Here is a 53,653-nt window from a genome sequence, read left to right as displayed (position 1 = left end):
CCGGACGTAGCGTCAGGTCACGAAATCCACTGCCGGTCATGTCTCGTCCCGCGCCCCTGCCGGGGCGCAAAGGCAATAACGACAAGCCTCCGGTGTTTTCACCACCGGCTAATATCCGCCGCGCCTCCGGCGCATAAGAGAGCAGATGTGGGTAATGACAAGGCCATTGGCTTCCCCTCCTCTTTGTCTTCTTCTGTTGCCGCGCCGTATTGCTGCGGCTAAAATCCGCCTCGTCCCATTCTTGCTTTAAGTGGAGGAACTACGATGACTGCAGTTGCAGAATTAGCGGTGGCCGAAGCCGTCATTGATGACAGCGACTACGAAATTGTAAATGGTGTTAAGGAGGTCAAAATGGCCGGAGCTTTGCACGGACGCACGATTATGCGTTTGGGATGGCGGTTGGCGATGCACGTCGAGCAAAACCAGCTTGGTGATATGTACAGCCCGGACACTACGTTTCTCATTGGCGCGAATGAGCGGTTGCCTGATCTGGCGTTTCTTGCCAAAGAACGCATCCCCGCAGAAGGCGTGCCGTTTGGCAAATGGGACATTGCCCCCGACCTCGCCGTCGAAGTCATTTCGCCCAACGATATTTACACCAACGTCAAAACCAAACTCAGTGACTATTTCAACGCTGGCGTGCGCGAAGTTTGGATCGTCGAACCGGAAACCAAGCTGGTGACGATCTATCAATCGCTCACCCGCGACCGCATCCTGAGCGAAGACGATCAACTGACCAGCGACTTGCTACCCGGGTTTACCTGTCGTGTGGGTGACCTTTTCTAAAGCGGTTCGCGCAATATTGGAAACTGCTTTTCACCACGAAGCGACGAAGAGTACGAAGAAAGCCATCAGCCTGCTTCGTGTTCTTCGTCGCTTCGTGGTTTCAGGCCTGTCAACTGCGCTCTCACAACCCGCCCCGCAAATACGCCAAAATATCCGCCAGCGCCTGCTGATCGAATTGCTTCTCAAACCCATCCGGCATCAACGAAAGCGCCGAGGCGCGAATGTTAGCGATGTTGGCGCGCAGAATCGTCACGTCGCCTTCGGCCCCGCCGCGCAAGGTGAGCGTGCCCGGCGTCTCATTGCCCAGCACGCCGTCGTAAATGTGGCCGTCCTTGGTCGTCACGATGTAATTCACGAAGCGCGGCTCGATGGCCTTGCTGGGATTGAGAATCGAAGTGATCAACTCTTCTTTGGTTTTGTTGTTGATGCCCGAAAGGTCGGCGCCGATGCGGGCCTTTTCGCGTTGGGGCAGGTGGCATTTGGCGCAGTTGTCCTCGAAGTATTTCTTGCCGCGCGCGACATCGCCCGTGAGTTTGGCGGCGTCGAGGTAGGCGGTGACGACTTGGGCGCGGTCGCTCAGTTCTTCTTTGAAAAACTTTTGCGCGCGTTCCGAGATGGCTTTGTCGGGATGATCAACCAGCCGGGCGCGGGCCGCCGGGTCGAAGGCCGTGCGCTCGATGCGCTCGTCTTCGGCGGCTTGCAACAGCGCGCGCATCCATTCCTGATTGGTCAGCAGTGCGTTGAGCACCTTTTGCCGCGCATCGGGCAAGTAGCTTTTCCAGTGCGCCAGCAAGAGCGGCGCGATGTTTTGCTCGTCGAAGGCGGCCAGTGATTCGATGGCGGCGCTCTGCACGTCGGGCGTGTCGTGCGCGACGAGCAGCTTGGCCAGGATGGGTTGTACCGCCGCGAATTGGCCGCCGCGCAAGGCGCGCACGGCGACGACGCGCTTGGGCATGGTCAGCGCCGTGTTCGCGGCATCGTTGGTCGCTTTGGTGACCAGCGCGCGCAATTCAAAATAGCGCGCCAAATCCCAGGCGGCGGCCTGCACCTTGTCGTTGCTGTGGTTGAGATAGGGCGCGAGCAAGGCTTCGGCCTGGGCGGCTTGCAGGTTTTTGACGCCCGCCAGCTTGATGCCTTTGGCGAGTCCGGCCAGCGCGACTTCGGGCTTTTTCAGTTTGTTGAGCGAAGCGAGGAAGCGCGTCAATTCGCCCGCCTCGTGTTTCGCGCCGACGAGCGCGGCCAGTTGCGTGAAGAGGTCGGCGTTCTCCCAATCCGGTTTCTTGGTGCGCAATAAAGCATAGAACTGCGAGGCGGAATCGGCTGCTGAACTCAAGATTGCCAGCCGGAACCATTGATCATCGCTGCGTTGCAACGCCAAGTCGGCCAGCGCATTCAACGCGCGCACATCTGTTAACTGGCCTAGCGTAAAGGCTGCTTGGAACTGCACGCGCAAGTCGCTGTCTTTGGCAGTTGCCAGTGTGGCGTCAGCCAGTGCTTTTGATTTGAGCAAGAAGCTTTCAGCTAATCTCAAGCCATGTTCGCGCAAATGCGCGTCGCTGTCTTTCAACGCCTTCAAGATTAACGCTTCGTCCAAGGCTGACAGCCCTTCCAGCGTCCACAGCGCATGCAAGCGGCCCTGCGGCGACGCGCTCTTTTCCGCCAACTCTTTCAGATACGGAATGGCCGCCTTGTCCTGCCGTTCGACCAGCAAGCGTTGCGCGGTGAAGCGGTGCCAGCCGTTCGCGTGTTCGAGCGTCTTGACCAGTTCCGCCGTGCTGGCCGTGCCCAGATTCACTTTCAGCCCGCGTTGCACATTCGGTTTATTCGGCGCAATCCGCCAGATGCGGCCCAGTTTGTCGCCTGCGTAAAAGTCCATGCCTTTCTTGATTTCTTCAGGAATGGATTCAGGCGTTTCGATGAACAGGCGGTAGATGTCCATCACGTACAAATTGCCGTCAGGCGCGTTGGCGAAATTGCAGGGGCGAAACCAGACATCGGTCGCGGCCAGAAACTCGGTGTTGTTCAATGAACGCGACGCCGTGAACGTCACGCCATCCGGCTTGACGATGTCGCGGTGAATCAGGTTGGCGCTGACATCGCCGGTGAAAACATTGTTGCGATATTCGGCAGGGAAGTTGTCGCCGTTATAAACCGTGCCGCCGCTCGCGCCGCTGAAATAGCCGCCGACCTGCTCGACGCGATTCAGGCCGTTCTCGTTGTAGCGTTGCTGGCGCAGCGCCGTGCGCTCTTTGCGCCATTCCTGCGGCTCGGTCAGCGGGAAGATTTGCGCCGACGGTTTGCCGTGATCGGAAATGTCAAAGGCGTAGGCAGGCACTTCCAACAACGGCGCGCGGCGAATGTACTGCATTGGCAGAATAACGTGGCGCAGATGAATCGTGTTTTGTGTGATGAACTGATTGCCGAAATCATCGAACGACGAACCGAATTGCGCCGGGCCACTGGCGGCTTCGGCCAGGTCGCGCGTCGGGTTGAAGCGGAAATCAGTCCCGCGAATCAGAATCGGCGGACGTTCGGGGTGAGCGGGCGAAGTCACTTTGCCATCGTTGCCGTTCTGCGCGCCGTAAAACCAGTTGTCCAGGCCATACCGCAAATTGGTGATGCGCGCTTCGGGGTTGACCATTGGGAAGCCGGTGTAAAGCACCTGGCGCACATCGGCCTTGCCATCGCCGTCATTGTCTTTCAGCCACAAAATGTCGGGCGCGGCGGTGACCAGCAGGCCGCCCTTCCACGGATGCAAGCCGCTGACTTCGAGCACGTGCTCGGCGAAGATCGTGGTAGTTTCATACACGCCGTCGCCGTCCTTGTCTTCGAGCATACGAATGCGCGAACGCGCGGGTGTGCCGGGCGGCGGGTCTTCGGGATAGTCGAGCATCTCGGCGACATAAAGCCTGCCGAATTCATCCCACGCCATTTCGGTCGGACTCATGACTTTTGGCTCGCTCAAAAAAAGTTCGGCTTTGGAAGCTTCGCTGAGCTTGAAGGTTTTGAGTTCGCCCTGCGCGGTTTGTGCCTGCGGGCCTGCGCCGGTTTTTGTCGTAGGTTGATTGTGGCAGGCGGCGAACGTGACGGCCACGAGCACAGCAGTCACAAGCAAGAGTTTCAAAACGAATTGGTGTTTGGAAGATGCGTTCATAACAGCAGGAAGACGGAGCGAGAGACTACGGCCAGCCCTGGGTACGCAGCGCTTCCAGCGTGCGGTCTCGGCGTCAGACGTTTTTCTACCGGTGGGAATACATCTAATGCCGAGACCGCACGCTGGAAGCGCTGCGTACCCAGGAAATTACTTCGCTTTCACCTTAATCACGAAGTAGGTGAAGACCTTGCCTTTTTCCACCAGCAATTGGTGCGGCATGTTCGTGGGGATGTGCACGACATCGCCAGCAGCTAAATTGCGCCGTTCGCCACCTTTGATCGCCTCGCCGCGCGTTTCACCGGGTTCGACCAGCTTGGCGTTGACGACTTCGCCGCCGATGACGAGGGTGGCCGCGCCGCTTTGCACGACGAAATAATCATCCATTTGGGCGTGGACTTCGGCGATGCCATCGGCTTCGCGGTGGCTGATGGCGACGTTGCTGGAACCGTAGTCACCTAGTTTGACGCTGGAGGTTTTATTTGGGCCGCCGGTCTTTTCGCGCAACGGCTTTTCGTAATCGCGCAACTCCTTCGCGCTCCAATAGCCAAAGTTGGGCAAGTCGGCGATAGGGCGGCGGGCAAGCACTGCGCCCACGCCGACCAACACACAGAGAACCAGTGACAGTAGCAAACTTAGCTTCATCGTTGAGAGACTCCTTGTAAACAGATTGAATCGAAAAGTGCGGCGCGGATTTGCCGCGTGCTAGGGGAAACTGAGGGCACGGTTTTGTCAATGTCAGTTGGCGTTAAAGGCAGTCAGAAAATGCAACCACGAAGCACCGCATCCGGTGGCCAAACAATCTCAGTCGTTCCAACTTTCCATTTTTGTGCAGGGCTGAATCCTGAATCCCGGTTCCTGATCCCTGACCAGTAAAAACCCACCAGCATTTTTCGTTTGCCAGGGATCAGGAACCGGGATTCAGGATTCAGTCTTTGTCGGGAAATCCCTTGCTGATGAACTACAGCTTCTCCAACTCCCGCACGATCTCTTCCGGCTTCCATTCGTTGCCGCGATAGACTTTCACGACTTTGCCGTCGGCGCTGACAATGGCGGTGCGCAGGCCGTGGATGATCTGGTCTTTTTCCGCCCAGTATTGCAGGCCGAAAAACTCAGCGACCTTTTTGACCTCGCCGGGCGCGCCGGCGGCGAATTCCCATTGTTTGAAATCGGGCTTGCCAACATAGCCTGCGCCATAGGTGCGCAAAACTTGTGGCTTGTCGTAGTCGGGATCAACGCTGATGCTGAGCAGGTGCGTTTTGGTTTTGAGCTTGTCATTGGCGTCTACGGCGGCTTTGACTTTGGCGAAATTCTGGCTCATCAGCGGGCAGTAATCGGGCAGCGGGCAGCGCGTGTAAATGAAGGTCAGCACCAGCGGGCCGCCGCGATATTGTTTGAAACTGATTTTCTTGCCGTCCTGATTGACCAGGGTGAAATCGGGCACTTCCGCGCCCGCTGAAGGTTCGACGCCGGTTTCCTCGCTACGCGCGAGCGTGGGGTCTACGACTTTGGTGATGACCGGATTTTCCAGCCAGGTCATGCCCTGGTCTACGACCAGCGTGGCCTGAATTTGCGCGCCGAGTGTCAGATCGCTGTAAACCCAATCGTCGGTCAGCGTGAAGGGCATCGTCATCGCCTCCATATAATCGCCGATCTTGTCGTGCGCGATGGTGACCTTGTGTTTGGCCTTGTCAGCAGAGACGACCTTGCCTTTTAGTTCATACTGTTTCGCGCCCGCGGTCGCTTGCGGTTTTTTGGGTTGGCAAGCGGTGAAGAGCAAGCCCGTTAGCACGCATAGCGTAAAGAAACGAATGATAGATGAATGCATAAGACTCCTCTGAAGCTGGTAGGACAGACTGCCTGGCAGCGAGACGGTACCGCGCGCGTGAGCAAGCGGAGCTTGTGCGATTCGGCCAATGGCGTCAGCTTGACGCGCCGCTTGCTCACGCGCGGTACCGTCTCGGCACGAGCTGCTCTCGTGGCAAACCGCTCTAAAGGCTGTCCTACCTTCCTGTGGGCGCAAGTTTGCCGCCCGGTAAGACGCGGAAGTTCGTCCCGCGCCAATGAATCTCGTCGCCGATAAAGCTGGCCAGCCAAACGCCAAACGTAATCAGGTCGCGCACCGGCACCAGCCAGAACCAGCGCGCCAAGACGAAATCTTGCAAGCCCAGCACGCCGACGACAAACGCCGGCAGCGCGCGAATCACGAGCGTCAGCGCCAGCAGGCCCCAGGCAAACGGGCTGAATTGCCAGGCCAGCAGGGACAGCAGCGCGGTCACCGTGCCATACGTCAGGATCAAGCCGCGATAGCCCCAGGGACGCGAGATACGCGTCGAACGGCCCCAGCGCAATTGATGCCGCAACATCGCGCCGAACGAATCCGGCCCGGTAACGTGTTCGACGACGTAATCAGAGAGCACGACTTCATAACCCGCCGCCGCCGTGAAATTGCCGAGCAGAAAATCATCGGCCAGATAATCAGCCACCGCTGGGAAGCCGCCGATTTTTTCCAGCAACGCCCGTTTCAACGCGATGGTCGAACCGAGAGCGAATTTGATGCCTTCGAGCGTGCGCGCCGCACAGACTTCCGGCCCGAAAGTTGACGAGATGCCGATGTTCTCCAACAGCCCGCCCAACGTCGTCGCATTCGTGCCGCGATAGAGACAGGTGACCATGCCGACGCGGGGCTGTTGCAACGGCGCGACGACGCGGCGCAGGTAATCCGGCCCGACGCGGATGTCGCTGTCCACGAGCAACAGCACTTCGTGTTTGGCCGCCGCGAGCATATTTTGCAGATTTGAAACTTTGCGATTGAAGCCGATTTCTTTGGGCGAAACCACCAGCGCAATGTCACACGCAGGGAAATCGCGTTGCAGCTTTTCGATGATCGGGAGCGCCGGATCGCTGGTGTCCTGCACACCGAAGACGATTTGGAAGACCGGGAAATTCTGCCGGCAAAAGCTGGCGAAGTTTTCATACGCATGCGCATCGGCCCCGCGCACCGGTTTGAAAATCGTGGCGGCAGGCGTATAGCTCAACCCCAACGCGCGCTGCCGCCGCCGGTCGCGAAACCAGAACAGCCCCGCCAACAGGGCCACGCTGTAGTAAACACAGGCCGCCGTCACACAGACCAGCAACACGACGCGCACCGCGAAGAGCAGCCAGAAAAGCAACGGCGCGGTTGCTTGACTCACCACTGCCGCCGGCGCAAGCAAGGCGTAAAACGCCTGCCACCATTGCAGCGCGTGTGTTTCAACTGTGCTGGATAATGAAATCAGCGCCACGCCGCCTGCCACCAGCAACGTGCCCAACCAGCGTTCGCGCGAGATGCGTTCGTGCAAAAAGAAGCGCCCGCCCAAGGTGTTCGTAATGTAACTGACCGCCGTCAGCGGCACGACGAAACTCAGATCGGCGTAGCTCAGCAAACTGATAAACGTGAAAAACGCGCCAGCCAAACAGGCGACGCCCGCGAACAAAAAGGGATTGCGCAACATCCGCCAAAGCGCGCCAGCCAAGGCGCGCGGACGCAACGAAACCGCGCCGACCTGTTGCATACCCTTGGCCGACAGGAGTTCGCCCAGCGAACTGCACACGATCAGATTGCACAACAGCAGAAAGGTTTTCACGCCACCGCGCCTCCGGTGGTTTTTTGTTCGGTGCGCGAGACGATGGCTACGCCCACGCAAATGATCGTGGTGCCCAGCCAGCGCCCCAACGAGACGTGCTCGCCCAACAGCCAACGCGCCAGCGCCGCATTTAGCACGTAACCGAACGCCGTCACCGGCAACACGAAACTCAAATCGGCCCACGAGAGTGCGACCAGGTAGAGCAGGTAAAACAGCGTCAGCGATGCAATGCCCAGCCAGACATACGGCGTGGTGAAGACCTGCACGCCGAGGTGAAAGAGCGCCACCGGGTCGAGCGTGTTGATCTCGCCGATGCTTTTCATGCCTTTGGTTAAACAGACATCGCCGAGCACTTGGGCGCAGATGGCGATGAACAGGACAACGAGCGTTTTCATAATGCGGAGCTTAATGCAGTACCGGGAGCGGTAGCGACCGGGTTGTTCGACAAGCTGCCAGCTTGTCGAAGCGTGGCCGTTAGTCCATTAGGTTGATAGCCGGAACTTCGACAAGCTGGCAGCTTGTCGAACAGACAAGCGACCTTCGAGTTGTGCATAACCGAAATCACCCGGTCGCTACCGCTCCCGGTACTGCACCGCTGTTTCGTATGTCGTCAGCGCAAAGCCAGCTTGTTCGATGGCCTGGCGCACTTGCGCGCTCGTCAATGCTTGCAACTCGCGCGCGCCGCCGGGATTCTCGCTTTGCGCGGCGGCGTCAGCATCAGGCGCCAGCGGATGCGCGTAAATTTCCGTCGTCGTTTGTGCCATGCGTGGAATCAGTCCGAGCAAATAATCTTCGTTCAGGTCGCCCGATTGCAATAGGCCGTAAACCTTTTGCGGTTGCACAAAGCCGCGCCCGCGCAATTGCCGCTCGCACCAGTTGCCCAACAGGTTGAAGACCGTGCCCCAGACCAGCTTGAGCGGCAGGTGGCGGCGATCCAGGCGCAGGCTCAAGCGCATTTCACCTTTCACGACGCGCACGCGCCGGACGCCGAACTCTTCGCAAAGGCGGATGAGTTCGGCGAAAACCACGGGATGTTGATGCAGGTGCGTGTGGCCGTCAACGTGCGAAAAGGGCAGGCTGGTCGCCGCGAACTTTTCAAACTGGACGCGCATCTCGCGGCGCACTTCACGGCGCGCGGCCTGGCTGAAATAGTATTGAATGCCCGCCTGAAACGAACTGTCGGTGAAACGGCCTTGCGCGTCGGTGATGTGAGGGATTTCAGCGTGCGGCAAGGCGGCGCGTCCGAGCACGAGCACCAAGTGCAAGCCGACCGCGAGTGTGGGATTGGCTTGGGCGAGTGCGACGGCCTCTGCGGCGGCGCTTTCATTCACCATCAGACTGGCGCTGGTCAAAATGCCTTCGCGATGGGCTTGCAGAATGGCGCGATTGACACCGTCGGAATAACCGAAATCGTCGCCGTTGACAATGAGTGGCACGCGCCCGAAGTGCGCCGCCGCTTTGGTTTGTTGATTACCGGTCATCGAAATGCGAAAAACTGTGCCCTTGCCTACGCCTGAGCGACTGACGCGGCGCGTTGCCGCAGTACTTCAAACAACACCACGCCGCTGGCCACGCTCACGTTCAGCGAATTCAACTGCCCGCGCATTGGAATCGAAACCACGGCGTCGCAATGTTCGCGCACCAGGCGGCGGATGCCTTTGCCTTCGCCGCCCAGCACGAGCGCCAACGCGGGCGTGAAATCGAAGTGCCAGTGTTGCGTGGGGGCGTTGCCTTCGACGCCGACGACCCAGATGCCGCGCGCCTTCAGGTCTTCGATCAGGCGCGACAGATTGGTCACGCGGGCCACGCGCACATATTCGACCGCGCCCGCCGAAGTCTTGGCGACCGTTTCATTCAACCCGGCGGCGCGGTGTTCGGGGATGAAAACGCCATCCACACCCGCGCCTTCGCAGGTGCGCAGGATCGCGCCCAGGTTGTGCGGGTCTTCGATGCCGTCGAGCAGCACCAGCAGCGCGGGTTTGTCGGGCGAGAGCGCGTCCAGAATCGTTTCGGCTTCGACATAGCCGCTGTGCCGGGTGGCGGCGTCGGTGAAAGCAACGACGCCTTGATGATTGGCCTGGCGCGTCAGTTCATCGAGCAAACGGCGGTCGCGCTTTTCGACGCGCACGCCCGCACGTTTGGCCAATTCGAGCAATTCGTTCAGCCGCGCGGGCTGAGCGCCGTCGAGAATCAGAATCTTGTTGATGGAACGGCGGCGTGCGCGCAAGGCTTCGAGCACGGGCAGCAGGCCGTAAATTTGATTGTTCGCCATGGGGCGTGAGTATGCGGATGGCGGCAATTGGTTGCAAGCCATAGCCTGGTTGGGAACTTCTTGATCGTAACGGCGTCTAAGCGCGCGTGGTTGTTGCTGGCCGCTTCATTTTCCCAAAACAAATCAATCTCTGCTGAACGGATCGGAGGAATCGTTTATGGCTACGTGTCTCTGCTGGTTGTCTGTATCGTTTGCGCTGGCGCTGCAACAGCCCGCCAAATCGGTGCTGTCGCTCAATCCGCGCGATATGATTACAAGTATGAGTTGGCTCGGTGTCGCGGTCGTCATCGTGCTGTTGTTGATGTCCATCTATTCGCTGGCGCTGATGCTGGAACGCTACCTGACATACAAGGCGGCGGCGCGGCAATCGCGCGAGTTTGCGCCGAAAGTGGCGGAGTTGTTGCGGCAGGCGCAACTGGAGAATGCGTTGAAGCTCTCGCAAACCTATCAGCGCAGCCATCTGGCCGTGGTGGTGAATTCGGGCTTGCAGGAATTGGCTGCTAGCACGGCGCTCGTTAAACCCGCACGGCAAATGCGCAAGGCCAAACGCGCCGTCAGACGCGCGGCGGCCATGAAAAGCGCCGAGTTGCAACGCGGGCTTTCCGCCCTGGCGACGGTCGGTTCAACCGCGCCTTTTGTCGGCCTGTTCGGCACGGTCATCGGCATCATTCACGCGTTTGAAGTCATGGGCCAGCAGCAAACCTCCGGCTTCAGCGCCATTGCGGGCGGCATTTCCGAGGCGTTGGTGACGACGGCCTTTGGCTTGGTCGTCGCGATTCCGGCGGTGTGGATGTTCAACTACTTCACCAGCCGCGTGCATGGGTTCGAGGTCGAGATGAACAACTCGGCGGATGAATTAATTGATTACTTTCTGCAACAACGCGAAGGGCATTAGAGCGGGTTGCAATTGCGTTTGCGGAATACGTTGTGCCGGGGCGGTACCGCGCGCGTGAGCAAGCGGAGCTTGTGCGGTTTATGCCGGGCGGTACCGCGCGCGTGAGCAAGCGGAGCCTGGGCGGTTCGGCCAACGGCATTGGCTTAATGCGCCGCTTGCTCACGCGCGCGGTACCGCCCCGCTGCGCGGCTTTTCCCAGACACTGATGTGAGAACCGCTCTAAGCCCATCACCAGCGTCCCCGTCGGTTGCTTGCGTTCAGCCAGCGAGCGTGAAATCATCACGCTCGCATTGACAACTGAGCGAGCCGCAAAAAGGCGCAACGAACGTCAAACGTGTTTGCGCCTTTTGTGCTTTTTTGCGGCTGAACTGTCACCGTCGTTTTTACTGGGAGAGCCGCGATGAGAATGGCTGGATTTACCGCGTTGTGTTGTGGGTTGTCATTGGGTTCGCTGGGGCTGTTGGCTTGCGCCGCGCCCGGCCAGGTCGGCGTCAAAACGCCGCAACAACGCGGCAGCGATTACCCCCCCGCCTTTGAAGCAACAGCCGCACAACAGCAAGAAGCCGAGACCGCTTGGCGCGCCTTGCTCACCGAATTCCAATTGCCCGAAACCCAATTTGACGCCGAACCGGTGCTGAACACGCCGCGCGCCTTGCCATTGGCCCTGGCGGGTCGTATCAAACTCAGCCCGCAAGAAAGCCCGCTGGACGAATTGGCCGCCAAAGAGGCGTTGCGCCGTTTCATCGAACGCTATGCGGTGCTGCTCAGCGGTGGGCGGCGCGAGTCGGCGGCTTCGTTAAAGGATTTGTCGTTGATGACCTTCAGCAAGGAAGGTTCGCTGTATCGCGCCGTCTATCAGCAACGCAGCTTCCCCTATCCGCTGGCCAACGGTTTTGGCGAACTGATGCTGGTCATCAGCAAGACGGGTACGCTGTTGCAATGGAACAGCCGTTTGTTGCCGAAGCTGGAGCTGCCCGTGCGCACCCTGATTGCCGCCAAAGACTTGCCGGGCAAGTTCGTCGGACGCGCCTTCAGTTACAGCAGCTTTGCCGGGCAGCCGATGAGTTACAAAGTTGCCAAGCCCGACGAGGTCAGGGTCAAGGATTTGGTCGTGTATCCGAAACAATCAGGCAATCGCCTGTCGCTGCATCTCGCTTACCCGGTTGAAGTTGGCAGCGGGATGACGTGGACGGTCTATGTAGATGCGGTCACAGGCGAGGAGTTAGAAGTGCGGCAGAATTTCAATACCTAGAAGCAGTACGGGGAGCGTGAGTGACCTGAGTCTTGGGATTAAGACTGCTTGGGATTTCTCCATTGCGTCCAATGCCGAGGCGCAGGCCGCTCACGCTCCCCATTTTGTTTCGAGCCAGCCAGTTGAAGAGGTGAATGGGCGAAAGGATAGGCATTCACCAACACCTGGCATCCCCTTCAGGCCTGCGCCCGGCCTTTCACCCATGCCCCTCTTCAACGAACTGGCTTGAACTTCGCGGGTTCATGGTTTGACGAGCAGGAAATTGTCTACGATGAAATTGCTGCGGATGTAGCGATTCTGATTGCCCACCGCAAAGATCGTCAGTGGACGGCTGCCATCGTTCACGGTGAAGTTGAGCACCAGATGCGCAGTTTGCCCCGACGGTGACGAGACGCTGGCGCCGGGCGCGCCGTTGTTGAAATTCACGCCTAGTGTGGCAACGGTGCCGATGCTGGGCCAGACATCGCAACTCAAGGTGTAATTACCCGGCGGCAAGCTGATGTCTTGCGCGCACGAATCCGCCAGGCGGCGGCCATTCGCCTGGAATTTCAGCGCAAACTGACCATTCGTGATGTATTGCGGGTCAGTCACCATCAACGCGCCGCCGCCTTCGATGGCATACGTGATCAGCCGCCAGCCAAAGGTATCACCCGTTTCAAAGCTCGGATTGATGATCACATTCAGCGGCGTGCCGGAACCCGGCGTCGGCGTGGGTGTTGGTACTGGCGTAGGCGTCGCGGTGGGTTGCGGCGTCGGTGTGGCGGTTGGTTGTGGCGTGGGTGTCGCGGTTGGTTGTGGTGTGGGTGTGGGCGTCACGCTCGGACGCGGCGTGGGCGTCACGCTCGGACGTGGCGTGGGTGCGATGAAACCGCCGATGCGGCGGATGGTGTGGGTGAAATAGTCACTGACGAAAATTTCGCCGCGCGAATTGACCGCGACACCGCCGGGCCGGACGAAGGAGGCTTGCAGGGCTGGGCCATCCACGTTGTCTTCGACGCCGTTGCCCGCGATGGTCGTGACGAAGTTGCGTTGCACATCCAGCTTGCGCACTGTCGCGTTGTGCCAATCGCCGATAATGAAATTGCCTTCGCGGTCGCGCGTGATGCCGGTGGCGAGAAAGAAACCGGCTTGCAACGCCGGGCCATCGCCTTCGCCGCCGCCCGCGATGGTCGTGACATTGCCGTCCGCGACGGTCACGCGGCGGATACGGCTGTTAAAGAAATCGGCGATGACCAGATCGCCATTCACATCCAGGCAAACTTGCGGAGCCGCGCCGCTGAAACTGAACGCCGCCGCCGGGCCTTGGCCGTCTGCATAGCCGTTGTAGCTGCCCGCCACTGTCGAAACATAGCGCGTCGCATCAATCTTGCGCACCAGATTCGTGCCCGAATCCAAGACGTAGATATTGTCATTGGCATCCACGGCAACGCCGGAAGGTTTGGCGAAACGCGCCGTTAGACCCACGCCATTGAGCGCGCCATAGGTGCCGCTACCGGCGATGGTCGTGACCAAACCGGTGGGGCTGATGCTGCGCACGCGATTGTTGCCGTAATCGGCGACGATGATATTGCCGTGACTGTCGAGCGCCACGCCCGCCGGGCCGTAAAAGCGCGCCGCCGCGCCTTGCCCATTGGCATAGCCTTGCACGCTGCCCGCGAGGGTGGTGACGTTGCCTTGCGGATCAATCCGGCGCACACGGGCATTGCGGAAATCGGCCACGATGATGTTGTCATTGCCATCCACATAGATGCCCAGCGGCGCATTGAATCGCGCGCTGGTGCCTTGGCCGTCGGAAAAACCGGCTTGTGGAGTGCCGGCGAAGGTGTAAACGAAAAGATTGCTTTGGGCGTTGCCGGTGCGCGTGCTGTGGGGCGCAAAGGTAGCCAGGAAGGCGAGAACCAGGAGCGCCGCCAGCACGCCGGGCGTGCGATAGGCGAAGAAGTTTTTTTGCATAATGAAACCGATGTTTGCCGGGCGCGCGCGAAGCTGGACGGGGTTCGCGCCGCACAAATGTTTTAGATCGTCGTTGGATCAGAGAGAACGCAAACATCCGTAAAAGGGGAGAATGGATGTCTTTTCTGCCCGCCTCAAAATGCCCGCATCAAATGCCTGTTGAAACTATGTTGGCGATTTTTGCGGCCCTCTGATTGTCAAAGTGAAATGCAGGTTGCATCGCCGCCGGAAAGTTTTTCTTGGGTAATGGCGCGACGCCGTGTGTGTAGTTCGGCTGATTCGCTTGTCAAACTGAAAGATGATTGCGGGGCTTGTCGCTGGCGATATTCGCGGTGAGGGAAGCCAACTTGATTTGTGCCGTCAGTGAACGGGGTGCGCATTTTGTAACAGAACCTCCTGACCTTGTAAACCGCCAACTTGGTAAACCGGCAATTGGCAACCCGATGATGGCTGCGGTACATTCCGGCACACCGTGTGGCGGGACGGTACCGCGCGCGTGAGCAAGCGGTGCGTCAGGGTTTGCGCAATGGTTCAAACGTGCTGACTCCGCTTGCTCACGCGCGCGGTACCGCCACAACGCTGCTCGTCCCGCCAAGAAATTATGAGGTGTTCCTATGCGTTGCGTACTTGTTACTTTGTTCATCGTGGTTGCTGTGACGGCCACGGCTGTGGCCCAAACGCCGTTCGCCGGTTTGAAGCCCGAACTTGAAAAGCTCATCGCCGTTGCAGGCGCTGAAAAAGTCGGCGTGGCGCTCTATGACCTGGAAACCAAACAGAACTTTTTGCTCAACGAACGCGAAAGCTTCCACGCGGCCAGCACGATGAAGCTGCCGGTGATGATGGAAATTTTCCGGCGCGTCAAAGACAAGAAACTAAATTTGCAGGAAAAGCTCGAAGTCAAAAACCGCTTCTTCAGCGTCGTGGACGGCAGCGAATATCGTTTGCGGCGCGAAGATGACAGCGACGAAGAGCCATACAACCGCGTGGGCCAGGCGATGACCATCCTCGAATTGGTTACGCACATGATTCAGTGGAGCAGCAATCTGGCGACCAATCTGTTGATCGAAAAAGTGACCGCCGAAAAGGTGAACGACCTGGCGCACAGCCTGGGCGCAACGGACATGCAGGTTAAACGCGGGGTGGAAGATGGCAAGGCCTTTCAGGCAAAGATCAACAACACGACGACGGCTTATGATTTGATGGTGTTGTTGCAGGCCCTCGCCGAACGCAAATTTGCGAGCGGGAAAGTTTGCGATCAGATGATCGAGATTCTGGCTGGGCAGCGTTTCAACGACGGCATTCCCGCTGGCTTGCCGCGCGACACCCGCGTGGCGCATAAGACCGGTTCCATCACTAAACATAACCATGACGCGGCGATTGTCTTTGCGCCGGGGCGCAAACCATACGTGCTGGTCGTGCTGACGCGCGGCATCGAAAGGGAAAGAGACAGCGACAAACTGATCGCGGCCATCGCGCGGACGGTGCATCAGACGCTGGCGAAATGAATCAACCCACGTCGCGCGCCAACCGCAACCCGCTGAATTGCCAGCGCGCTTCGGGCGGGAAGAAGTTGCGATAACTGGCGCGCAGGTGCGATTGCGGCGACACACAGGAGCCGCCGCGCAGCACCAACTGATTGCACATGAATTTACCGTTGTACTCGCCCAACGCGCCCGGCGAAGGCTGATAGCCGGGGTAGGGCGTATACGCGCTCTGCGTCCATTCCCACACATCGCCGAACATTTGTGAGGGCACGCCGTCTGAGGAGGTTGCCGGTTGCGGATGCAGCACGCCGCTTTCGACGAAGTTGCCGCTGACGGGCAGGTTGGCTGCCGCGATTTCCCATTCGGCTTCGGTCGGCAGGCGCGCGCCCGACCAGCGTGCAAAGGCATCGGCTTCGTAATAGCTGAGGTGACACACCGGCTCTTCTTCATTCGAGGTCTGCCAACCGTTCAGCGTATGCGTGAACCATTGCCCGTCCTGTTGGTGCCAATACAGCGGCGCTTGCCAGCCTTCCTGCTGCACTTTGTGCCAGCCATCCGAAAGCCAGAGGGTGGGCGTGCTGTAACCGCCAGCCCGCATAAATTCCAAATACTCACGATTGATGACGGGCCGCGATGCTATTTCAAACGCATTGAGAAAGGCGCGGTGGCGCGGGGCTTCGTTGTCGAAGCAAAAGCCTTCGCCGTCGTAGCCGATCTGCTGCACACCCTCTGCATAACGCTGCCACCGCAAAGGCGCGGCCAAGCCGGTTGCCGTCGGCGCGCTTTGATAGGCCGGATGCAGCGGATTGAACGAGAAGAGGTGTTTGATGTCGGTCAAGAGCAATTCCTGATGTTGTTGTTCGTGGTGCAAGCCGAGTTCGATGACGGCCAACAGCGCAGGGGCAAGCGCGGCATCTGGCGCGAAAAGGCGTGCCATCTGCTCATCCACGTGCTGCCGATAGGCCCGCACATCGGCCAGCGAGGGGCGTGTCAGCAACGCGCGCTGTGGGCGCTGGTATTGTGCGCCGACGGTTTGGTAGTACGAATTGAACAAGTAGCGGAATTGCGGCTGAAAGTGGCGGTAAGTGCTGAGCGTTGGTTCGAGCACAAAGGTCTCAAAGAACCAACTGGTGTGTGCCAGATGCCATTTGGCGGGGCTGCAATCGGGCATGGATTGGACGGCGCAGTCTTCGGGCGAGAGCGGCGCGGCGAGCCTTTCCGTGGCGTGCCGGACATTTTGATAGCGCGTTGACAATGCAGAGGCGAGGCTCATCGAAGCACTCCTTAAACTTGGGCCGTTCAATTTGACCGGCCCCATACCTTAGAATTATTCTAAATCCATGAAGCGCACCAAAGCTAAAATCAGTTCACGGCAACGCGCTGTCGTTGAGGCGGCGTTGACACCGCAGCGCACCTGCGTCTTGGAGGCTGTCCGCAACACCGACGCGCATCCGACCGCCAACGAAGTCTATTTGCAAGCGCAGCAACGCTTGCCGGGCATCAGCTTTGCGACCGTTTACAACTCGCTGCGTTACCTGACCGCCGCCGGGTTGGTTAGCGAACTGACCTTCGGCAACGGAGCCAGCCGGTTTGACCGCCGCATCGAACGTCACGATCACGCCTGGTGCACGCAATGCGGGCTGCTGGCCGATCTGGCGTTGGACGAAACCGCCGAGTTGATGCGCATGGCCGCGCGCCGTTCGCGCTTCAAAGCGGAATCGGTGCATTTGACGCTGTATGGGTTGTGCCCGAACTGACGCCCGGACAAATGAGCCGGGCCGGATTCAGAAAAGATTCAGCACAACTGCTACAGCAAGCATCTTTGACGCGTTTCAATGAACACAAAAAAGAGCCGGGGCCTTTGCGGGAACCCGGCTATCAAGCATAAACACTAACGGAGGCAACATAACAAAATGTCTGTGAAAGCTAAAGTGGGCCAACCAGCGCCCGATTTCGTTCTTCCTTCCACCAAAAACGTCGAGAAGCTGGATCAGCCGGTCAAGCTGTCCGATTACAAAGGCAAGTGGGTCGTGCTGCTGTTCTATCCGCTCGATTTCACCTTTGTCTGCCCGACCGAATTGACGGCGTTCAGCGACCGCTACGACGAATTTGAAGGCATCGGCGCCGAAGTCATCGGCATCTCGACCGATTCGGTTTATTCGCACCGCGCGTGGTTGAAGCTGGAGCGTGACAAAGGCGGCGTCGCGGGCCTGAAATATCCATTGGGTTCGGACATCAACAAGACGATGGCCGAAGATTACGGCGTCTTGATTGACGGCAAAGGCATTGCCTTGCGCGGCCTCTTCGTGATTGATCCCGCAGGTATCCTGCGTTATGCCGTCGTGCATGATCTGAACATCGGACGTTCGACCGAAGAGACTTTGCGCGTCATCCAGGCGCTGCAAACCGGCGGCCTGTGCCAGGCCGAATGGCGTCCGGGGCAGGCAACGTTGAAGGTCTGATGGGTTGTTCGACAAGCTGCCAGCTTGTCGAGGTCTCGGCCTTGCAGCTTTTGGCAGGCTACTGAGACTTCGACAAGCTGGCAGCTTGCCGGACTTCGAGGAGCAAGATTATGCCGCTGAAGATCGGAACTGCGTTGCCCTCGTTCGCCGGCGCGACTGAATGGCTGACTGGCAATGCGGATGCAATCGAAGCCAGCGTCGGCCAGCCGACGCTGGTGCATTTCTGGGCGGTCAGTTGCGGCATCTGCAAAGACAACATGCCCAAGGTGACGGACTGGCGCGCGCAATACGCCGATAAAGGTTTGCGCGTTGTCGCGGTGCATATGCCGCGGTATCCCGCCGACACCGATGTGGCGGCGGTGAAAGCGGCGCGCGCGCAATATCAAATCACCAAACCTTGTGCCGTAGACAACGAGCACAAGCTGCGCGATGCGTTTCAAAACGAGCAAGGCTTCGTGCCTGCTTACTATTTATTCAACGCCGAGGGGCAATTGAAGAGTTTTGCCGTCGGGCAATTCGGGCCGCAGATCATCAAGTCTGCGCTCGAACGCATGTTTGACCGGTAAGGCTTGGCATTGACTCTGGCAAGGGGGAAGAAGTCGTGATGAAAATCAACCACGTGAAAGTTTTGAGTTGCGCGTTGCTGTTGCTGACAGTGACGGCCTTCGGACAGGCGAAATCCACGGCTGAGCCGAAACTGGTCTTGGATAGCGCCGCGCATGATTTCGGCAAGGTGACGGAAGGCGCAGAGATCGTCCACACCTTCAAAATCAAAAACGAAGGCGCCGCCGAACTCGTCATCAAAAACGTCTCGCCCGCCTGTGGCTGCACGGCGAGCGACTTTACCAAACAGCTTGCGCCCGGCCAGGAGGGGCAAATCACACTGACGGTCAAAACCGTCGGGATGATGGGCAAGACGGAACGCTATGCCGATGTGATCTCCAACGATCCCGCCGCGCCGTTCCAGAAGCTCTGGCTCTATTTCGAGGTCGTGAAGGCCGCCAGCGCCGAGAAGGGGAACATCATGGAAAAGACCGTGCTTGATTTTTCAATGAAGAACATTGACGGCCAGGAAACGCCGCTGGCCGCATACAAAGGCAAAGTGCTGTTGCTGGTCAACGTCGCCAGCAAATGCGGCTACACGCCGCAATACGAAGGCTTGCAGGCGCTCTACGCCAAATACAAAGACCAAGGCTTGGTCGTGCTCGGCTTCCCGGCCAACAACTTCGGCGGGCAGGAACCGGGCAGCAACGAAGAGATCAAACAGTTCTGCACGCTGAAATACAACGTCAGCTTCCCGCTGTTCGCCAAGATTTCGGTCGAGGGCGATGACATCCATCCGCTCTACAAATTCCTGACGACCCAACCGCAATTCGGCGGCGACCTCAAATGGAACTTCGGCAAATTCCTGGTGGGCCGCGATGGCAAGGTGCTGGCGCGCTTTGAAAGCGCCGACAAACCCGAAGACGAAAAGATGACGCAGGCGGTTGAGCAGGCGTTGAAGCATTAAAGCATTGGGGGCGCGGCTGTCTGGGTCTTGCCGCTTGAACGGGGTTGCGAAAGCTGACACCGAAAACCATTCACCTGATCTCTGATGGTTGCTCTAATTCAGGTGTAGGGGGATTGGTTTTTGGTGTCAGCTTCGGCTTGTGCCAATCATTTGACGTTAATCCGTACCGCATTCGCAGTTTTTCCATCAACTAACAACATCACTTCCACTTCGCCACGACCGCTTAAGCCGCGCGGCAATTGCACATTGACCTGATCCACGCCAATGAGCGCGCCCTGTGCGCCCGCAAAACTCACCGGCGCTTCCAATCCGCCAACGCGCGCACTCACGGCCGCCAAGCCGCTGCGCAAGCGAAAGCCTGTGCCAAACGCGATCAAAAACACTTGCTCATTCGCGGGGCCAAGATCAATCGGTTGCGCGACGTACCGTTGCAACGCCGGATCGAAGCGCGCAATCGCCTCGTAGCTTTGTGTGCCATCGGCGCGAATGCGCAGGGCCAACGCGGCGGCAAGGCCCTGGCCGCTGGCATTGGCGGCGAAGAGTCCCGGCGCGACGGCGGCGATGGTCGTTGCGCCTTGCGAAACGCTGCCCGCCGAAGTGACGACAGTGATCGTCGCAGCGCCGGGCGCGGTTTCGGGCGGCATTTGATAATTGATCTGGTTGGGCGAAACGAAAAACAGCGGGGCCGCGCGTTCGACGCCCGCGCTGTCGCGCACGGTCACTGTCGTGCCCGCGAGTGTTGTCGGCAGCGGCGTCGCATTCGCGCTTTGCGTCGCGCTCGCCAGATTCGTGCCGAAGGCCGCGATGATGGCGGCGGGCGCGAGCGGCGTCGCGCTGTAACTGGCCGCCGATACATTGGCGACAGCCAGCGGCGCTGAGGTCGAGCGATAGGTGCGCACGAGTTTCGTTGTCTGTCCGGCGCGGTCGCGGATTTGTAACGTCGCCGTGAGTGGCCCGGTTGTCAGGTTGATAATCACAGGCAGATTGATCGTCACGGTGCCGCCGTCATTCAGCGTCAAACCTGCGGCGAGATTCGCGCCCGCCGCCAAGTTGCCGACAGTACGATCCAACGTGAGGGTAAGCGTGGTTGGATCAATCCCACTGTCGAGATCATACGCGCCGATGACGAAGCGCGTGAGCATGTTATTGGCGGGCGCGGTTGCCGGTGTCAGCGCCAGTGTCGGGCGCAAGTCATCTTCAAAGAAACCGGCAAAGGGGCGCGCAACGAATTGCGTCAGGTCAAGCGGCGCACCCAGATCAATCCAACGCGCAATCTTCATGCGCTCTTCCCACGTCAGCGTGAAGCCGGAGCCGGGCGGCGGCATCTGCGTGCCGGTGAAATCCAAATCGCATTCAAAGAAACGCCAGGGCGCGGGCACCGAGAACGGATCGCCCGACACCAATTCAGTCGGGCGGTCAGCGTTCGCGCGGCCATCCAAGCGCCTGCCGAAAATCTTCCACGCCAGCAAACTCTGCCGCGCTTGTCCGGCGCGGATGTAGCGTGTGACTTGCGGAAAGAACCAATAGCCTTCGGGCGCGAGCGAGCGCGTGGTCAAATTGGCCGCTGTGTAAGGCCGCGCCAGCCAGGCATACGTTGCCGGATAGCCATCGCTGGTCAGGCGGTTGTCCATGTCCAGATTCAAACCGGCTTCGGGCGTGCGTCCGCCTTGCGTGCTGTGGCACGTGGCGCATTTGGCTTGCAGGATCGGGCGAATGTCGCGCAAGTATTCGAGCGTCGTGGTTTTGCTGTTGAGCGTCGTCACGCCTGGCGCGTTGGAACCGTCAACGTTGAGCAACGGCGTCGTGGCGCTGAGATCGCGGACTTGGTAATTCGCCTGCGCGGCGGCGGTCGTGGCGAAAGCGAGCGGGGCTTTGCTATGCGCGTGGCAGCCGCCGCAATTGTTGCGCACTTCGCCGGGCCGCAACTGATGCCAGGTCTGCGCCATATTCAACACGAGGCCGTTGCGGTCGAGCGTCTGAAAGGTGAAGGGTACATCCGCCGGAATCTTGGCGAGGAAAGACGTGTCAACGTTGCCCTGCACATCCGTCACGCCCTCTTTGTGCACGGGGATTTCGCCGAGGATGCGCACACGTTCGCTGAGGTGCGAATTGAACGCGCGCGAATCGTTGGGATAGCTGCGGTCGGTGATCGGCTGCATTGCCAGAATGCGCACGGCGTAAATGTCATTGTCGCTGTACACGCCCGCGTCTGCGCCTTGCTGAAGCCAGTTGCGGTCGCCAAAGTTTTCGTGCCAGTAAAAGCGGTCGCCTTTGAAGGGGCGCGTGTCGCGCGAAATCAGCGAGGACGAGCCGACGAGGGCGAGCGGCGTGCCTTCGGGCAAGCGGGCGTCAAGCGCACCGTCGTTTTTGAGGTCGGGCAGAGTGGCGGGCGCGTCTACACCGTAGACTTGTTTGTAGGGCACGACGGCACGCGGCCATTGTTCGTTGTATTGCGGGCTGTTTTTGACCAGCAGCAAATCTTCAGGCCGTGGCAACACCTGATCGCCGCGCATGCGATAAATCCCGCCGTCGTAATAGGGCGTGTCCAAGCCTTGATTGACGTAAATGCCGTTGTGATTGGCCGCGCCGCGCGTGTAAACCAGCAGCAACTCATTGTTGGGCGCGGCGGACGGCAGGGTGAATTTGCCGACGCGGTTCGCATTCCCGTTCGGACAAGGCACGGGCGGATAGATCGGATCGCCGACGCGGCACGGGGCGGGGAAGTCTTCGGCATCGGTGAAGGGCGTCAGCCGCGTGTAGCCGACGCGCTTCAACGGAATCTCGTCTACCGCCGCGCTGTCGTTGGGGATCGGTTGAAAGAGCGCCGCGCTGTCGGGTGCGACGGGGAAGCGATACAACTCGCCAAAGCCGTTGGTGTTGAAATTGTAGTAACGGCAGACGGCGATGTCGCCGTTCGAGAGTTGCGTCATGAAATGATGCGCAAAGTGCGTATCGCCGAAGCCTGAGAACGGCTCAAAGCGCGAACCATCCGGCCAGATCGTCCACAGCGTAAACGCCCGCTCGTCGCGCGTGCCCATGTCTTCCCACGAAGTAAACGCAATGCGCCCGTCTTTCAACACAAACGGATGCAGGGCCGAAGCCAGATTCAAATGGCCGATGTTCTGCACGTTCCGGCCATCGCCATCCATCACATAAAGCTGCATCACGCGCTGGGCCGAGTTGAACATCTTGCTGGGCACAAAGTTGTCGCGCGTCGAGGTAAACACGATGCGCCCATCGGGCAACGGCGCGGGGCCGGTGTTGAAAACGCCAATCTGCGGACAATTCGTTTCTGCGCGTGTGCAATCAAAGTTTGCGCCGTTGCCGGTGTTGGGCGTGAATTCCTGAAAGGTCAGCCGCGTGACCTGGCGGCTGGCGATTTCGATGCGGTAAATATCCGCGCCCTCGCGTGACAGCCCGCGATCACGCCCCGCGCGTTGCGTATTCACGTTGCGCACATTTGGGTAGTACGCAAAGAGCACCGACCGGGCGTCATACGAAACAGATGGATCAACCACCGCGCCGTTCGCTCCGGCGGCGAAGAGGACTTCTTCGCTGCCATTCGGATGTAGCAGCAGCAAATCGGCATTCGGTTCGGGCAGCAGCGGTGTCGAGACTTCGGGCCAGATGGTGTTGGTGTTGTCGCCGAAACGCGGCGCGCGCACATAGACAATGTCGTAAGTGAGCGGTGGCAGGGCTTGGGCGGAAATGATCGTCGCGGTTGGTCTTTCGCTGTAGCTCAACCAGAGGCTCAGCGCGAACAGGGCAAGCATGAAGTGTTTGATGAAAATCAACGAAAGGCGCGGCATAGTTCACACGTTGAAGCGGACAATGGGTTGGAGGAAGAAGCGTTTGAATTGACGGAAATGTCAGCAAGCCGATGTAGCGTTGCTGTTGGCGGGGGGAAGTTTACTGCCAGCAAAAATGCGTGCGCAGGGTAGCGTCGGCAAGCCGGAAAATCAATTGGTGTGGATGAGGCGATTGTCCTTGAGCGCAATGCTGGGGTGCCGCGTAATGGTGGCCGCGTGGCTGCGAATGAAATCAGCGTAACTGCTCCACGCCGCGTGGTGGCGGTAATGGCAGTTCGAGATCACCTGTTCGAGCCCTTGGAGATGTAAAGCGCGCTGCTCAGCTTGGCGGCTGGCGAACAGGCCGTCGTTTTGGGGCATCTGTTTGGCTGCGGCATACAACGCCTCAGAGATTCCGCAAGAGAGACCTTGTGAAGACAGGGCATCGCGGGCCAGCGCGGCATCGCCCAGCCGCCAGGCGGGGCCGCCCGCCGTCCATTGCACCGAGGCCGGAGCGGCTTTGCCCTGACTCATTTGTTCAAGCGGGGGCAGTCCATCGAGAATCCAGGCCGCCCCGCAATGCCTGAGTTGAGGCTGGATTTCTTGGGCGTTCGCCGACAGCAATTTGCCGCGCCCGACGAGACCTATGCCCGCGTAGCCAGTGGTTCCCAGGCGATAGACATAGCCTGCTGGCAGCGCCGCCAGCATAAAGGCGCCATCAACTTGGCACTCCCTGGTTGAGACCCAAAAACTGCGGCTTCCCCAGGGCTGTGACGGTTGCGTGCGAGTACTGGCCGTGACCGCGTGGCGTCCGGTGGCGTCCAGCAAACGAACCCCGCGTTTGGCGGCTTGGCTGAGTTGCCGCACGAGTGGCGCTGAGACGCGGCATTGAATGAGGTCCAGCCGGGGCGCGGCGGCTGCGCGGCGCAGCAGGGCCAGTTCCAAGGCCGGTCTTGCGAGATGCGCCGTGGCTGGGCTGGGCTGCGTTGTCGGCACAGCCGTTTCCCAGGCGCTCACGCGCGCTTCATAGAGCCGCGTCACGCCGAGTTCCGCCGGATGAAGGCCGAATTCCAGCAAGAGCGTCAGCAAAGCCGCCGGGGTTGCTTCCACGCGCGGCGGGTCGGTCGCGGCAGGCAGCCGGTCGGCCAGCAGCGCTGTGCGCTGGGTGCGCGCGAGCGCCAACGCAGCCAATAACCCCGCCGGCCCGGCTCCTAACACGACAGCGTCGTAATCATCCGGATGAAACATAAGCGCCTCAAGGGTGATTAAGCGGGGCGAACCGCGGATCGGCCAGCGCGTCAAAGACCACCAGAAAGCCCGCTTGTGCGACCGCCTCCGCTGCGCCTTGCAAGCCGGTGGGGCCGAGCATCGCCGTGCGCGCCGCGTTGATCTGCGGCGCACCGGCGGGCAGCCCCAGCCGATAACCGTCGAAGAGCAATTGCAACAGCGTGCGGTAACGTTGCTGCAAGGTCTGGTGCGGCAGATTGGCGGCGGGGGGCGGCGCCAGATTGGGCGCGCGCAAGTAATCATTGGGAGTGTGCCTGCCGAGCCATTCCCGGATGAATTGGAAGGTCTCGAAGTGATCTTCGCCCTCGGCCATGATGGTTCGGATGGTTTGCTCTTGCTCGTCGCTTCCCAATTGTCCCAGTGTCGCCAGAATGCGTGCGTAAACGCCGTCCACGGAGCGTGACGGTTGCTCGATGGCGATGAACTCATCAATCACAGCGGGCAGCGCCGGGCGCATCTGCACTGGGAGAAATGCGCCGGGTTGTACCCCGGGCACACTCGTCGCCACGCGCAAAGCCGGCGTGAACGGCGCGGCGGCGGGCAGTGCGGCCAACACGTCGTTGACAGCGCGCAAGTGCCGCATCTCGCCGATGGCGATGCGCAACAGCTCGGCGCGCGCGGCCGTCACGTCATCGCGCAAAGCGGCGGGCAGTCCCGTCACTTTCAGCGAAAACACCGCCGTCAGGTATTCGTGCATGACGGCGAGTTCGACACCGGCGGCATAGCGCAGTTGCGTTTCCAGTTCCGCCTGTGTGGCAAAGGGCGGTGCCGGGCTGACAGCGCCCGGCTGGTAGGGGCCGAGCAACTCGCGCCCTTCCAGCACGAAGTTGAGCGTCTGCCAGAGCGTATTGATTTCGTAGTGTCGCAGCTCTGCCGGCGCAGCGGCGGTGGCGTGGGTCGGCGCGGGGGTCAAATTGCGGTTGACACGTTCCCAGGGCACATCGGCGTTGGCGTCCAGCACATTGGACGGCGGCGTGAGCGACGGCGGTTTGGCGATGTCTGGATGATTGGCGGCCCAGTAATAACAGCCACAATCGCGGAAATCGTGTGTCCAGGGGCTGCACAGCGACTGCGTCAATTCGCCGGGCGCGAACATCTGGGCGAGCGCGCCGTTGTCGTCCAGGTAACGCGCGCGGTTGCCGGTCAGCGTTTGCGTGGTGGCCGCGCCATCGCGCCGCACCGTAAGCGTGACGGGCGTGTCTTCGGCCAGCAGCCGGATGGCCGCCCAGGCATCGGGTGGCCGGCGGCCAGCGCCCATGCTGGGCGTGTTCAAATCTGCCAGGACGAAGGGCGGATTGCCGAGTTGGCCGACAAACGTGCCGCTCAATTGCTCGATTCTCCAAGCGGTTTGGCTCGCGCTGTTGGCGTCGTTGGCGATGAGTTGATAAAGCGCGCCTTGCGCCGCCGTCAATTGCCCCGCCGCGACAGCGCTTTGCACGCCCGCCAGTTCAACCGCGACGATGACGACGGTGTTGCCCACAATCTCCACTTCCAAAAATGGAAAGAAGCGGTGCTCCAGATTGCGCAGATCGCATTCCAGGCCGGGGAAGCAATTTCCCACGCCGGATTCCAGGCGCGTGGCGGCGGAATTGCCCGTTACCAGCCGGGCGGCGTCTGCGGGTTTTTGGCCGCGCCGCAGCGCGGCGACATTGCGGGGAATCAATTTGATGGGGTCTTGTTGGCTCATTGCTGTCCCTCCAAAGATGAAAAGAATTGCGGACGCTGCGCGCTCAACTCGCAATAAGCGCGCAAACAAAACTCCAGCCAGCCGCGCACGAAGTCGCAGGAGGCCGCCGTCCGCTGCGCGGCTTCCTGATGACAACCGCCGGAGCATAGATAGCGCGCCCAGCAAGTTTGACAGTCCGTCTGTGCGTGCACATGCCGCGCCGTCAAGAACGTCTGCCGCCGCGCCGCGTCCAGCCCTGTGTTGTCGCCCAGGCGATAAGCCGCCGCGCCGATGGCGCGATGACAGGCGTACCAGTCGCCATTGGCCGCGACCGAGAAATAACCGCCGCCCGCGCCGCAGGGATAAGGCGAACTCGCGCCGCGCGCCAGTTGTTTGAGCGCGACGGCGAAATTGGTCAGCCGGATGTTTTCGCCTTGCAGCGCGCGCGCGAACTCGGCTTGCGCCAGTTCGAGCAGCGCCGCCAGGTAAGGCGGCCAGTCCGCGTCGCCGAGCGCGCCCGCCTGCGGTGCGGCGTTGCGCAAAGGCGCGAAGCCTGCTTCGGGAAAGCCCGCCGCCAGAATCGCGGCGAAGCGTTCGCGCAAATTGAAATCGTGCCGGTTGACCGTGGCGCGCGCGGCGATGAGCGCCTGCCCCGGTTCGTCCAGCAAGGGCCGCAACGCCACGCACAGCCGCGCGAAGCTGCCCGCCTGCCCGCCCGCCAACGGACGTTGCGCATCGTGCAAGGCCGCGCCGCCGTCCACGCTGACGGTGACCGCGAAACGATGCGCGCGCAGCAACGCCACATCCGCGTCATTCAACAGCGTGCCGTTGGTCGTGACAGCGAAGCGCACGTCCAGCCCGCGCGCCGCCCCTGCGCTGGCGGCGTATGTCACCGCTTGATGAATCAAGGCGCGATTGACGAAGGGTTCGCCGCCGAGGAAGCCCACCGTCAGGGGCGCTTGCGCATCGGCGGTGGCGAACAACCGATCAATGGCGGCGCGCGCGATGTCCCACGACATGGGCGCCGGTTGCGCGCCGGCGAACGCGCCCTGCCCGGCATAACAATACGCACAGGCCAGGTTGCAACTCGCACTGACGTTGAGCGAGAGGCTTTGCGGCGTGGGGGCGACGACCGCGTCCAACGCGGCTTCGCGCTCCGTCGTTTGCGCGAGCGCCGCGACGAGTTGGAGCGCGTCGCCGGTCTGCGCGTCGAGGGCCGCCGCTAACTCTGGCGGCACATCGAAAAGGCGCGAATGCGGCACGATTAGCAGGTGTTCGCCCACGGCGGACGTGAAGCGTTTGAAGAGCGGCGCGGCGGGCGCGGCGGGCAATTGTGCGAGCGTCAGCATCACGGTTGCCCTCCCGCGCCGAGGTGCGCTAACACAGCGGCGCGGCGCGCGGCGGCGGCCTCCGAAAGCGGCACGGGTGCGGCAGCGGCCACCGCCGCCAGCGGCCCAGCCAACGGAATCGGCGTCAGTTTGACCGCTTCCACCCAGGCCATCAGCAAATCGTATTGCCAGGCGGCGAGCGTGAGCGGCGTAGCAGGGGTGGATTGCGCCATAAACGGCGGCATGCGCATGGTGGTGCGGCGCAAGCCCTCTCCGGCTTCGGCCTCGAAGGGCCGCCGCACGAGTTGTGCGAGGCGCTCCGGCTTTTGCAGCACCAGATCGCGCAAGGCCTCCAGGTCGGAAAGGAAGCGATGCCGCGCGCGCGCGTGTTCGGTCAGCGGCAGCGGCGCGTTGGCCGTGACGGCGGGCAGCGCGAAGTCGCGGTTGCGCAAAGCATCTCGTCCGCCCATGGCGCGGCGCGGCTGCGGCACGCCGTCCAGCGGAATCGGCGTCGCCGCTTGTTGGCCCGGCGTCAACTGAATCGCATTGGCCGCGCGCCAGTGATCGAGGTTGAACAGCGACACGGTTTCATAAATGCGCTCGAAGAGGTCTTCGACCCAGGCGTCGCGCTGGGCCGCGTCGAGGCCCGCGTTGCGCGCGGCGGCGGCACCCACGCAATCGTTCAATTCATCGGCCAGCGATAAAAACGGGCGGCGGTCGGGCGCGAAATCCGGCGGCGCGACGAAGACATTCGCGTGCGCCGCCAGCGTGCGTCCGCCGGGCAGCGCCAGCGTGAATTCCAACCGCGCTTCGCAGGTGTCGTCCACCACGCCCAACGAGACGTTCGTTCCCACATCGGCGCCGTCGTAAGTGTCGGAAGGCTGATCAATGGCTTGATCTTGCGCATTCGCGCCTACCCAGGACGCCCCCGGATTCAAAAAGGCGCGGTTGGCTTCGACCAGCGGGAACGCCGTCGCGGCGCCCGGCGGCACGTGCGGCGTCGCGGCGTCCGGCGGCCCGTAAAACCGTCCGCGCGCGGGCGTGAAGCGCACGCGGATGATTTCGACGTTAACTTCTGCGCTCCACGCGGTCATGCCGGGCGCGGGTTGCGGACGGCTGCGCATGACTTGCAGCGCGCCCAGCGGGATGTTGCGTCCGGCGGGAATCAGGCGATTGGCGGCGGGCACGCCCGGCGGCGAGACGGCCAGCAAGGGCGCGACGGCGTGATTGTCGCCGCGCACTTCGACCGGCGGAAAGGTGCCGAAGCGCATTGCGGGGTCGAACGTCCGCCGCGCGGCTTTCAGGTTTTGCGCGTCCACCCGCACCAGCAGGTCATTCGGCGCCGCGCCGTGTTGCGTGAGCAAAGCGGGCGTGACGGGCGTTTCGTGCCAGGTGTCGGGCGCGCTGCCCGGTTCGCCCAGCAGCGCCCACAACTCGAAAAACGGGCATACCGGACGAATCAGCGCACCGTCGCGGAAGTTCAACTGGCCGGGCATGACGGGTTCGACCGAACCGTCGGTTTGCACGACCAGTGTCCAATCGGGTTTGACCGTCGTTTCGCCGGGGCTGCGCGGCGTGGGCGTTTGCACCCAGCGGTAGGCCTCCTGCGGCGTCGTGCCGTCGCCCAGCCGCGCGATGGCGATGGGCGGATTGAGAAAGATTGTCTGCAAAATTTCAGCCATGGCGTTGCTCCTTTTACATAATCCCAATCAGAACTTACGCAAAGATTTGCCACCGGGGCACAGAGACACGGAGAAAGACGGAGAACTATGCCAGCACTGTGAAAAAGCTCTGTGACTCCGTGCCTCTGTGGCTAACTTGTTCGTGTCTTGCGTAAGTTCTGCCAATACTGTGCTCACAAAATCCGAGGGCTCAGACTTTTCAACAATTGGCCTTGGTTGGTTCCGGCTCGTCCGGTTAGGCAGCGGCGATTGACCGTACCGAGATTCCATAGGGGCCCGTACTTGACGGACTAAAATGGCGAACCCGGACAAAATACTGGCCGACCGTCAGATTCTGAACCAGCAATGACAAGGTCCCAGGCCCACTGTCGTCATCTTCTGCGATCAGACGTGCCTGGCTATTCGGACCGAAAAGACTCACGAAGGTATCCGTATTTCCGAAAGTCTCAATCGCATACCGCCCTGCGGTCGTCACTCTAAACGCATAAAGGTCACGCTCGCCCCCGACGCTTATTTCCCCTTGGATCGCCGGCCCGTTGATGACGAGTTCCTGCGGCGGTTTTTCGGCTGGCCCCTCCGCACCATGCACCGCATTGGAGTACATGAATTGGACAGGTGTGGGGCGCGGGCCGGGCAGCGTGAGCACCTCTTTGAAAACTTTGTCCAAGGAGTTGGCCGAGATAGGCTGGTCGCCGATTTCCTGACCACGACCGGAGTTGAAGCCGATGAAGCGCCGGTCGCCCTGGCGGATGGCATCACCAACGTCCGGATCCGTCTGGGACTCGATCAACTCGTGGTACAACGTGCATACGACGTTCTTCCACGGAGTGTTGAAGAACGGGATGCCATTGCGGCGGCCCGCGCGGATCGCGGAGTAGGCGTTGGCCGAGTAATAGAGTGTTTGCGTCTGGCCATTACGGAAGAAATGTACCGAGCCGTGATAACCGCCCAGCCCGGACAGTGAACTGGAGCCGTTCAACCTTAGCACTGTGTCCGGCGGGAGCACTAAGTTGAAGCAGGTACGATCGTGGTCGCTGCCCAGAATGAGATTACGGTCGAACAATTCGATAAGCTTGTTCTGGACATCCGGCTCATCCATCTCGTTTGGCCTGGATTCCTCCAGTATGACCGATGGCGCGATGTCATAGGACAGCGTTTTGCCAGGGAAGTATTGCTGGATGATACTTTTGAGTTGTTCGTCACGCATCAGACGCGTAATGGCATCGTCAATGGACTCCACATCACCTGGCGCAAAGTCGCTAGAGTGCCCCAGGTAGACGTTTTGGAAGCCCATCTGCGGTAAAGTCTTCCCACCGCGAAAGAGCAGATCGTCCTGTGGTGAAGCGGTGACGCCAGGCGCCAGTGCCTCTCGCTCAAGGCGTTCGTCACTGTGCCGCGCCGCAGCCCGATAGTGACGGTACTCCGCTTCAGACCCCGGCATTACTTGGATGCGCATCGGGTACGGACCATATTTATCGTCATATTCAGACATTTGTTTTTCCTCCTCGGGAAAGGGTAGGACAGGTTCTCAACCCGTTTGTCTTACTGACACCGCGTATGCCGGACAGGTTGAGAACCTGATGCTTGCGGGGCCCGGTTTTCAGCCTGGCCCCGCCTTCACTTACAAAGTTCGCAGCGTGCTAATGACCGGCGCGAAGAAATACTCGCCGCCTTTCATTTTGACAAAGCCTGCGAAATTGCTGGGCGTCTTGGCGGTGGCCGGATCGCCCCAATGCAGCGGCGTCTGCTGGGTACCCGGCGGGTTTACGCCTTGGCCGATCACAGGGTCAATGCCGGGCGGCGGCACCGGGCCGATGGGGAAGCCGGGATTGTTCGCCCAGGTCTGCTGTGTGAACTCGAACTGATTCTCCAGGTTCTTTTGATACGACATGAAGAGCAAGCCGACTTTCTCTTCCGGGCGGTCGCCCAGGCCTTCTTCGCGCTCGCCGTAGGTGATCCCGCGCCGCGCCATAATATGGCCGCGTTCGGCGGGTTGCGGTTCGCCGCCGCCGGTACCACGCGGATTGGTTTTGCGAATATGCGCATGGAAGGGGCACTTCACTCCCGCCAGATCGTCGTTGTAGTTGAAATTGTTGGGCACATCGCCCCCGATGCCAGCTTCTTTACGGAGCACCACCGGCGTGCCGTCTTCAAAGCGGCCCACCATCATTGCGCCGGCCAGTTCCCGGTCATCGCCCGTCAGACCCAGCGCCGTGGACAAGTCCTCCTCCTTGCGTTTGAACGCGAACACGTTCTGCTCCAGTTTGCGGAACACAAAGAAGCTGCCGAGGAGAACCCCGGCGTTGGTCACCAGCACTTGCTCGGCAGGAAACGCCGGGTCCCACATGGAGGTACCGTCAGTCAGGGCTTTTTCGCGGTCAACATCTTCCGTCAGCAGCAGGGGCTGGCTGCGTCCGTCCACATAGCCGAAGTGCTCAACCCCATCGCCGCGGCTGTTGCGTTGTTGATCCCCGCGCTCTTCGCCCAAGACTTTTACGCCCACTGCTTCCAGCGAAGCTACGACACTATCGCGGTCAGCGTTGAGACGCTCCGTGTTGTCATCCGCCAGCAGCAGCAGGGCGTGGATCTCACTGTTAAAATGGGCATCCCAGGTGGCCGGAGCGGGGTCTTTGAGAATTCCCGTGCGCGCCTTCATGCCCGCCTGGAAAGCGGAACCGGCAAGTGTTGGCGGCGCCTTGGCGGCCACCCCTAATTTCTGATACCCGGCGAACGTCAGCAGGAAGCAACGCACCGTGCCGCCATCCTTCTTCGATGTCTTAAAGTCCTCAGCTTCGAGCAACTGCTGCTTGGCCGTCTTGAGCTGGCCGCTCAGTTGGTGAATGGCCGCCTTGATGGGGACTTGTTTGGCTGGGTCGAACTGCAGGAACAAGTTGATGGTATGGTCACGCCCGTGGCCTTTGAGAATATTCGCCTGAAGGTCGTCAAACAGCGCGACGACATTCGGGTCTGTACTTTTCCAGGTTAAAGGGGTGGTTAGGATAGGAAGAGGCATGTGACATTCTCCTTTTGGATGATTTGGGAGTTTCGCTTCGGCGCTTGTCGTCCCTTGCGTTAACTCCGCTGGTTGTTTGCCCGCTAATCAGGCGGCCCTGTGCCCAAGGCGAGGTCGCCGAACCCCAAACGAGGGGTTCCAATCAGTTACTCAACTTTCTTTTTTTCTGGCTTCATTTTTCATGTGTACTTTTCATGTGCGCTCTTTTTTGAGATGGCGATTCGTTTGAAAGTCGCGCCGTTGAACGGCCTCACGATTGTTTGCCGTCGGTAATCCATTGCTGGAATTTGGCGACTCGTTCAGGGGGCCAACGCCCGGCGCTGTCGCACGGCATGCTGCCGTCAGTCACGCGCGCGAGAATCTCAGCGGCCTGGGCGGACACCTGCTGGTGGTCATGCAGGTCGAGGCCGCGCGCGAGCATGGCGGTGTGATCCCTGGCACGAAACAAGTCTTTGATGTCAGCGGCAAAACTGAGTGGCGCTGGCGCTGGGTTGCCGCCGCCGGTTCCACCGCCGCCTCCCGCGAAGGGATCATGGCCGGCGGCGAGCGCTTGCAAATCCGCCAACTCTTGCTGCGCGTCCGCATCCAGCAAGCCCGACAGCACAGCGCCAGTTTCGCCGTCGTTCACCATGCGTTGCGCCAGCGCCTGCGCGGCTTTGGCAACGTCCAATTGCATGCGCCAGCGGTCGGTCTCGCGTTGCGGCAGATTCAGCGTGTAGGGCAATTCAAACGGCGGCCCGGCGTGGTACTTGCCCGGCGGGTCGTCTTTGGGCATTTGCACGAGCTGGCGGGCGATGGGGCCAAGCCGCGATACCATCTCGTTAAACGTCCAGTCCCGCAGTTTCTCGCGTTGGGTGCCGAGAGCGGGCGCTTGCGACTGATCGAGCCGCAAATAATGCGACAAGTGCGCAAGCAACAGCCGGTAACGCAAGTTGAATAGATGCGCCCAGTTTTTGGCGCGCGCGTCGGTGATGCGACCCTTGCGCTCGTGGGCCTCGGCCAAGGCTTCCAGCACGGGCGCGCCGCTGCCCCTGACTTCGCGCGCCGTCGTCGTATTCGGATTTTCCGCCACTGGCCAGGTTAATTGCCGTCCGCCACCCGACAATTCTTTGAAGACGCGGAAGCTGTCGAGAAACCGCTCGAAATGCGATTTGGGCTGATTTTCGTGCCCTTCGCCCTGGCGCGCGATGTCAGCGATGGCCGCCAGCGCAGCTTGCCGCGCTTGTGCCACGTCCGCGCCGCCAAACGTGCGCACGATGAGCGGGTCGCTGCCCCAATCGTCGCCGCCTTGTAACCCCAGGGTATCAAGGCGGAAATCGGCGTCGGTCAAGTGATCTTTGAACAAGGCTTGCAGGCTGGCAAAGATGGGCCCGACATGGCGCACGGGCGTGTCCTCATTGGAGCGTAACGCGCGGCGCTCGATGTCCGCGCGCTCGTCGGCGCTAATGTCCGCAGGCCATTCGAGCGGGCTTTCGGCTAAGACGTATTTCGCCAGCGAGTCCAGCGTGAGCGCTTCGAGCTTAAAGCGGAACGGATAAATCTCACTGGCGTAGGGTGCTTGCTCACGATTGAAATTGAGCGGCCCGCCCAGCAGGTGCAAGAGGTTTTGCACCGTCAGCAGATGCGCCATCTCTTCCTGGGCGATGCCGATCACGGTACCCTGCAAGTCGCTTAGCTTGGCTCGCTGCTCGGCGGTCAGGCTAGGGTTGTCCACCCACAGCGAGTAAGCGGTGAAGAGGTATTGCACCATTAAGGCGTGTTCGATTTCTGCCGCCGCCGTTAGCAAAAAAACGGCGTCGTCGCGCGGTTCCAACGGCGGATCGTGGCGCGGCAGAAAGGCCTCGCTGGGCGCGGCGGCATGCAACGCCTCGGCTAATGTGGGCGCGGTTACGGGAATTGCGGCAGGCGTACTGAAAAAGCGTCTTTGCATGGGAAGTCCTGGGAAACTAGAAAATGTTTGTCTGACGCAGACCAACCGCCGCGTGGCGTGACGGCTGGTCTGTGAGCAGCTTACGCGCGCGGCCCGACCGGGGATTTCTTCAACCCCTTGGCCCTGCCGCCATTGAAGATGTCTTCAGCGATGGTCAGGCCGAGCAGCACACCGCCGATATTTTTGGTGAGATCGGGTTTGCCGCCTTTGACGGCAAAGGCGTCGAAGACCCAGTGCACGCCCAAATCCACGCGGCTGCGCCCGTTCTCTTCGATCATCTGCCACAGGCCGTCCGGGAAGCTGCGGACATGGCGCGGGCGCACGGTGCCGTGATTGTCCTTGTTGACGCCATTCAGCTCTTCCGAAACAAAAGTGAGGCCGTCAAACAGCTTGTCGGCTTTGCGGTCTTTTACCCCGTAAAAGAGCCGCGTGACGTGCAACGCCGCCGCGCCGAAGGTCGCGTGGCCCGACGGATAAGCCGGGAAATTCGGCGTAAAGTTTTTGCCTTTCGAGTTGGTCGCGGGCGCGCCTAGCGGCAACCAGCCCGGATCGCCTTCTTTTGCGATCTCGTGGGCGCCGGTCGTGGCCGCCGGACCAAACGAAGTGTCGTGTTCGCGAATGCCGACGACCGGACGCCACAACTCATGGATGTATTTCTGATCCCACGCCAGAATGCCCGCGTCGGCCATCGCCGTGTTGACCAGCGCGAAGAGCCGTGCGTTCTCAGCCGGCGTGTTGTTCTTGCTGAGCGCCAGCACCCGCACGATCTGGTTGTACAGCCGTGGCGGTGTGCCCAGTTCAGCCGCGCCGTCGTAGCCCCAGAACAAACCGATGACCGTTTCTTCCGGCGTGCGCGCGTCAATGCCCGCCGGTAGTGTGCCCATCAACTCCGGCGCGATGCCTTTGCCGCGCACGTCGCGCAGCGCCTGACGATAGTCGTTGTCGTCAAAGGGCGGCGGCTTGAGTTCGTGGCGTTTGGTGATGGCGAAGCCCCGCGATTTGGCTCCATAAAACGGCGCGTGAATGCCTTGATCCGAATTGTCGGGATCGGGCCGGTGCTTGCCGCGACCTTCCGAGACGACATACCCGCTGGCTTCCACGCCCGGATCGAGTTTGCGTTCGTCGAGCATGGCTTTGCCGACCGTGACGCCAAACGCGTGGCCTACGTCAAGCACATTGCCCGCCTGCGCCAGCCGCAAATCGAAGAAGGCTTTCTGGCTCGGAAACAAAACGGACAAGGTCGTATGCGCCGCGCCCGCCACCGCTGCCTCAAGCGCAGCCCCGGGCGGCGGCGCAGGTAGCCCCGTCAGATAAGCCGGCAAGTTGGCCGGATCATTGGCGACGGCGGCAAAGGCGTCGTACATCGCCAGATGCACAACCGCCAGCGCGCGCGCGCTCAGAGGTGGCCCGGTCTGCTCTTTCGCGCCATTGGTATGGCTGACGCGATTGGCTTCGAGGGCGACGTCGTTCCAGAAAAGAATGGGATCGAGAGTTGGCATAGTGGTCTCCTTTATTTCTAAGTAACGTGATGCAAGTTGGAGCGTTATACCCCTAGGCTCGGGGAAGGTTAATACGATCAACTGGCGTTGTAGTAGACTTGCTTACCTTCTTTCATTCGGGCTGACATTGGAAACTCCTTTGCCAGTTAGATAGCCGGCCTGACTCAGGCCGGTCAGAATTACGATGGATTGCGGGACAACCGGCAACGAATCCATGTCTGCACGCAAATCAGTAAGAAAAAGGTAGCTGTAGATGAGAATGGCGATCACTGTCCAACCGAACATCTGAAATTTCATCAGATCTAAGTTACTCGGATTTTTGTCATTCCGAAAAAGGTCGGCAAATTCATAAGAGGATCTCTGCTCACCTAATCTCAAATCCTTATCTAGCGGATACCAAAGTTTTCCGTTGGAGGTCTCAAGTAACAGACATTCCAAGCCATCAAGCTTGGCTGCATTTACATCAAGGACGATATTTGTGCTGTTCCAACAAAGGGACGGCACAACTTCTTCGCCATTTCCCGCCCGTCCTAATTTGGCCGTGCCCGAGGCGCCAAAATCTATTCCGGTGAGCAAGAGAACATTTTCATTCGATGTGGGCTTGGCATCGGAGCATTTTGATTTCACCTCCGTTGCCATGATGGATTTGACTTCGGTAACACGCGCCGTCTTATCTTCACCATTAAGGGCCGAAATCAAGCTAGAAAAAACGCCGGAGCCAATGGCAATACCAGCCAACATTAACAAGGCAGCAGGTATTTCCACCCAGTTATAACTTTTGGCTTTCAAGTTAGCTTCTCTGGCAGCCTGCTCAGCTTGCTTGGCGGCTGTGATTGCGCCAGTTTCAGCCTGGTTTTTTTTCTCTGACTCTTTCTTCTTAAGCTTCAATGCCTCTTCTGCCTTGTCGGCGGCAGTTTTCGCCTTTGTCTTTTCCTCGTCTTTCGCCGTTTCAATTATTTTTTGGGCGTCTTTGTTCGCTTCGTCTGCGTCAGCCATTTCAGATCGGGCATTCTTTGCTGCTGTTAGTGCCTTCTCTGCTTCTTTCTTCAACTCCTCGGCTTTTTGCGTCGCTTTGTCGGCATCGGCAACAGCTTGCTTTTGCTCAGCCTCGCCGCCTGAAGCAATTGGGTTATGACTAATCATGGCTGCCGCGAATGAGCCGAAGATTACTAACGTCCAGGCCAAAGCTTGCAGCTTAGCCAAACTCAGCCGATTGTCGCTGCCAGCAATAAATGCGAAGGCTCTGACCCCGAGGCCTTTTTGTTTAGTGGCAAAAGCAGCAACCGCCCAGAGCAAAAGTGGCACAAGAAAAAAAGCTGCTTTCCCAAGTATTACCGGCGCGCCCATAATGCTAATTCCTCCGTTATTGAAGTTGGTTGGTTTTCTCCCGTTAATCAAAGTGCGGTGGTAAAGCGCGATCCTCGACAATGTTGACTAATGACGCCCCAACGCAACTGGCGTTTTGCCCCATCCCGAATTTTACAAAAGCATTCCGCACGGCTTGCTGAGCTTGGGCGAACATTGCTACTGATAGCGTTTGCTCGCGGGACTTAAGGGCTTTCAGAATAGTGTCGCGGGCGTCCAAAAAGCTCGGGCTAGCTGGTAATAATTTCAATCCGTCAATAACGAGTTGCCAGCCGAATAAATGACCGTGCCGTTTGTTACCAAAAACTTGGCCTAGGTCGCGGTTCATTTTCATCAGCGCCGCGCACCAGATTTCACCTAGCGGATGTGGTGTCGGGTTACCACGTTCGTCAACTCCCAGATAATTGCCGGGTTTACCGATCTGGCCGAAGGTGCCGGGATAATTATCGTCATACTTTGCCAGGCGCTTGCCGCCTGATTTGTCAAATACCCAATCGCCAATGACGGTTTTTTCCTGATTGAGAAAGAAGTTCTGTGCAGTCAACGCAAAATAATCGCTCCAACCTTCACCCAGGCCAGCGCTTTGTCCTTGTTCCAAAGGATGATCGTCGCCGTGGCTACCAACGAGCCGTTTGGTGACGCCGTGTGTGTATTCATGAAAGACGATGTCTGAATCCAAAGCCGTGTGGCGATTACTGGCTGACACCAGGCCCAGCGTCATGAAGGTTCTTGTGCCATCTGCCCCGGTTTCCAAAACGGCTGTCATGTCGATTTCTCCTAACTCTACCGCCACGCGCAGCTCATCGCCCCGACGTCCTTGTCCTGTGAAATTGAGACGCTGAAAGTTACCTGCCTCCTCATCAAATCCAAGTAAGCAGAAGAAGTCGTGCATGAAGTTGCAAAAATAAAAAGCATTGAGCACCGCTTGCTCTGGGCTCTCTTCATGACTCGGATTAAACGTAAGGAAGCCGTTCTCAACGCTTCCTCGAATTGTCGCGCCTGTCTGGGCAAAAGATGACAGCACGTTGTTGCCTGAGGTTTCTGCCGTATCATCAATCCACGGGAACGGGAAACCAGCAGGCAAGCCAGTGGGTAAAGGAGTAATCGGGTAATCCGAAAGTGGCCGTGGGAAATCAATCAGTTGGCGTTGTCCAGTTGCCTCCGGGTGCTGGAGCCAGACATTGCCTTTCACAGGTGCGGCCATTTCACAAGTAGTCTTGTGGCAATAAAGCAACTCAGGGTTATCTGGGTTTGGCGTGCGTGAATCAGCCGCGATGATTAACCGGTATTGCTCACCCATGCGTGGCATGCTAATGAGGAATTGCCACCCCAACCGGATGGCGGCGCCTTGATAAAAGAAAACAAGTTGCGCGGGAATTGCCTCTCGAAATGGGCCGGGTTCGAGCACCATAGCCTGTGTGGCAGTTGTTATTCTGCCAAGTATCTGGGGCTCGTAATCACCCAGCGCGAACGCGGGCTGGGCACTCTCGCGGCTCGTCCAGGAATCGGTATATACGTCTGGTTGTGCTAGATACTTTGCAGCCGCGCTGGCCGCAGTTTCTACAGTAACGCTGGGTGCCGTCTCATGTCCGGGTGACAAGTCACCCACGTTGTTGCCCACTGAGTATTGAAGAATTCCAGCCTCATCGAACACGAGAACGCGCTCCATCTCAAAGAGCGGAATGCCACGGTAATACTGCTTTATATTGATGGCACGCCAACCCATAGCAGTCTTTTTGACGCGTGCATCAGGTACGAATTCGAAGGACTCCCCGGGCGCGAATCCAAGCGCTGGCAACAGTAACTGTAATTGCTCAAGCGCCAGATTGATTAACTCAAGGTCTGTTATCCTTAAACTTGCCCGATCGCCAGTTCTGCTGCTAGTGCTGACGGCGTGTAAGGCCGCAGCCGCGCCGGTATATGGATTGGTACGCTCAACCCAAAAGCCACGCCTTGCTGGCAAGCTGTTTTCTAAGCGCGCCCGTAATGCTTCCCCACCTCCTTGACGGACATAACTGTAATCTCTGGAATCGAGGTACTTTGGCATAGTCAATCAGTCCACGAGCCGGTTTGGCTCGCTAGCAAGCTTATGCTTATTGCGGGCAATATGCGGGCAAATTCACGGGCAAGCTTAGACCAACTTGCGCATTTTTGATTTTTTGACACTCTTCGAGTAATTCGCGCATGCGTTTGACTTGATTGAAATCACTGGCAGCCGCGGCTTGCGCGGCTTGCGCGCGCGCGTCCAACACCGTTCCGGCGGCACTCCCAAGGTCTTTTACCGTTGCGCTTGTGAGTAAGCCTTCTGACCCCAGCTTGAAGTTTTTCAGCGCACCGGTGGCATAGAGTTCTATGTCATACGAAGTCTTACGTCCGCCAGTGGATGATGGCAATGAAAACGTAGGGCCGAATTGGGCAATTACTAATTTGTTACGTAGAATTGGCTTCGTACCCTTTAAGATGTTGGCGGTAGAGAATGCTGGAACTCGGTAGTAAAAGCCGCGTTCGCCATCTGGATTTTCAGCGTTCTTGCTAATTTGAGTAGCCAATTGCTGGTCATCACGTTGTAGCTTGAGCGCCACCATTTCGCCTTTGCAGGGACATGCTTGCACACCTTGAAATTTCTTGGGCACTCCCGCATCCAAGAAACTTACCTTCGAGTCGTTTGGCTGAGCAGCGCATGGGCTTTGCAAATCTGGCGAGAGACAAACCCCTTTCTCAGAAGTAAACTCAAATAATTGAAAAGGCTTGTCCCAGTCATTCTTGTCAGGAGTAACGGCAAAGTGCGCGTTCCAAACCTCTTTCGTCGCGGTTCCGAAAAACAATTCTTTATAGAGTTTGATTTGGCCGTCAATCTCTTTGAGCATCTGTTGCAATGAGTCGCCTACTGGAATACCCGGACTGGTTGCTCCGGTGACGACTCGCGTGCGGGCAGCCAGCCAAATGAGATACTGGTCATAAGCTTTCAGCGCGTCCTGTAGTTCCTGATCATCCTTTTGTAACTTAAGTTGCTCGCTACACTTGGTCTCAAAATCTGATTTCTGCGAGCCTTCAAACCCGGTTATACCAGCCTTGACTGCCAAGGTGGCTGCGGTTTGAACTGTTTGTGTGACCATATCAACCAAACGATTGGTTGTGTCCATACTGGCTTTCGTTAATACACTGTTTTCCGTCCAGTCAAAGGACATCTTCTTGTCCTCAAAATAATGGCCTTTGATTTTGACAAGAAATATTTCATTTGGATCTGGTTCGCTAGACGGGGTGAGAACCGGAGTGCCGAGGTCAAAAGCAATCTCTGATTTATCGATTATTCCTTCCAACTCATCCGTGCGAAAAAGACATTTGGCAAATTTATTGTACTTTCCTTCTTTCTTAGTGGTTTTATTCACCGGCACTTCGACGTTTATGACCGTGCGCGGCAAGGCATAAAAAACGCCTTCACTTTTCACCTTTGCTCCATCCTTTTGGGGCACACGAACCACGACGTTTTTCGCCACGCAAGCTGCACCACAAAGCGCGAGTACGAGGATGCTGCTGATCAAAAAAGTTTGCTTGTTCAAGTTCTGACTCCTTCGAGATAAAAGCGACTCCGGCCGCGTCTTGTGTGATTACGAGTTCAATAAGTTCAAGGCCAGCGCCACCCGCTGCCGCAACGCTTCATTCTGAGCCGGAGCCGCCGCTTCACTCGCAGTTGCGGCAAGTGAAACGGCGGCCCCGGTCGTGGCGGAGGACGTTAGGGAAACGCGGACGTTCTTTACTTTTTCTTCCAAGGCTTCGCGCGTTTGTTGCGCTTGTTCTTTGGCGTGTTGGGCGGCCTCGGCGATTTGGGTTTGGCGCCCGATTTCCGCTTTTAACGATTGCTCGTTTTGTTGCGCGGGCAGGCGTCCGAAGTAATAGCCGATGATGACGTAGAGGATCGGTTCCAAACGGGCGACCATGCGTTCATCAGTTAGCGGCTTGACCCAGCCCAACAACGCCGCACCGTAAAGCAGCACAAAAATGGCGGTCAGCGCGATCATGACCCAGTTTCTGAGCGTATTCGACAACTCCGCGCTGGCCGGTTGCCCTGGCGGAAGACTGGGTGTACTGGTGGCTGATGGATGGTTTTTCATGGTGTTTCCTGTTTTTACAAACGCGCCCAGCCAAATTGATTGCCAAGCGCGGAGAGGCGTTATATAAAAGCCGCGCCTTGATTGAAGCCTTGGTTTGGTGCAAGCGGTGGAGGCGCAAATGCTGCATGTTTGTGACCGTCCCCCATTACGTAACGCCCCGCTTGGCTGCAAAACCTTTCATCCTTTCTGAATAAATCTTTGCTTCCGGCTCGGCATTGGTGTTGGCAAAGGCGCTCAGTTCGGCTCATACGGCGATTCAATTTCTAAACGAAAAGCTTGCTAGGCAAAGCGGAGGAGGGCGTCTGTGTCGTCAGAGATTACGGATTTGCTGGTCGCTTGGGGTAATGGCGAAGCGGCAGCGCTAGAGACCTTGTTGCCGCTGGTCGAGCGCGAGTTGCATCAGATGGCCCACAACTATATGCGGCGTGAAAAGGCTGGCCATTTGTTACAAACGACCGCGCTGATTAACGAAGCCTATCTGCGGCTGATTGATCAGCAACGCGTGCAGTGGCAAAACCGCGCGCACTTTTTCGCCATCGCGGCGCAAATGATGCGGCGCGTGTTATGGAATTACGCGCGCGACCAGCAACGCGACAAACGCGGCGGCCAGGCTATTCATGTCTCGCTGGTTGAAGCCGAGGCGCAGGCGGTGGAATTTTCGGTGGATCTATTGGCGTTGGATGAAGCGCTGAACCGGTTGGCGGCGCAAGATGCGCGCAAAAGCCAAGTGGTCGAATTGCGTTATTTCGGCGGGCTGAGCGTCGAAGAGACGGCGGAAGTTTTGCAGGTCTCCGCCATCACGGTCATGCGTGATTGGAATCTGGCGAAGGCCTGGCTGGCGCGCGAGTTGGGCCATGGAAACTAAAGACTGGCAACATGTCGAAGACCTTTTTCACGCGGCCCTGGAATTGGCGGGGGCGGAGCGGGAGCGCTTTCTGGCGGCGGCTTGCAAAGAAGAGGTCGCGTTACGCACCGAGCTTGAATCGTTGCTCAGGGCATTTGAAAAGAAACTGACGTTTTTAGAAGAGCCGGTTTTCAACGCCGGGCTGAAGGCGTTGTCAGCCGAGGCCAGCCTCACGGGCCGGACGATTGGCAGTTACCGGGTCGAACGGCTGTTGGGCAAAGGCGGGATGGGTGAGGTCTATTTGGCCGAAGACTTACGCCTGGGGCGGCCCGTTGCGCTCAAATTTCTGGCGCGCCGCCTGGCTGCCGACAACTGGGCGCGGCGGCAACTCACCAAAGAAGCACAGGCCGTCGCGCGGCTCGATCACCCCAATATCTGCGCCGTGCATGGGTTGGAAGAGACTGACGGCTACAGTTTCATCGTGATGCAATACGTCGAGGGCGACGTGCTCTCAGAATTGTTGCGCCCCACCGCCGTCCCCGCCGCCGAAACGGGCCAGCCTGCCCTGAATGGGGACGCGCCTGGCCGCTCCAAAGGCGTGGACAGTGAGCAAGTGTTGTCGCTGGCGTTGCAATTGGCGAGCGCCTTGGCCGCCGCGCACGCGCACAGCATCATTCACCGCGACATCAAACCGCAAAATATGATCGTGTCGGCCAACGGGCATTTGAAAGTGCTCGATTTCGGCCTTGCCAAAGTCGTGCAGGGCCAAGCGGGTGCGCGCGTTGCCGAGGGGCCGAGCCAGGCTTCGCGCCAGGGGTTGATTGCGGGCACGGTGGCTTATATGTCGCCGGAACAGTTACGCGCCGAACGGCTTGATTACCGCAGCGATCTTTTCAGCGCCGGAGTCGTGCTTTACACCTTGCTGACGGGCCGGCATCCCTTTTTGCAAAAGAGCGAGGCCGAAACGATTGCCGCGATTTTGCACAACGCGCCGCCGCCCTTGCCGCGCAGCCTGAACGGGCGCGCGCGCGCTTTTGCGCCGATCCTTGGCAAATGTCTGGCCAAAGACAAGGAGCACCGGTATCAATCGGTTAACGAACTCATCATTGACCTGCAGAACCTGCAGCAAGGGACAGCCCCCATCCACGTGCCGCGGCGCTTCAACCCGCTGGTCGCCGTGGCGTCGTTGGTGGTGTTGATGGCGGCTGGGTGGTGGACCTATTACCGGTTGACGGCCTTGCCGACACTGGCAGTGTTGCCGTTTGTCAATGAGCGTGACGAGGCGCAGGTAGAGCCTCTCATTGCCGGCTTGCCGGAGGGGCTGGCCAATCAATTGGCCCAGTTAGGCAAGCTGAGGGTTAGGGCGCCTGCCACCTTTGATAAAAAACTGGGGCGCTCGCCGGAGCAAGCCTTGGAGGCCGGGCGCAAACTTGGCGTCGCCGCCGTTTTGGCGGGGCAGGCGCACGCCGAAAACGACTCCGTGCTGTTGCATGTGCAACTCATCAGCACAGCCAATGGCGCGCGGTTGTGGGATAAAAGCTATGACCTGAAACAAACGGGTGCGCTGGTTTTGCAGCAGTTGCTGACCACGGTGATTACCGCCAATTTAGGCATCCGGTTAAGCGGCGAGGACGAACGCCGGCTGAGCGCCGTCCGGAACGAGGCCTTTAACGAGTATTGGCGTGGGCGTTATTTTTGGCATCGCCGTACCCCGGAAAACATCAATACCGCGATTCGCTACTTCCAACACGCGATTGCGCTTGATCCGGCCTTTGCGCTTGCTTACACGGGATTGGCGGATTCCTACATTCTGTTGCCCTCGGTGGCCTATGGCCAGATGCCGACCCGGGAATCGGTGGATAAAGCCCGCTCAGAAGCCCGCAAAGCGCTGATGCTGGATGATCAACTATCCGAAGCGCACACCTCGCTGGGCGTCATCAAGCTAAGATACGACCTGGATTGGGCCGGTGCGGACGCTGAATTCAAACGCGCCATCGCGCTCAAGCCTGACGATCCGGTGGCGCATTATTGGTACTCGCATCTGTTGCACATCATGGGGCAGCGCGCGGAGGGGCTGGCCGAAAGCGAGACCGCCCGGCGGCTGGACCCGCTCTCACCAGCCATGAACTTGAACCGTTGCCGGTCGCAATACTGGCTGCGCCAATTTGACAGCGCCGCCAGGTGCTTTTCGGAAATGCTTGAACAGGACCCGGATGACGTCAATGCCCGGTACATCCTGGGCTTTGTCTATTTGGCGCAAGGACGCCCGGCGCCCGCGCTGGAAATCTTTCAAAAGCTTTATCGCAACCCCAATAACTTACGCCTGGTGGTGGCGGCGCTAGGCCACACCTACGGACGGCTCGGCCAGGTGAAAGAGGCGACTCAGGTGTTGGAGTGTATGCAAGGACTGGCGCAACCCTATCTGCCGCCCTTGGAATTCGCGGTCGTACAGCTTGGCCTGGGCAACCGCGAGCAGACATTTACCTGGCTCGAACAGGCGCAAGCTGAGCGGCATGGTTCCATGGCTTATTTAACCGTTGAGCCGCTCTATGACAGTCTGCGCGGTGACCCGCGTTTTGTCGCGCTGACACAGCGCCTCAATTTGCCGCAGTTGTAGGCCTGAGGCTCAGGCAAGTGGCAGCCAGTTGCCGGGCTGCCACTGCTGCGCGGGGCCGCTGGTGAGGCGGAGCTTGGAGGAGGGCTTCGATCATTGCGCGCACAGCTGAGGGTATGCCTCTGTGCAAGTGTGGGAGGGAACCGGAAGTTGCGTCTGCGGGGGTGCGGCCCCACAGCAAAAAATGAAGTACGGCGCCCAGCGCATACAGGTCATCCGCCACGCTGGAGCGCGCTGGGTGGGCGGTTTGCGTGGCATCTGGCGCAAAGGCTGGCGTGCACCACGACACCGGGTCGGGCTGCTCCAATCGGCAGGCGCCTTCGAAATCAATAGGCCGCAAATGCCCGGCGTCCGTTAAGATCAAGTTGGCTGGTTTGCAATCGCGCCAGACCCAGCCGGCGGCGTGCAAGGCCGCCAACAACGCGGCCAACTCACTGCCGTAGCGCAATGCCTGCGCCAGCGGCAGCCGCCGCTGACGGCGATTGAGCATGTCCTGCAAATTTTCGCCCGCGATAAATTCGGTGACGAGGTAATAGTTGCCTTGCAATTCGAACGCGCCATAGACGCAGGGCGCGGCTAACCCGGCGGCCCGTAACTGTTCCAGCACGCTTGTTTCGTGTTTGATGCGCCAATGCCCGTCACGTCCGTCCCAGCTCACTTCGCCATTCTTGCGGCCTTCTTTCAAGACACACCAACGCGCCGGTTGCACACTCACATCGCGCGCCAGATAAACCCCGCCTTTGCCCCGCTGCGTCAACGCGCGGCAAACGCGATAAGTCGTCTTGAGCGGACTGTCGTTCGCCGCCATAACCCGGTCGGGCGCCGGAAACGGATTGGAAACCCAGGCGGGGCTAACGGCACTGCGGTCGTCCGGCACGAGTTGGCCGTCCGGCGCAAGCAAGGCTGGCAGCACAACTCCGTCAGGCGCTGTCAGATTCAGGTGTCGAAACGCGCCGTAGCGGTAATAAACATTGCTACCCGCTCGCAACCGCTGATCGAAGGGCACCGAAGGCGCACTAAACCCCACCGTCAATTGGTGCAAGGTTTCGGCCAGCGCCAACGCCTCCGCCGGCGTGTGCGGGTAAACGGTGAAGCATTTTCCCACTTGGCTGTAGCCTTGTTGCAGCCCCGCATTGAGGCGCTGTAACTCAGGCAAAGAAGCCGGCGCTTTGAACTGTACGCCGCGTTCCGTCAGAACGGGCGCGATGCGCTCCAAGACTTGCGCGGCATTAAGCACGGTCGCGGGTAAGTGCAATTTCCAGCCTTGCACCGGGTCGCCCGGCCCGGGAGTACGGCTGTAACGCCAGCTTGAAGTGGCGGGCGCGACAGGCAAATAACGGTTGCACAGTGTGAGCCAGGTTTGGTGCAACTCCGCGCGTCCTTGGACAGCGGGGTTTAAGAAATCAGGCGAAAAGGTCTGCATTGTTTTCTGTCGGGCTGTCTGGAACGCTCGTCGCGTGGCCACCGCCGCAACCAAGGCGATACAGCCGGGACGCGGAGAGATCAGCGAGGGCCAATCTCTCCGCGCTTTGGCCGCGCTTTGGCCGCGCTTTGGTTGCTCTCCGGGTATGGACTGTGGAATACCCAGGCCGCCAGCCCTAAGCGCGTTTGTGCTTGGCGGGCGGGTCATCAATCGTCTCTACCTCGCGGTCGAATTCTGTGGTGGTCGGCGGGCCGCAAACCGCACTGGCGGCGAGGTAGGCGCGTTTGACATTCAACGTGAAGTCATTGCGTGTCCCGTCGGTTCCTATCAAACGCTTGAGTTGTTCCGGGGTCTCGGCAAATTGCTGCATGTATGTTTCCCAGGCGGGCGAGTCAATGCCGCCCAGGACAGCCTCCACGGATTTGGCGCGATTTTCCTCGGCGGCTTTTTTATCAGCCAGAACAACTTCTTTTCTGGCCCTAACCTTGTCAATGATTCTTTTACCCATGCTATTTGCTCCTTTTGAAGATTGGTTGCAGATTGGTTGTTGGTATTGCTCTGGGATGACCGCCCTCACAAGAGCGGCGCATTATTGTTTGGCGGCGTATCCGTAGAGAATTTGGTCGCGCGCAACTTATCCTTACTCGCTAACGCACTCTTTTCGGTGTGGCGCTATCATGGGAACGGGATTTTATGCTTTGCCTGTTGGTTGGGCTATAATCCCGCGCGTTCTATGACCTCAAACCTTTTCAAACTCATCATTGTTTTTTTACTGGTCTTCGCCAATGGCTTTTTCGTCGCCGTCGAATTCGCGCTGGTCAGCGTGCGGCGGGCGCGCATCGAGACACTGGCGGCGGCGGGCAAACTGGGCGCGCATTCGGTGTTGTGGGCGCTTGATCATCTGGACGCCATGCTCTCGGCCAGCCAGTTCGGCATCACGCTGGCCAGTCTGGCGCTGGGCGCGGTGGGCGAATCCACGCTGGCGCACATGTTCGAGCCAGTCTTGCAACGTGTGATTCCTGCCAGTGCCGCCGTGTGGCTGGCACACTCGATTGCCGTGGCGCTGGCGTTGCTGGTCATTACCTATCTGCATCTGGTGTTGGGCGAATACTCGCCGAAGGCCTTGGGCATTGAGAAGGCCGAGACCATTTCGCTGGCGACGGCGCCGCTCATGCAGATTTTTTATCGCTCGTTCAAACCCATCATCTGGCTGATCAATGTTTCGGGCGTCAAGTTTTTGAAGCTTTTCGGCGTACACTTCCGCCCCGGCCATCACGCGGCTTATACCGAAGAGGAGATTCGCTATCTGGTCAACGCCAGCCACGAATCGGGCCATTTGCAGCGCGAAGAGAAAGACCTGATTACGAACGTCTTCGATTTTGCCGAACTCTCAGCCCGCGAAGTCCTCATCCCGCGCCGCGAGGTCACGGCGGTGGAAGATACGGCGACCTTCCACGATGTCATTCGCGTGTTTCAAAATTCCGGTTATTCCCGCCTGCCGGTTTATCACGAGACTTTCGACAACATCGTCGGCATTTTGCACAGCAAGGATGTGATGCAGCTGTTGCTGAAGAAGGGTGAGAATAAGTTTGAGATGAAAGAGGCCATGCGGCCGGTGCTTTTCATTCCCGACACTGCCAAGCTAGGCGACATCCTGCAACAACTGAAACGCGAGCGCACCCATCTGGCCATCGTGGTGGATGAACACAGCGGCGTCGAAGGCATTCTGACGCTCGAAGACGTGCTGGAAGAGATCGTCGGCGATATTCAGGATGAACACGACGAAGCCTCGGCGGAAAAGATGCGCGAGCAAAGCGACGGCGTTTTCATGCTGGATGGCAGCCTGTCGGTGCGCGATGCCAATCGCAAATTCAATTTGCGGCTGCCGGAATCGGATGATTACACGACCGTCGCGGGCTTCCTGCTTGCGCTGGCGGGGCGCATGCTTTCGGCCAATGACGTCATCGAACACGAAGAGTGGCGTTTCACCGTCGAACGTGTGATCCGGCGGCGCATCGTGCGCGTGCGCATGGAGCGGAGCGAAAAAACTGCGGCGGTCGCAGAAAGCCTCTTGCCCAAAATTGTCCCGACCCAGTAAGATGCGCCATCCCCAAATCAATTTGAATCCCCCAAAACTAGAAGAATGACCGTGAGACAGCTTGCCCCTGTGATTGGTGAGGACGCTTAAGCGGTGCGCTGCGGGTTTGTTTTTGACCCGTTCGCCGGCAACGTATAGCTCGCTCGCGACACAGATATATGCCCGTTATATGGAGGATTGCGATGATGGAAATCATCGAGAAGACGCTGGTAGTGCTGCTCTACCTGCCCTTTTTTCTGGTGCCGTTGGGTTTAATCGTGGGAGTGGCGTTTTTAGAAGCGCGCCGCCAAAAGAACAACTAACGAGACGCTAAAGTCTTAACCAAACCGCCTGCTGACACGACGTAGTTTAGATCGGTTTTCAGTTGCATGTATGGTAGGCGCGCCGCGCCGGGACAGTACCGCGCGCGTGAGCAAGCGGCGCTTCGGCGTTGCGCCAGTCAGCCGTACTTGACGCGCCGCTTGCTCACGCGCGCGGTACTGTCCCGCTTGCGCGGCTTTTGCCATACACCGAAGTGAAAACCGATCTAAGCTTCTTCACTTCCTCGACCAGTTCCTCGCGCGACATCCTATCGAGGTCAGCGTCCATTCGGCCCTCCTCTTGGTCTTCCACGCCTAACCGCCGTCGCGCGGCCTGGCCTGTACGATAGATCTGCGTCCCCGCTCAAGCACAGCCCCGGACGTGCGCCGATGGTTAGCTGCATTGCATGATCGAGCCTTTCGTTATTGCATCGAGTGAAGCCCAATCATGTTTTCTTCCGTATCGAAGACGAGAGCTATGAAGCCGTATTGGCCAATAGACATTTTCTCTTTTTGGATTTTGCCGCCATTCTGCATGGCGCGTTTCGCCTCTACTGCGCAGTCGTCACAAGTGAAATAAATGATGGTTCCGCCATCGCCGGAATCTTTGCCCTCCATCTTCACCAGTGCCCCGGCGCAACCAGGCTGGTTTTCTTGCATCGGAAAGGCCCACAACTCGACCTCAGGACTCTCCAACCGTTCCAGCGACACCTGAAACGTGTTCTGGTAGAAGGCGCGGGCCCGCTCTACATCTTGCACGTAGATTTCGAACCACCCGACTGGGTTACGATTCGTTTTCAGCATGATATTTCTCCTTCTTCAAGTGGATGCTTTAATCCGGGCGGTTGCTCTCGCGGCGCATCCGTTTCAACCGCGAGCCGCCGAATACGTGAGGTCACGCGGCGCAAGCAATTCCGCGTCTCAGCTTTCCTGCGCCCTTCGTTCACTGCTGATGGCACGCCATACAAGAGAACTCCGAATTGATCATGAGTCTCGCTTGTGGTGTTTCGTTCGGCGCATTGAACAACGCGACATTGGCTTGCGCTTGCGCGATACGATCATTCAATAACGCCTGGTATTTCCAGCTCGCGTGCTCTTTTGCCAGCTCGGCATTCGCGTATATTTTTTGCGCTGGTTGCCAATCGCCGGATTTGACCAACATGTCGCCCATATTCAGGAAAAAGCCTTCGAAGTTATGAGGCGCAATCCAGGAGTTCCAGCAGGCGCGTTGTTTGCCCTCTTTGGTTTCCAGCGCCATATACCGGGAGTAATCCGGGTTGGCGCGGTCGAGTTTTCCCCCGATGCATAAATCCAGCGTGCGCCATTGCCATTCCAGCCCTTCACGAAAGCGGGGCGAGTCGGCAGGCAACCGGCTCATCACGAAACCGGCGGTGAAGAGGTTGAATTCCGGCCACGCCTTGATCGCGTCGAGCAACATGAAATAACCCGCACGCGTGAGCTTCTCGTCCTGGTGCAGCGTACCTTCGATAACGGTATGACCGGCGAGAAAGCCCAGCGTGCGCGCGTCTGCCGGGTCGAGCTTCACGGCTTCCGCGAAATATCTGCGAGCTATCAACGTGTCATCGGTGATGGTGGCCGGAACCGCAGCCAGCCGCGCGCGTTCCGCCGTGCGCCAGTTGTGCAGCCAGGCGATGTGCGCCGCCGTCACGGCGTCGTTGGGCGTAGCCAGATAAGCCGCCGTCAATGCTTCGAGCGCGGGCTGAATCTTTACGTACTCGCCCTGATGGAAGGGTTGCCAGAAAAGTTCGTCAGCCTTACGGGCAGCCTCGCTGCGCGCAGTTGTTGCTTGTTTTTTCGGCGCACTCCAAACCGCAATGCGATTCTGGTTGGTCAGCGCGACCGCGCCCAGCGCGATAACGAGCAGGAGGATGACCAGGAACGTTTTCTTGGTTGCCGTTTTTTTCATGAAGCCCTTTCAGACAGCCACTCTCCTGCCGACAGTGAAGGGGTCGCCGATGAGCCAGCGCCACGAACCGTCCGGCTGGCGGCGCGCGACTTCCAGCGCATACACGAAGCTGGGTTGCGGCGCCGAGACCTGCCAGTCCGTATGCATCAGCACGATGTCGCCCGATTGAATGATCTGCCTGATGTTGAAATCAAAGCGCGCCCGCGCCGCCGCCAAAGGAGCCAGTTCTTTTCTCAGTTCCTCCGCACCCTGCTTTACTTCGCCGGCCTAATTCAGAAACACAGCCTCCGGCTCGTAAAGGCTCATCAACGCCTCGAGATCGCCCGCAGCCATTGCCTGTTGAAACAGGCGACAGGTTTCTTCAGGATTCTTGGCCGGCATTGCTTATCCCTCCATAGGCTCGCTACAGTTCTTTCTTCTATTTCAGGATGCCGGAAGAGTGAGTTTCCGGCCCTTCGCCCGCGCGCATTTGGTCGCTGGCCGCGCGGCTGCGGAACGACTTCGATAGCAGGGCAAGCGCGCTTCGAAGATTGCAACTTCAACCACGCAGCGCCGCCTCGATGGCAGCGATGTCGATCTTTTTCATCTGCATCATCGCCTCGAACGCGCGCTTGGCGGCAGCGGGATCGGGACCGGCTACCGCTTCGGTCAGAACCCGTGGCGAAATCTGCCAGGACAAGCCCCATTTGTCCTTGCACCAGCCACACACACTCTCTTCGCCGCCGTTGCCGACGATGGCGTTCCAGTAGCGGTCGGTTTCGGCCTGATCGTCGGTTGCGACCTGAAATGAGAAGGCTTCGTTGTGCTTGAATGCCGACCCGCCATTCAGCCCGATGCAGGGGATTCCCATCACGGTAAATTCGACCGTCAAGACATCCCCTTTCTTCCCGGACGGAAAGTCTCCCGGTGCGCGGTGTACCGCGCCCACCGATGAATCGGGAAAAGTCTTGGCGTAAAAGCGTGCCGCTTCCTCGGCATCGCCATCGTACCAAAGGCAAATCGTGTTCTTTGCTTGCTTGATCATGTTATTTCTCCATTGTTATGAGCCGCCCAACGCCGCAGTAAAACGATGAGCCGGACTCAGTCCTCAATTGCTTCAATCCCAAGTTGCTTTAGTCGCTCAAGATGGTCATGCATGACTTTGAGCTCTGCGGGGGAGTGCCCCTGCCAGTCAGTGACTTCGCCGGTGACCCGCAGCGGATCACGAGTGCGATAGGACTTCGTCGGATTGCCCGGATATTTCCTGTCCGTCAGGTTGGGGTCGTCTTCAATCGGCCCCGTCGGTTCCACAACATAGATTCTGCCGGGTGCTTCGCCCTGCGCCAGTTCGGCCCCCAGGTGGCCGCATTCAAGGTGGCGGTCAGGTAAACGTAGGCCGCCTGCTTCCGCTTGCCGTAGTTAGAATTATAGCCAGGCCCGATCAAGTCCCCCGGCTTCAGGTCGGCCTTCGTACCGTGGTAGTAACGCTGTGAATTCAGGTCGTCAATAGTTGCCATCGGCTCGATCCTTATCCTGTGCGGCATTGCTGCCGCACGATGCTGTATACAATTTTCAAGTCTCGCGCCGGTCTCGACAGAGAGTGGGTCGGACTGAGACCCTGTTCCATCTAACCGGGGTTATCCGGCATACGCGCGCTGCAAATTAGCCAGATTGATCTTTTTCATCGTCAGGATGGCTTCCATCACTCTGCCGGATTTAGCCGGATCGGGGTCGCTCGCCATCTCAGCCAGCGCTGTGGAGCCGACTTGCCACGACAGGCCGTACTTGTCTTTGAGCCAGCCGCACTGCTGCGCTTTTTCATCGCCGCCCGCGCCGAGCTTCTGCCAGTAATAATCAATTTCTTCCTGCGTCTCACAATTGACTTGCAGCGAGATGGCTTCGTTGAATTTGAAGACGGGGCCACCATTCAGCGCGGTGAAGGTCTACCCGTCTAACTCGAAAGCGACGGTCATCACCGACCCCGGCGACTGGCCGCGAACTTCGCGCCCGGCTTCACCGTAACGCTCAATCTGGTTGATTTTGGAGTTGCGGAAGAGCGCGGTGTAAAACTCCGCCGCCTCTTCTGCCTGTTGTTCGAACCATAAACACGGCGTAATTCTTGGCTTCAGTTGCATGATGTTTTTCCTCTCTCCTGGTGGATGCTTTGCCTATGCGGTTGCTCTCTCGGCGCATCGGTTCAACCGAGAGCTGCCGGGGCGTTGTCGCGCCTGAACAACGCCTCGGCAATCAGCAGCGCCAGACCAATGACGGAAGCCCACGTCCGCAGCACGTGGAAAAGCTCTCAACGGTCACGCCACGCTTGCCAATTCGCTGGCAGTGATGTTGCTGTCCAGGCGCTGATCCGATAATCGCATACTGCTCCTTTTGCCGATGGCCTGCATGACTTCGCACCGAATCGGATCAAACTTGGCGAACGCCGCTTTTGCCCAGCGTGCGTAGTCTTCTGTTACAGTCGGCGTCAACATTCAATTCAGGCTATAAAGCAGCGGGAATAAAATTGATTAGACGGCAAGGAGAATGCCACGGCAGATGAGTAAGCCTTGGTTCTGCCGGCAAGTGCTCGGCAAACCTCATCCGCTGAACGTATGCCCGGCGCACTGCAGAATAATCAGATATTACAGTGCGGTGGGCTTGGGTTGGATCTTCTGGTGTAACCGAGCAGTGAGGATATTCACGATAACTTGAGTTGCTGACTTATTGAAACCTTTGCGCAATCGTGCGTGAAAGAGCCTGGATTTTACCAGCTCGATTTGAAGAATAAGGAACAGCAATTGCTGAAAACTTGCTTGTATAATGGCTCTTTTGAACTAAGAGGTCTCCCGAAGGGCATCGGTTAAATTCGGGTTTGTGTATTCCGCAGCCGGAGCATGGAACCAAATAATTTCACCAAAGCTGGTTGTGAAAGATAGCTACACATACATAAATGGAATTGAGAGGGAGGAAAAATGAGAAGACAAGTAACAATGATTTTCGCCAGTTTCGTAATGATGGTTGCTTTGGTTGCCGGAACGATTGCTCAAAGCGGGCCAACGAATACTGCCGCTGTTAGTAGTGGTTGTAAATTAAATGAAGACGGCTCCAGCATTTGTGGTGACCCTTTGCCGCCAATCAAAACCAAATCAGACACTTCGGGCAAACCCGCGCCTTTTGTTGCCAATGGAAGCTGGTGGGCAGTGTTTTTGAGTTGGCTAGGTGGGTTAGTTACTGATGTTACGCCGTAAGAAAGTTCGGCTCGGATTTGACAATTCTGTGTGCCGGAGGCGCGCAGGAGATTAGCCGGTGGTGGAGGCCTCGCCGCAACCACCGGAAGCAGGCGCACACGCCCCGCGCCCCGGCAGGAGACCGCTTAAGTTCTTTTTGAAAACATTGGCAAATTTCTTCCTGCGG

The 53,653-nt window shown here is 58.9% G+C and carries 41 protein-coding genes and 2 pseudogenes; 12 read left to right on the top strand and 31 right to left on the bottom strand.

The features are described from left to right. The first annotated feature begins 264 nt into the window (after positions 1-264). On the top strand, positions 265-786 hold the full coding sequence (locus HY011_35860; protein MBI3428330.1) for a Uma2 family endonuclease: 522 nt from the start codon (positions 265-267) through the stop codon (positions 784-786). 121 nt (positions 787-907) lie between these two features. On the opposite strand, the gene HY011_35855 is transcribed toward HY011_35860, so the two are convergent. The 7 genes from HY011_35855 to rlmB form a co-directional block, all read right to left on the bottom strand. Continuing rightward, positions 908-3,910 (bottom strand): c-type cytochrome, encoded by a 3,003-nt coding sequence (locus HY011_35855; GenBank protein ID MBI3428329.1) that lies wholly within the window; start codon positions 3,908-3,910, stop codon positions 908-910. A gap of 177 nt (positions 3,911-4,087) precedes the next feature. Beyond that, entirely contained in the window at positions 4,088-4,582 is a 495-nt protein-coding gene (locus HY011_35850) for a hypothetical protein (protein ID MBI3428328.1), read from the bottom strand. Positions 4,583-4,898: 316 nt separating this feature from the next. Then, positions 4,899-5,765: an SCO family protein gene (locus HY011_35845; protein ID MBI3428327.1), complete on the bottom strand. Its 867-nt coding sequence runs from the start codon at positions 5,763-5,765 to the stop codon at positions 4,899-4,901. A gap of 175 nt (positions 5,766-5,940) precedes the next feature. After that, complete coding sequence (gene hpnI, locus HY011_35840) at positions 5,941-7,563, bottom strand: bacteriohopanetetrol glucosamine biosynthesis glycosyltransferase HpnI (protein MBI3428326.1); 1,623 nt, start codon at positions 7,561-7,563, stop codon at positions 5,941-5,943. Next, on the bottom strand, positions 7,560-7,958 hold the full coding sequence (locus tag HY011_35835) for an EamA family transporter (GenBank protein MBI3428325.1): 399 nt from the start codon (positions 7,956-7,958) through the stop codon (positions 7,560-7,562). Before HY011_35835 ends, hpnI begins: the two co-directional genes overlap by 4 nt. A 177-nt stretch (positions 7,959-8,135) precedes the next feature. After that, positions 8,136-9,044 (bottom strand): hopanoid biosynthesis-associated protein HpnK, encoded by a 909-nt coding sequence (gene hpnK / locus HY011_35830; GenBank protein MBI3428324.1) that lies wholly within the window; start codon positions 9,042-9,044, stop codon positions 8,136-8,138. A 26-nt stretch (positions 9,045-9,070) separates the two neighbouring features. Continuing rightward, complete coding sequence (gene rlmB, locus HY011_35825) at positions 9,071-9,835, bottom strand: 23S rRNA (guanosine(2251)-2'-O)-methyltransferase RlmB (protein MBI3428323.1); 765 nt, start codon at positions 9,833-9,835, stop codon at positions 9,071-9,073. A 157-nt stretch (positions 9,836-9,992) separates the two neighbouring features. Here rlmB and HY011_35820 point away from each other — a divergent pair, with 157 nt between their 5' ends. Together HY011_35820 and HY011_35815 are read left to right on the top strand one after the other, a co-directional pair. After that, positions 9,993-10,730 (top strand): MotA/TolQ/ExbB proton channel family protein, encoded by a 738-nt coding sequence (locus tag HY011_35820; protein MBI3428322.1) that lies wholly within the window; start codon positions 9,993-9,995, stop codon positions 10,728-10,730. Between the two features lie 400 nt (positions 10,731-11,130). Then, a complete protein-coding gene (locus tag HY011_35815; GenBank protein MBI3428321.1) occupies positions 11,131-11,982 on the top strand; it encodes a PepSY domain-containing protein in 852 nt (283 codons plus the stop codon). Positions 11,983-12,222: 240 nt separating this feature from the next. On the opposite strand, the gene HY011_35810 is transcribed toward HY011_35815, so the two are convergent. Continuing rightward, positions 12,223-13,935, bottom strand: a complete 1,713-nt coding sequence (locus HY011_35810; protein MBI3428320.1) for a hypothetical protein — start codon at positions 13,933-13,935, stop codon at positions 12,223-12,225. A 614-nt stretch (positions 13,936-14,549) separates the two neighbouring features. On the opposite strand from HY011_35810, the gene HY011_35805 reads away from it, so the two are divergent. Beyond that, positions 14,550-15,440, top strand: a complete 891-nt coding sequence (locus HY011_35805) for a serine hydrolase (protein ID MBI3428319.1) — start codon at positions 14,550-14,552, stop codon at positions 15,438-15,440. A gap of 1 nt (position 15,441) precedes the next feature. Here the strand turns inward: HY011_35805 and HY011_35800 are convergent, their stop codons facing one another. Then, positions 15,442-16,737, bottom strand: coding sequence for an ergothioneine biosynthesis protein EgtB (locus HY011_35800; GenBank protein ID MBI3428318.1), 1,296 nt, complete (start codon positions 16,735-16,737; stop codon positions 15,442-15,444). Positions 16,738-16,759: 22 nt separating this feature from the next. Here HY011_35800 and HY011_35795 point away from each other — a divergent pair, with 22 nt between their 5' ends. The 4 genes from HY011_35795 (at position 16,760) to HY011_35780 (ending at position 19,391) form a co-directional block, all read left to right on the top strand. Continuing rightward, a complete protein-coding gene (locus HY011_35795; GenBank protein ID MBI3428317.1) occupies positions 16,760-17,176 on the top strand; it encodes a transcriptional repressor in 417 nt (138 codons plus the stop codon). 156 nt (positions 17,177-17,332) lie between these two features. After that, positions 17,333-17,881, top strand: coding sequence for a peroxiredoxin (locus tag HY011_35790; protein ID MBI3428316.1), 549 nt, complete (start codon positions 17,333-17,335; stop codon positions 17,879-17,881). 116 nt (positions 17,882-17,997) lie between these two features. Then, entirely contained in the window at positions 17,998-18,447 is a 450-nt protein-coding gene (locus tag HY011_35785) for a redoxin domain-containing protein (protein ID MBI3428315.1), read from the top strand. Between the two features lie 38 nt (positions 18,448-18,485). Next, positions 18,486-19,391, top strand: coding sequence for a DUF1573 domain-containing protein (locus tag HY011_35780; protein MBI3428314.1), 906 nt, complete (start codon positions 18,486-18,488; stop codon positions 19,389-19,391). Positions 19,392-19,537: 146 nt separating this feature from the next. Here HY011_35780 and HY011_35775 read toward each other — a convergent pair whose 3' ends face one another. From HY011_35775 to HY011_35715, 13 genes are all read right to left on the bottom strand, one after another. Further along, positions 19,538-23,200 carry a hypothetical protein gene (locus tag HY011_35775; GenBank protein ID MBI3428313.1) on the bottom strand — a complete coding sequence of 1,221 codons (3,663 nt, stop codon included), beginning with the start codon at positions 23,198-23,200 and terminating at the stop codon, positions 19,538-19,540. Between the two features lie 150 nt (positions 23,201-23,350). After that, positions 23,351-24,427: a hypothetical protein gene (locus HY011_35770; GenBank protein MBI3428312.1), complete on the bottom strand. Its 1,077-nt coding sequence runs from the start codon at positions 24,425-24,427 to the stop codon at positions 23,351-23,353. Positions 24,428-24,434: 7 nt separating this feature from the next. Further along, positions 24,435-26,153 (bottom strand): hypothetical protein, encoded by a 1,719-nt coding sequence (locus HY011_35765; GenBank protein MBI3428311.1) that lies wholly within the window; start codon positions 26,151-26,153, stop codon positions 24,435-24,437. After that, positions 26,150-27,481 (bottom strand): SPASM domain-containing protein, encoded by a 1,332-nt coding sequence (locus HY011_35760; GenBank protein MBI3428310.1) that lies wholly within the window; start codon positions 27,479-27,481, stop codon positions 26,150-26,152. Before HY011_35760 ends, HY011_35765 begins: the two co-directional genes overlap by 4 nt. Next, on the bottom strand, positions 27,481-29,142 hold the full coding sequence (locus HY011_35755; GenBank protein MBI3428309.1) for a hypothetical protein: 1,662 nt from the start codon (positions 29,140-29,142) through the stop codon (positions 27,481-27,483). Before HY011_35755 ends, HY011_35760 begins: the two co-directional genes overlap by 1 nt. A 235-nt stretch (positions 29,143-29,377) precedes the next feature. Continuing rightward, a complete protein-coding gene (locus HY011_35750) occupies positions 29,378-30,634 on the bottom strand; it encodes a hypothetical protein (protein ID MBI3428308.1) in 1,257 nt (418 codons plus the stop codon). Positions 30,635-30,763: 129 nt separating this feature from the next. Further along, positions 30,764-32,155: a Dyp-type peroxidase gene (locus HY011_35745; GenBank protein MBI3428307.1), complete on the bottom strand. Its 1,392-nt coding sequence runs from the start codon at positions 32,153-32,155 to the stop codon at positions 30,764-30,766. A 250-nt stretch (positions 32,156-32,405) separates the two neighbouring features. Beyond that, positions 32,406-34,085, bottom strand: coding sequence for a hypothetical protein (locus HY011_35740; protein ID MBI3428306.1), 1,680 nt, complete (start codon positions 34,083-34,085; stop codon positions 32,406-32,408). An 80-nt stretch (positions 34,086-34,165) separates the two neighbouring features. Then, the gene (locus HY011_35735) at positions 34,166-35,584 is read right to left on the bottom strand and encodes a phosphatase PAP2 family protein (GenBank protein ID MBI3428305.1); all 1,419 of its coding nucleotides are present in this window, start codon (positions 35,582-35,584) and stop codon (positions 34,166-34,168) included. A gap of 102 nt (positions 35,585-35,686) precedes the next feature. After that, complete coding sequence (locus tag HY011_35730; protein MBI3428304.1) at positions 35,687-36,931, bottom strand: hypothetical protein; 1,245 nt, start codon at positions 36,929-36,931, stop codon at positions 35,687-35,689. Between the two features lie 43 nt (positions 36,932-36,974). Then, positions 36,975-38,996, bottom strand: coding sequence for a M36 family metallopeptidase (locus tag HY011_35725; GenBank protein ID MBI3428303.1), 2,022 nt, complete (start codon positions 38,994-38,996; stop codon positions 36,975-36,977). A 46-nt stretch (positions 38,997-39,042) separates the two neighbouring features. Beyond that, positions 39,043-40,509 carry a DUF4831 family protein gene (locus HY011_35720; protein ID MBI3428302.1) on the bottom strand — a complete coding sequence of 489 codons (1,467 nt, stop codon included), beginning with the start codon at positions 40,507-40,509 and terminating at the stop codon, positions 39,043-39,045. Between the two features lie 48 nt (positions 40,510-40,557). Continuing rightward, positions 40,558-41,061, bottom strand: coding sequence for a hypothetical protein (locus tag HY011_35715; GenBank protein MBI3428301.1), 504 nt, complete (start codon positions 41,059-41,061; stop codon positions 40,558-40,560). 304 nt (positions 41,062-41,365) lie between these two features. Here HY011_35715 and HY011_35710 point away from each other — a divergent pair, with 304 nt between their 5' ends. Together HY011_35710 and HY011_35705 are read left to right on the top strand one after the other, a co-directional pair. Beyond that, the gene (locus tag HY011_35710; GenBank protein MBI3428300.1) at positions 41,366-41,926 is read left to right on the top strand and encodes a sigma-70 family RNA polymerase sigma factor; all 561 of its coding nucleotides are present in this window, start codon (positions 41,366-41,368) and stop codon (positions 41,924-41,926) included. Beyond that, the gene (locus HY011_35705; GenBank protein MBI3428299.1) at positions 41,916-44,522 is read left to right on the top strand and encodes a protein kinase; all 2,607 of its coding nucleotides are present in this window, start codon (positions 41,916-41,918) and stop codon (positions 44,520-44,522) included. The genes HY011_35710 and HY011_35705 overlap by 11 nt, the downstream gene beginning before the upstream one ends. Here the strand turns inward: HY011_35705 and HY011_35700 are convergent. Together HY011_35700 and HY011_35695 are read right to left on the bottom strand one after the other, a co-directional pair. Next, positions 44,503-45,888 (bottom strand): protein kinase, encoded by a 1,386-nt coding sequence (locus HY011_35700; GenBank protein MBI3428298.1) that lies wholly within the window; start codon positions 45,886-45,888, stop codon positions 44,503-44,505. The two genes, HY011_35705 and HY011_35700, sit on opposite strands and share 20 nt — an antisense overlap. A gap of 229 nt (positions 45,889-46,117) precedes the next feature. Then, the gene (locus tag HY011_35695) at positions 46,118-46,450 is read right to left on the bottom strand and encodes a hypothetical protein (GenBank protein MBI3428297.1); all 333 of its coding nucleotides are present in this window, start codon (positions 46,448-46,450) and stop codon (positions 46,118-46,120) included. Positions 46,451-46,675: 225 nt separating this feature from the next. Here HY011_35695 and HY011_35690 point away from each other — a divergent pair, with 225 nt between their 5' ends. Then, positions 46,676-48,040 (top strand): HlyC/CorC family transporter, encoded by a 1,365-nt coding sequence (locus HY011_35690; protein ID MBI3428296.1) that lies wholly within the window; start codon positions 46,676-46,678, stop codon positions 48,038-48,040. Positions 48,041-48,762: 722 nt separating this feature from the next. Here HY011_35690 and HY011_35685 read toward each other — a convergent pair. From HY011_35685 to HY011_35655, 7 genes and pseudogenes are all read right to left on the bottom strand, one after another. Next, positions 48,763-49,143, bottom strand: coding sequence for a VOC family protein (locus tag HY011_35685; GenBank protein ID MBI3428295.1), 381 nt, complete (start codon positions 49,141-49,143; stop codon positions 48,763-48,765). Positions 49,144-49,282: 139 nt separating this feature from the next. After that, complete coding sequence (locus HY011_35680; protein ID MBI3428294.1) at positions 49,283-50,266, bottom strand: hypothetical protein; 984 nt, start codon at positions 50,264-50,266, stop codon at positions 49,283-49,285. Between the two features lie 9 nt (positions 50,267-50,275). Next, on the bottom strand, positions 50,276-50,482 hold the full coding sequence (locus HY011_35675; protein MBI3428293.1) for a hypothetical protein: 207 nt from the start codon (positions 50,480-50,482) through the stop codon (positions 50,276-50,278). A 51-nt stretch (positions 50,483-50,533) separates the two neighbouring features. Next, a complete protein-coding gene (locus HY011_35670) occupies positions 50,534-50,647 on the bottom strand; it encodes a nuclear transport factor 2 family protein (protein MBI3428292.1) in 114 nt (37 codons plus the stop codon). A gap of 157 nt (positions 50,648-50,804) precedes the next feature. After that, the gene (locus HY011_35665; GenBank protein ID MBI3428291.1) at positions 50,805-51,290 is read right to left on the bottom strand and encodes a VOC family protein; all 486 of its coding nucleotides are present in this window, start codon (positions 51,288-51,290) and stop codon (positions 50,805-50,807) included. 56 nt (positions 51,291-51,346) lie between these two features. Then, positions 51,347-51,762 (bottom strand): annotated as a pseudogene (gene arr, locus HY011_35660) (NAD(+)--rifampin ADP-ribosyltransferase). A 120-nt stretch (positions 51,763-51,882) separates the two neighbouring features. Further along, positions 51,883-52,380 (bottom strand): annotated as a pseudogene (locus HY011_35655) (VOC family protein). A gap of 831 nt (positions 52,381-53,211) precedes the next feature. Here HY011_35655 and HY011_35650 point away from each other — a divergent pair. Beyond that, positions 53,212-53,487 carry a hypothetical protein gene (locus HY011_35650; protein ID MBI3428290.1) on the top strand — a complete coding sequence of 92 codons (276 nt, stop codon included), beginning with the start codon at positions 53,212-53,214 and terminating at the stop codon, positions 53,485-53,487. Positions 53,488-53,653 lie beyond the last annotated feature (166 nt).

Source organism: Acidobacteriota bacterium (genome assembly GCA_016196035.1).
GTDB lineage: Bacteria > Acidobacteriota > Blastocatellia > RBC074 > RBC074 > JACPYM01.
Note: the sequence above shows the minus strand (reverse complement) of the source record. Positions and strands in the feature narration are given on the sequence as shown.

Excerpts from the sequence above, each read along its gene's own strand:
- HY011_35695 (MBI3428297.1), bottom strand. The coding sequence starts at position 46,450 with ATGGGTAAAAGAATCATTGACAAGGTTAGGGCCAGAAAAGAAGTTGTT.
- hpnK (MBI3428324.1), bottom strand. The coding sequence starts at position 9,044 with ATGACCGGTAATCAACAAACCAAAGCGGCGGCGCACTTCGGGCGCGTG.
- HY011_35705 (MBI3428299.1), top strand. The coding sequence starts at position 41,916 with ATGGAAACTAAAGACTGGCAACATGTCGAAGACCTTTTTCACGCGGCC.
- HY011_35685 (MBI3428295.1), bottom strand. The coding sequence starts at position 49,143 with ATGCTGAAAACGAATCGTAACCCAGTCGGGTGGTTCGAAATCTACGTG.
- HY011_35845 (MBI3428327.1), bottom strand. The coding sequence starts at position 5,765 with ATGCATTCATCTATCATTCGTTTCTTTACGCTATGCGTGCTAACGGGC.
- HY011_35850 (MBI3428328.1), bottom strand. The coding sequence starts at position 4,582 with ATGAAGCTAAGTTTGCTACTGTCACTGGTTCTCTGTGTGTTGGTCGGC.
- HY011_35725 (MBI3428303.1), bottom strand. The coding sequence starts at position 38,996 with ATGCCAAAGTACCTCGATTCCAGAGATTACAGTTATGTCCGTCAAGGA.
- HY011_35715 (MBI3428301.1), bottom strand. The coding sequence starts at position 41,061 with ATGAAAAACCATCCATCAGCCACCAGTACACCCAGTCTTCCGCCAGGG.
- HY011_35775 (MBI3428313.1), bottom strand. The coding sequence starts at position 23,200 with ATGCCGCGCCTTTCGTTGATTTTCATCAAACACTTCATGCTTGCCCTG.
- HY011_35650 (MBI3428290.1), top strand. The coding sequence starts at position 53,212 with ATGAGAAGACAAGTAACAATGATTTTCGCCAGTTTCGTAATGATGGTT.
- HY011_35790 (MBI3428316.1), top strand. The coding sequence starts at position 17,333 with ATGTCTGTGAAAGCTAAAGTGGGCCAACCAGCGCCCGATTTCGTTCTT.
- HY011_35665 (MBI3428291.1), bottom strand. The coding sequence starts at position 51,290 with ATGATCAAGCAAGCAAAGAACACGATTTGCCTTTGGTACGATGGCGAT.
- HY011_35760 (MBI3428310.1), bottom strand. The coding sequence starts at position 27,481 with ATGCTGACGCTCGCACAATTGCCCGCCGCGCCCGCCGCGCCGCTCTTC.
- HY011_35795 (MBI3428317.1), top strand. The coding sequence starts at position 16,760 with ATGAAGCGCACCAAAGCTAAAATCAGTTCACGGCAACGCGCTGTCGTT.
- HY011_35805 (MBI3428319.1), top strand. The coding sequence starts at position 14,550 with ATGCGTTGCGTACTTGTTACTTTGTTCATCGTGGTTGCTGTGACGGCC.
- HY011_35745 (MBI3428307.1), bottom strand. The coding sequence starts at position 32,155 with ATGCCTCTTCCTATCCTAACCACCCCTTTAACCTGGAAAAGTACAGAC.
- HY011_35780 (MBI3428314.1), top strand. The coding sequence starts at position 18,486 with ATGAAAATCAACCACGTGAAAGTTTTGAGTTGCGCGTTGCTGTTGCTG.
- HY011_35730 (MBI3428304.1), bottom strand. The coding sequence starts at position 36,931 with ATGGGCGCGCCGGTAATACTTGGGAAAGCAGCTTTTTTTCTTGTGCCA.
- HY011_35835 (MBI3428325.1), bottom strand. The coding sequence starts at position 7,958 with ATGAAAACGCTCGTTGTCCTGTTCATCGCCATCTGCGCCCAAGTGCTC.
- HY011_35690 (MBI3428296.1), top strand. The coding sequence starts at position 46,676 with ATGACCTCAAACCTTTTCAAACTCATCATTGTTTTTTTACTGGTCTTC.
- HY011_35800 (MBI3428318.1), bottom strand. The coding sequence starts at position 16,737 with ATGGGGCCGGTCAAATTGAACGGCCCAAGTTTAAGGAGTGCTTCGATG.
- HY011_35820 (MBI3428322.1), top strand. The coding sequence starts at position 9,993 with ATGGCTACGTGTCTCTGCTGGTTGTCTGTATCGTTTGCGCTGGCGCTG.
- rlmB (MBI3428323.1), bottom strand. The coding sequence starts at position 9,835 with ATGGCGAACAATCAAATTTACGGCCTGCTGCCCGTGCTCGAAGCCTTG.
- HY011_35815 (MBI3428321.1), top strand. The coding sequence starts at position 11,131 with ATGAGAATGGCTGGATTTACCGCGTTGTGTTGTGGGTTGTCATTGGGT.
- HY011_35810 (MBI3428320.1), bottom strand. The coding sequence starts at position 13,935 with ATGCAAAAAAACTTCTTCGCCTATCGCACGCCCGGCGTGCTGGCGGCG.
- HY011_35670 (MBI3428292.1), bottom strand. The coding sequence starts at position 50,647 with ATGCCGGCCAAGAATCCTGAAGAAACCTGTCGCCTGTTTCAACAGGCA.
- HY011_35765 (MBI3428311.1), bottom strand. The coding sequence starts at position 26,153 with ATGAGCCAACAAGACCCCATCAAATTGATTCCCCGCAATGTCGCCGCG.
- HY011_35770 (MBI3428312.1), bottom strand. The coding sequence starts at position 24,427 with ATGTTTCATCCGGATGATTACGACGCTGTCGTGTTAGGAGCCGGGCCG.
- HY011_35755 (MBI3428309.1), bottom strand. The coding sequence starts at position 29,142 with ATGGCTGAAATTTTGCAGACAATCTTTCTCAATCCGCCCATCGCCATC.
- HY011_35860 (MBI3428330.1), top strand. The coding sequence starts at position 265 with ATGACTGCAGTTGCAGAATTAGCGGTGGCCGAAGCCGTCATTGATGAC.
- HY011_35680 (MBI3428294.1), bottom strand. The coding sequence starts at position 50,266 with ATGAAAAAAACGGCAACCAAGAAAACGTTCCTGGTCATCCTCCTGCTC.
- HY011_35750 (MBI3428308.1), bottom strand. The coding sequence starts at position 30,634 with ATGTCTGAATATGACGATAAATATGGTCCGTACCCGATGCGCATCCAA.
- HY011_35735 (MBI3428305.1), bottom strand. The coding sequence starts at position 35,584 with ATGCCAACTCTCGATCCCATTCTTTTCTGGAACGACGTCGCCCTCGAA.
- HY011_35740 (MBI3428306.1), bottom strand. The coding sequence starts at position 34,085 with ATGCAAAGACGCTTTTTCAGTACGCCTGCCGCAATTCCCGTAACCGCG.